Genomic DNA, 55,990 nt, shown 5'->3' on the forward strand with positions numbered 1-55,990 from the left:
CGCAGTCGAGGAGATCATGACAACCGACATTCAGGCGATCTCGACCGACACACCAGTGACTGATGCGGCGGACATCGTCTCCGAACGGGGGTTCCTTGCGCTGCCGGTCGTCGAGGACTCGACGCTCGTCGGTGTCGTCAGGACCAACCGACTGATCAACGCAGTCGCGGACGAGGAGACGCGCAGAATGTTCAAAAAAGCTGGCTTCCGGGTGTAACACCCGCAACCTGGCCTCTCCGGAGGCAACCGGCATCCACCAGTGGTCGCATCGACGGTCGAAGATCGTCGGACCAACGGGATCACACTCCCGGATGGTCACGCCATTGATGGAGATCCACGAGACAGAATTATGGCACGAAAGAACTATCAAAAGGAGCTCAACTCGCTCCGTGACGGGGTCATCGAGATGGGAGAACTCGTACACACACAGTTCGAACGTTCGATACAGGCCCTCTCGGACCGTGATGAGGGAGTGGCCCGAGACGTGATCACGACCGAGGACGCGATCAACGAGCACTATCTCGAACTCGATCGCAAGTGCATCCGCTTGCTGAGCCTGCAGCAGCCGGTTGCCGGCGACCTTCGATTCATCGTTTCGTCGTTCAAGATCAACACCGAACTCGAACGGATCGGCGATATAGCCGTCAACGTTGCCAAGCGAACGGAACGCGGTCTCCCCGACACGCAGACCACCGCCGATGTCCTCTCGATGGCGAAAGAAAGCAGCACCATGGTTGCCGACGTGATGGACGCATACGGCGCCGTCGATGTCGGTACCTGCCGTGAGATCATCGCCCGTGACGATCAAATAGACCAGTTGGCGATCCATGCAAGCCGACAGCTGATCCGTGGAGCAACGTATATCGATACCGACGCCACCGACTTGGACCCGTATCGTGAGGACGCGGTCCGGTTGCTCCTCACCATCGACGACCTCGAACAGGTCGCCGATCACGCGACGAATATCGCCGCGCGAACGGTGTATATGGCGACCGGAGATGACAGCCTACTTGAATGATCAGCGTCCGGCGTGCGTATCTGAGTGACCGCGACAGCGTCTGAGACCGTTTCAGACCGCCTCGCTCGCGGTGAGGAACGACACCAAAGGTATTTATAAAGCACCTCCATCTCACACAGGTATGTCAGCAACTCCCGAGGATATTATGGACGAGCCGCCACAGGAGGCTGGGGGCTACGAGCTGTCGGTCGGCGAGGTGATGACCACCGGCTACGTCTCCGTGACGGCCGAGACGAGCATCGCCGACGCGATGGATCGGTTTCAGGAGTATGCGCCGGACGATCCGACGCGGACGACGATCTACTACACGTACGTGACCGACGACGATGGGCGGCTCGTCGGCGTTGCCTCGGTGCGGGAGATGCTCGCCGCGTCGAACGGCGACCCGATCTCGTCGATCATGACCGAGGAGGTGGTGTCGTTCACCGAGAGCGCCGACGCCGAACAGGCCGCGATGGACGTCGGGGACCTCCACTATCCGGCGGTCCCGGTGGTGGACGACGACGGGCGACTCGTGGGCATCGTCCGGTCCGAGCGACTCGTCGACGTGATGGAGGCCGAAAGCAGCGAGGACATGCTGCGGATGCAGGGGATGAACCTCCCGGAGCTCACCGCCGACGACCTCACGGACGTGGAAGAACAGCGGAGCCGGATCATGCTCGACGCCTCGATCAAGGACATCCTCACCATTCGGGTACCGTGGCTGCTCGTCGCGCTTGTGGGTGGCTTCCTCGCCGGCGGCGTCATCGGCGTCTACGAGGAGACGCTCGAGGCGGTCGTCATCCTCGCGTTCTTCATCCCGGTCGTGATGGACATGGGCGGGAACGTCGGTACGCAGTCCTCAACGATCTTCATTCGCGGTGTCGTCCTCGGCCATATCGATAAATCGAACGTGGTCCGTCGGATCGTCAAAGAGACCATTGTCGGCGCGTTGATCGGGCTCATGGTCGGCGCGGTCGCCGCCGTCGTCGCGTTCCTCTGGATCGGCCGGATGGACATCGCGTACGTCGTCTTCGGCTCGATGCTCGGCACGTCCATCGTCGCGGCGCTCGTCGGCTTCCTCATCCCGTGGTTGGTCTACCTGATCGGGCAGGACCCCGCGGCCGCCTCGAACCCGATCGTCACCACGATCAAGGACGTGAGCGGGCTGTTGATCTACTTCGGGTTGGCGACGTTCTTCGTGCTCGAACTGGGGATATAAACTGCGGGAGCGCTCTTTTATCCAGGGCCGTCCCGGAAGCGTTTGATCGGTGTATCAGTGACCTCGTTAGCTCTGTTGAAATCCTCAATCAGTGATAGGTCTCTCACGTCGTGCTGAATAGAGAGTGTGCATTCAGCGGGGGAGCCTTCACGGATCACGTTCCTCTTGAGCCGACGGCGCTACGCCCCGAATCCATGTGCGATCGCAGGAGCCAGAAGCCGCCCACGACGCATCCTGAGCCAGCCGAATACGACACCGAAGACGAAGATAAGGACGTACATCGGCCACTCGGAGAGTGGAATGTAGCCGATATGGGCGATGGCGAAAACGAACGCCTGCAGGACGTTGGCTTGCCACGGGCCGAAGCGGTTCTCGAACGCCGTCTGCAGGAACCCACGGAACAGCGTCTCTTCTTGAAAGGCTCGCACGGCGAACCCAAACACGAGGATCAACGCGAACCCGACAGCCGACGGTGGCACCTGTTCGGGCGGTTCCATCCCGAGGCCGAACATCATCACGAGGGCAAACACTCCGAAGAGGATGAAGACGACTACAATCCCCACCAGACCCCACAGCAGATCACCGCGAAGCTCGTCCGGGTCGATCCACCACCCCTTCAAGTCAACGCCGACCCAGCGCGTAAATCCGAAGTAGACGATTCCGGCCGATCCGACGAGAAAGGCAACGAGAACGAGGAGGCCGAATCCGAACGGATCCGCCGCTGGGTCCGGCTGATCCCAGAACGTCCCCACAAGAACCGCCCGCATGAGGACGACCGCCCCGAGCAGAATCAACCCTCGGCGAAGTTGCTGGGTGGTGAACGAAGCGGAGTCGAGCGTTGCCATAATTAGCCGTTGTGTCCCGCGTCTGTGTGTTTCTCACCCGTCATGGTCGTTCCTCGCCGGCATGATTGTCGTAGGTATTTCGACCCAGGGCCTGATTGATCAGACATTTCTCAGCACCGGCCGTCCCCAACAACACGAACGACAGCAGTAGGAGGCCGGTAGCCACGAGCGTCACTTGGATTGGGCCGCCAAATGTCTCTGCGAAGAAGAGTATCACCATCATCATCACCACGGACAGCAGACCGAGGGCGATGCGAACCGTTCGATCCTGGCCACCGACGTTCTTTTTCATCGTTTGTTCCCTTCGTGTACTCCTTCTCCGAAGGCGGGTGTAGCCTGAGTGTAGGCGGGGGACGGTCCCCAGGTGAGTTCCAGCCGGCCCTTATCTTGTGAACTACCCCACCCTGCTCGCGCTAACGCGCTCGCTGAGGGTGGGGCTTCCTGCTTCCACGACGCGCTTTGCAGGAACCACCATGGTTCCCGTAGGGAGCGCAGTCTCCACAGGCGTGCCTTCGGAGTGTCCCACTGCTAGTGTCTCGACGGGGTAGTTCCGTGGGACAGCGCACGCTTCTTGTCGCGTTCTAACGCTGTCCGTGGCTGGGAACTTCGCAAGGAGCGAGCCGTTCTGCCTGGAACGGCGAGCGAGTCGAAGCCCACAGGTCGGAACGCCCATCTTATACAGTAGTTGGGCGTTCTCTGATAAAAATGCTCGCGTGGGCCTGTGAGACAGCAACTCGAACGTGCAAGAACAGAAGAAGACGGCGCTGTATCCCCGCCCTACTGCGCTACTCGGTCGCTCCGCTCCCTGCGCTGCTCGTTGAGGACGGGGGCTTAGCACCTGCAATCAGGCTAAATGGCGTTTCGAAAGAATATACACAGCGGGTTATTCTCCATCGGCGAGAACGTTACAGCACCTATATCGCCTCAATCTATGTCTTTCTGATATGACGTCACGAAGAATCGTCACAGCCGAGGCCAACTCAAGAGAAGCATGAATCGCCGGAAGCTACTTTCTGGACTGGCCACGGGGATTACAGCTGGATTCGTCGGCTGTATTGGTATGCCCTCTCCCGGTAGCCAGTCACAGTACGACTCGACATAGCCGTTCAGAATGGCCACGACAGATCTTACGAGATGTATTCGGGTATAGTGACAGATGACGAAACGACCGTTTTCGAGCAGTCGTTTACACCTGAATCCGACCAGCGGCACGAATTCGGCGACGAACTTCCGCCCGGCGAGTACGGCGTCATTGTTAAACTCCCTGACCGCAGCGAATCACGCAGCTACTGGAATACTGCCCTGTGCAACGCCCACAGAGTGCAAACTGACATTGCGGCCGACGGACACATATCCCACCAAGTCACATGTCACTCCGGGAATCGTAATTCACATTAGGTGGCGGCGAGGCGGCAAAACTGTATAGGCATCGTTGAGTAGGAGCGAACTGTGATGGTGTTGTTCGGGGGCGTCGTTCCGCTCACGTAAGCTCACCGTAGGTCCAAGACGTCCCGCGAGATGAAGGCCGTTCGTATAATTCTCTCTGGGAGAGAATCAACGACTCGATATTTCTGGCCAGCAGACGATTAGTTTAGTATGATCAACATGGCCGCTCTTTCAAAGGGGGGTACTGCTCGTTCGGCACGAGCCTACCTCCAGCTCGCCGTCGCAACAGTGGGGGCGGTCGTCATTCTCTGGGGGCTCTATGGGTTTACGACCCTCCTCTCAATGCCGCACAGCGAGAGCGGATTCGCCGGAGGCTTGGTGATCCTCTTTTACGGCGTGTACGTCCTCGCTGGGTTCGTGGTCCTGTCAACCGGCCTCCTGATTCCGCAGCGCGACGATAACGGTATCCACTTCTCCGCACGGCAGCGGAAACTCCTCGTATACGGTATGATCGCTCCCATCGTGAGCGTTCTCGCCATTCCGATCGGATCAACTCTCCTTCCACCGCTCACGGAACCCGTGATCTCCGTACTCGTGTTCACACTGGCAGTACTCATCGTCAGTGGACCGCTTGCGACTCTGGTCGTTGTGGGATCGAAGCTCCTTTCCAGAATGCGGTAATCGAGATGGATCCACTACGAGAAAGTGGGGCTTTCTCGGGGTGCTGTATACAGTCGAAGCCTGAACAACCTCTGTACTGTCTGTTCCGGGCCTCTGCTGAGTGGTCGTTTTAATTCCTGATTCGGCCGGTACAGTGGTCATAGCCACCGTAAATACCAATATTAGAGAATTTACGACTGAGCATATGTAGTAGGCTGTCGAACATGCTACAATGACCTCGGTAGCCAGCACCCACGTGGCAGTATCGTACGGTCGATTTCAGACCTCCGTTACAGCTAATTCGAGGAGGTCTTCGAAGCAATCGGATGACCCGGTGCTAGCGCGAGGTTACTCATGAGAACCCTGATCAACGGGATTCGAAACCGACCCGTCCTTTCGTTTTTCGTCCTCACATACGTGTACAGCTGGCTGCTCTGGATTCCGACGCTGATGATACCGATGGAGGTCGGCCCCGACGGGTCAGACACGTTAATCTGGATCGGTGTTGGATTCATGTACCTTGGGGGGTTTGGTCCGCTCGTCGCGGGGGCCATCGTCGTCAAGTTCGGTGGTGGGGACCTCCGAACCTGGGCCGGACAGATCGTAACGTGGCGGGTTGATGTCCGGTGGTGGCTCGTCGCACTCGGAGTCCCCATGGTCGCAGTGATTGCGGTTTCCGGACTGTACATCGCATTCGACGGCCCGTACGATTTCGGGGCGCTGACGGCGCCGATTCTCCTCTACATCCCGCTTTTGTTGTTCGCGGTCGTCTTCAGCGGTGGACTCAACGAGGAACCGGGGTGGCGTGGTCTGGCGCAGCCGTTGTTGCAAGAGCGGTATTCGGCGCTAACGGCGAGTCTCGTGGTCGGCGTCGTCTTTGCGGTTTGGCACCTGCCACTGTTTTTCGCTCCGGTTGCACCCCACTCGGACTTCCCCTTACTCAATTCGATCCTGTACTTCCCGACAGTGGTGATCTGGTCCGTACTCCTCGGATGGCTGTACAACAACTCTGCAGGCGTTCTCCTAGCGATGTTTTTCCACGCCAGTTTGAACTCCACCGGGGGATTGATTCCGATCGATCCGGAAGGAGTTATCATCGAAGGCGCGATTCAGGAGGGCTACCTGGGACTGATTTCGGGACTCAACCTCGGTGTGTATTCCCTCATCGCTCTCGTGGTCGTCGCAGTGTTCGGTCGGACACGGCTCACACGAGGCGACATGCCAACTGGAGAAGTCGCGGGATTCGAACGCCAGTAGGACGAACGCGAGAAGCGATTGACGTACGGAGGTCATCATTCCTTCGTGTGAAGATACGCGCCGAGATACCCTCCAGCCGCGCTCAAGCAGCCGAACCAGAGTAGCATCATTGGCAGCATCATCACGACGATGACGACAAGTTCGATACCACCCGGAAAACCGCCATGGACACCGGGTACTCCGACGAACAACCAGAACCCGAGAACCATGATCATGAAGAGTGGAATGGCCGCAATCACACCGGAGAGTGCTCCAACCGTGGCACCTCGCTTCGGGGACTCAGCCTGGAGATACCCTGCAAGGCCCCCTCCGAGCAGCGGTGAGAATCCCGTAAACGAGAGTCCAATCGTGATCACTGCGCCGATCAGGGCATTAACCCACGTATTGCCGGGGTTCATGTAGAGGTGTTGTATTCAATAGGTGATAATCTCACAGCTATATTCTCCTTCCCAGAGAATCAGCGCGAGGACGATCGTATTGACACATCAATATTTACCATGTCTCCTCACTCCACGTCACAGTCAACGGAAAACATCCGGTCGATCGCCTTCGAGAAAGGACTGGGGCCACCGATACTGTTTCTTTTCATCTCCAGCCTCTGGGTGGTGTTCGTTCCACTCGCCATCTATCCGCTGTTCGACAACCGGTTCGTCCTCCTTGCAGTCATGGCTGGAGCGTTCGCGGTCACAGCCGCGATCGCCTGGCTGGTCCTTCGATGGGAGGGACTCTCTGCGGCAGACGTCGGTCTCAGCCGCGAGCACGTACTCCCGGGCATTGGGCTGGTGCTTCTGTTTTGGGTGATCATAAACGTCGTCGGGGCCTTGTCGGCCTTCGTCTCGACCGGTGACGTTCGTTTCGGCATACCAGAACAGTGGGATTCCTTCGCGTTCTTCCTCGGAATTGGGATCGCCCAGCTCGTCTTCGTCGGGCTCGCCGAGGAATTTGCGTTTCGTGCGTATCTACAGAATAAGCTCATCGCTCTTCTGAACGGAGGCCGTGACCGAGTGCGAAAGGGGGCGGCGATCCTTCTCGGGGTGCTTCTCTTCACGGTTTGGCACGTCCCGCAGCGGGTGTTCATTGGGGGATTCACCTCGCCGACCGCGATCGTTCAATCGCTCATCGTGGTCATGGTCCTGGGTCTTGCGTTGGGGTTATTGTACGAATACACCCGAAACGTCGTCTTCGTCGCCGTTCTGCACGGTACGTTCAACTGGCAGCCGCAGGCCATCGTCGGGGCACCGACCGATCTACCGTTCTTTGCCGGACTCGCCGTCCTTCTGGTCGTCGTGTGGTACTACCGTCGATGGGCGGGCGAAACACGTCCTGCGGATTTCCAGCCGCAGATCCAGGCGACGACCGCGAGGTGGACACGATGAAAAAGAACGTCGGTGGTCGGGATCGAACGGCTCGAATCGCCCTCGGTCTGGTGTCCGTGGCGGCGATGATGGTCACTGTGGCCTTCGGAGAGCCACTTGGTGACCCGGCGCAGGGAATCGTAGCGGTGGTGTTACTACTACTCGCGTTCGTGTTCCTCGGTACTGCCGGTGCCGAGAAATGCCCCGTAAATCGTGCAGTGGGCCGGAATACCTACGATAACCGTGCCATCGAAGAACGACCATGACGGGTGACCGGAACAGCCGTACCAAGAAACAACGACAGTCGAACCGGCTATCCCGAACACTTGGCCGGTACGTCAACCACGAGAACGTGTTCGTCAGGGCGATCTCGTTGTGGGGATTCTGCGCAGTCGTCTTCTCCCTCGTGTGGGTCGGGAGCTATCATCTCCTCCCCGAGGGACTGCTCCGAGGGACGTCGTTGGCGTACTTCGCTCCCGTCGAGACGGACGAGACCGAAACGACGTTCCTCCGGATTTTCGGATGGAACATCGGGTCCGCGATCATCATCGTCGTCGCCAACACGTTCCGGTCGGTGAACACGCCAATGGGATATCTCGTCGTGCTGGTCAGCATCGTCAACGGAGCACTCGTCTGGAGAACCGGCTCGCTCGCGCTTGCTGCCGGGCGGATCGAACCCTCTATCGCAACGGTGTTGGGTCGGAGTGGTGTCTTCGAGTTGTCGGCGTTCGTGCTCGTCGCCGTGGCGACGCGTGAGGTGATGCTCTGGCAGCAGCGATCCCCGCCGCGGTGGCGCGAGGATTTCGAACGCGTGCGCTCACCGAAAGATTGGGAGTTCTCACTGAACGAGCTGCTCGTTCTCGTGGTCGGAATTACACTCCTCGCCGCCGCGAGCTACCGAGAAGCGGCACAGATTATTGACCTCGTCGGCTAACCCGTTTGCTCCGGAGCGCCCTCGGTCACCTGTCGCACGATGCGTCCACGAGTCGAGACTCAGTTGGCGACGTCCATCAGACACTCCCCATTCGTTCTCGCTCGACGAGACCTGACTATGCTCTATATCAGGTTCTGCGACCTGATAGATGTATGAAAATCCTCGTTTTCGGCGCAGGACCGTTGGGTAGTCTGAAGGCAGCGCGACTCCACGAAGCAGGGTACGACGTACACCTCCTTGCCCGGGGACAGCGGTTAGTGGATCTGAAAGAACACGGGATCGTTATCCAGGAAGAGGGAGCCGACGGGAGGGAAGTCGCTCACGTCAAGGTCGTCGAGTCGTTCGAGCCCGACGACGACTACGATCTCGTCTTGGTCGTCATGGGTGAGCATCAGGCAGTGAAGATCCTCGGTACGTTGGCGGAAAACGAGCACGTTCCGACGTTTCTCTTCATGGGGAACAACGTCAGCGGTCCCGACGAACTGGTTCGCGCGCTCGGTAAAGAACGCGTGATGTTTGGTTTTCCGTACCCCGGCGGGAAACGAGACGGCCACGTCATGCGGGTCCTCCCGATCAACGAGGACAACACGTACACCATCCCGATCGGCGAGGTCGATGGCACGATTCGACCCAGGACCCGACAGGTAGCCGCGGTTCTGGAGGACATGCGAGGATACGACGTCGAAATCCGGACCGACATGGAGAACTGGCTGAAGTACCACGCCGCGTTGCTCATGTCCGGGCTCGTCCCCGCGCTGTATGCGGCCGACACCAGTATGAAACCGATGGGAGAAACCAGAGACCTGCTGGTGCTTGCAGTCCGTGCGACGAAGGAAGCGCTTCGGGGACTTCGTGCCGCAGGCTATGCACCCAGTCCACCGATAGTCAGGATCTTCGAGTACGTGCCGGAGCCGATCTGCGTCTGGGCTATTGGACGGCTCATGCGGAAGGAATACGCGAAGATCTCGGTGGAAGGTCACGCGCGGGATGGCCGTGATGAAATGAGGTATCTGTTCGACGGACTGCGCTCGATTCTCGACGAGACCGACGTGAAAACGGACGCAATCGATCAGTTGGCTCCGTACTACGATCCCGACACATCCCCGTATCCCGAAGGCAAACGAGAGCTCTCCATGAAGTGGGGCGGAATCGCCGCTCCCGCAGTCGGGATCGGGGCGCTCGCACTCGTTCTTCGACGGTTGCGCTCGGAATCTGGATCTGATTCTCCGGTCGAACGTGAGTCCGGGGGCGTCTATTACGAGGTGGGCGGGCCTGAAGACGCGACCGCGGTGGTGTTCACCCACGGGTTCGCCCTCGACCGTGAGACCTGGCGGGAGCAAATCGGGACGTTATCCGAGACGTACCGGACCCTCGCATGGGATGTTCCGGGATGCGGCGACTCTGCGGAAGCGAGTGACCCGGTGCGGTTCGACGTCGGGTCCCGAAAGTTGCTCGACGTACTGGACGACGAAGGAATCGACCAGGTTGTCCTGGTCGGCCAGTCGATGGGAAGCCTGTTGAACCAGTACATTGCGTATCACCACCCCGGCCGCGTTCGAGCACTCGTTCACGTCGGAGGCTACCCATTGCACGAGGGGTTTTCCAAACACGCGATCAAACTGATGGGGTTGCACGTGCGGGCGCTGGAATTCATGCCCGAGCAACTGCTGTACGACATGTTCGGCCGCTTGGTCGCTCGCACTGCCGACGCCAGACAGTACGTGAGACAGGCGAGTGCACGTACCGGGAAGGAAAACATGGTTGCCCTCGAAAGAGGACTCATCGAAGACATCGAAGAGGGGATTCCCGAGCTAATCGAGGGTCCTCAATTAGCTGTAGTCGGTGAACACGATCACTTTCTGATCCGGATGAAAGCCCAAGAGTGGACCGAACGACTCCCAAACAGCGTGTACGCAACGGTGCCAGATGCCGGACACATTGCGAATCACGATAATCCGGCGGCGTTCAACGAAATACTCTCCTCGTTTCTGGAGACGTTGGACGAGGCGACAGCTGGACGCTCCCGTCTTCCGATTCGCCAATAAATACAGGTCTCCCTTCGTCCGTTCGTTTAACAGCGACAGCTCAACAGTACTCCTCTTCGCAGGTATTCGACCCTCTACAGAAACCCCCCACCGGTATTAGAGGTCTGCAGCGTTAAACCGGGCGTAGCCCAGTGCGAAGGGAACGACGAGCCACAACCCGAGGAAAACGAACCCGACTTCCGGTGTCACATACGCAGCAGTCTGAGTTGTTTCGACGGCGGCCTCGGGAGTGCTCGCCGCAGCACCCACCGATTCGGCCGCCTCGGGCAGTACGGCAACGATCGACGAGAAATACGCCGCCGACGGAGCCACCTGCGTAGCCAGAAACATCCAGTCGGGGAGTTCTGATGGGAGCGTGAATCCTTCGACGACGTAGAGAAGCCCCATAGGAACGACGTCCCAGAGCAACTCGAAGACGACGAAGAACCCTAAAGCGTACGTCGTGGCCCGCGATGTTGAGCCAGTCATCGCCGACAGTCCGACAACGATACTCGCATAGACAGCCGCGAACCCCATCGTGACCAAAAGGAACAGCAGCACGACGAGCAACTGGACGTCACCGATCAACACTGATCCGAAGCCGAGCCCCACGAGTAGTCCGATCCCAAGGCCGAACGCGAGGACTGTCGCCCGGCCGACGACCTTGCCAGCGAAGACGTTCAGGCGGGTCGTCGGCAGCGACAGGAGCAACTTGATACTTCCGAGTTCGCGTTCGCCGGCGAGTGATTTGTAACAAACTACGATGGCTGCAAGCGGAACGAACAGTCCGGTCAGGCCGACAGTGAAGAACAACAGGCCGGCGAACGTTGCACCTCCCGGCTCACCGAACAGTTCCGGAACGGAGATGTACGCGTACGCCGATCCCATCGAGACGACCACGAAAACGGCCACGAGCGCCCACAGCGCCCGCGACTGGACGGCGTCGCGGAAGTCCTTCTTCGCAACGACGAACCAGGTCATGCGCGCACCTCCTGCTCGTCGTTCGTGTACTTGACAAAGAGATCCTCCAGCGACGACTCCACGACCGAAAAGTCCTGGACGGCCACGATTTCGTCGATCGAGTGCAGAACGGCGAACTTCGAGACGCCATCGACAGTTACGCGAAGCCGGCCGTCTTCCTGCACGACGTCCCCGACGCCGTCGAGTTTGGCGACACGCGCGGTAACGTCGTCACCGAAGTCCGTGACGTACACGTACAGTGTCTCTCCAGTCTGGGTGGCGTCGCGCAGGCCATCGATGGTGTCCACGGCCACGAGCTGGCCACGATCGATGATCGCCACGCGATCACAGACAGCTTCGACCTGCTCCATCACGTGGCTGGAGAAGAACACGGTCGTGCCGCGATCGTTTTCCTCGCGGATGATATCCCGCATTTCGCGTGCACCGTTCGGGTCCAGTCCCGTCGAGGGTTCATCGAGAACTAATAGGTCAGGATCGCCCACGAGCGCCATCGCCAACACGAGTCGTTGACGCATCCCTTTCGAATACCCGCCGGCCTTTCGATCGGCCGCCTCAACGATCCCGACTCGGTCGAGAAGCCCCATCGCATCCTCGTCGGCGTTCTTCATCTCCAGGATGAACTCAACGTGCTGGCGACCCGTGAGACGGTCGTAGACATGGTAGGCGTCGGGCAACACGCCAGTCCGCTGGCGGACTGCTTGCCCTTCGGTCTGAGCGTCGTATCCGAGGACGGATACGGTCCCCTCGGTGGGGCGGATAAAATCCAGGATGATGTCGATCGTGGTCGATTTCCCCGCACCGTTGGGGCCGAGAAATCCGAATATTTCCCCCGATTCGACTCGGAGATTCAGATCATCGACGGCGACGACATCACCGAATTGTTTCGTTAGATTGCTGATTTCGATAGCTGCCATCGTACTACTCCACCACAGCCTATTCTGCCCGCGCTTCGTCTCGGGAGAGAGCCCATCGGAGGACAGTGTACATCGTGACGAACATCACGACGAAGACTGTCATCCCCTGCAAGAACTTGGTTCGGCGGGATTTGCCAGGGTTTTCGTCACCGATTTCCTCGCCGGCCGATCCACCGTCCGTCCGTGTTGGTTCGACTCCGGGAGAGTCGGCTGTTTCGAGTTCGGGAGCGTCTGCTTCTCCACGTTCGGGAGAGTCAGACCCGTACTGTGCGCCCCCGAACTGTGCGCCGTCGAAATCCGTCTCGAAAATCGTCACTTGGTGAACCATACCTTCGAGAGGCGCGTTGACGGGATATAGTAGCGCGTACATTCTCCGACGCCGAGAATCTCCGGCCGCCCCCGACGAAGGACGAATTGCGGACATATCTCGGAACAGACGTGATATAGAACGGAGTAAAGCAGCAACGAACCGTCGAACAATCGCTTAGTCTGGGATGATTGAACGGGTTCTCGCTTCCTCGACAGGGGTTATCAAAAGAAGATCAAGACCATCTGCAACGTGGCGAGTACGTTCCCGAGCGTGTGTGCGATCCATCCGGGCACGATACTCCCGGTTCGAAAATACAGCCAGCCCATCAACCAGCCGGCCGCTGCCCACACGACAATCATCGGCCAGAGACCGGGCACGAGGACGAGGATGAGGAGGTGTGGAAGCACGAAGATCGCTGTTTGCAGCAGATTGCCGGTGTGAAAGCCGAATCGTCGGAAGAGTATCCCGCCGATGAGACCCCGAAAGAGGAGTTCCTCGCCGAGCGTGACGTAAACCGCCTCCCGAAACAGGAGGATTGCAACGGCAGTGAGCGTGAAATTCCAGTCAAGATATTTCGCAAACCCGAGGGTTACACCTTCCATGTCAGTGGTCGCCATCTCATCGAGTACCTGATCCGGCGAAATCCACAGCACGACAAATCCGATGACGCTAATGGCGACGCCAACGCCGACAGCAAGTCCGAAATCACTCCGTGTGCACCCGGCGATTCTCCATCCCAGTCGATCACGTATCACCTCCCAGACTTGCCTCGGTGAGCGCGTATCAGTGCGTACCCAATGGCCGGCAGGAGAAACAGCACCAACTGGAGCGGAACTTCGATGAGATCACCCCGGGACTGCAGTATCGAAACTGCGAGCGAAGTTGATACAGTCTCCATGAGTACAGATCACGTTATTCAATAATAGACAGTAGCGTACATTCTCGCCACCCGAGAGTCATCGGGAATCAGTCTCTCACCGAGACTTCCCCGAAGGCAGCGAATCCAGTTACGACGAGATTGACGTCCGAGAGACGACACTTAACGGGAGATCATCCCTCCGGCAGCCGGGCTTGCCAATGATGGTGCTTCCCTGCCACTGAGGCCAATCAACGCGTCGCGCTGGAAGACCATATCTTGCATCGGCCTTTGCCACCCCATTACCTGGTCCACGCTCTGGGGATTAAGCAGGCTCCATACCATCAGCACGCGAATATGGCACGAGATTAATCGGAGCCAGTAGCTTCCGTCGGCAGCCCTGTCTCTTCATCTAGGGATCGTTTCTCGCTTTCCGTGGGGGGATGCGGCATCTGGTTGTCTTTTCTGAAGGTTTTCGCTCCCCAGATCACAGTAACCAGAACGACGACCACGAACCACAGTGCGATATGGAAAACCTCTGCGCGACCGGTCAGCGTGAATGTCTGAGCGGTGAAGTTGATCGCTGCATGCAGTATGATGGCGCCGATGATACTCCGGCGGGTGTTGTTATACACCCAGGTAAACGCCACGGACAGCCACACGATCCCGATATGGAACATCCAGAACTCCAGCGTGAGGAATCCAATATTTTCGTGGTGATGCCATCCCTCGACAAAGAACATTGGCAGGTGCCAGAGAGACCAGACGACGCCCAGTATCAGGCTTGCAACCAGCGCAGAGTGTGTGAACTGGAGCCGATCTAATGCATATCCCCGCCACCCAGTCTCTTCGAGCAGCGGCACAAGCGTTGCCATGAACAGGGTCGGTAGAATCGATAGGAGGAGGTTATCGGTGCCGGTCACCCAGTCGGCGAGCGAGGCGCTCGTGCCGCCCAGTGTGATCTCTACAACCGCTGCGCTAGGGATCACAATCAGCGGGAGCAACAAAATGACCAGGAACCAGCGCGCGGGGATACGGCGAACATTTGTGAGTCGATCCCAGAAATCTTTCCGGCCAGGTTCATCGTAGACGAGACACACGAAGGCGATCCCGGCGACCCCAGGACCAGTAAGTCCCAAGAACAACAAGAGGATTCCCCCAGGGGTGTTCGCACCGAGACCCAGGAGAATGGTCAGTATCCAGAACCCCCACGTGATAGCGAAGGTCACGCCGAAGAATACCCAGGGATTCCCAACAGAGACAGACGTATTGCCGATGGTTTTTGACTCATCACCTTCCATATTCTTTGCCCTGGATTCAACCATGTTAGCGGATCGGATAATAGGGACAGACCAGTCTCTAATCCCGAGAATCACTCTCTAATCTACCGAACGTCGATGATCTATGGATGTCGTGGTTGTAGCCGTGTAGTCTGAAGGAAACTCCGCTGACTTCAGCCTCCTATCGCTTCAGTGAGTCACAGCGAAAGTCGGATGGATTGAACGTACACCGGTCTTTGTGGACGCTACATAGACCGATCTCAACTGTCTCAACCGAACCAGTCCCTCATGCAAGACTCGCGCGCTGTATTCAGTACCGACCTCATATCAGTTCGAGAGGATTTCAACAGGGCCACCTCATTATAATCGTCATCGCCGCCGACCAGAAGGGTCGAGTCAACGGATTCAGTGGTCATTGTCACGCATTTCACGGAGGAGATCCGTCCCAAGAGTATCAGCTGAGGACTCATCTCGAACGGCGAATCCTCGCATCTCGCTCGGGGAGCGGATCGGTTCGGTGAGCACCTTCCCATCGTCGGTTTTCCGGAATACGACTCTACCGGGAGTCTCGATCCCAAACTGTTCACGAAATCGTTCGGGGACCGTGACCTGTCCATGCTCGGTCACCGAACCGATCTCCCGTGCAGGGTCATCCGATCGTTCTGATCCGCCCATCACCATCACGGAGTACGCTATAGTATATAAACCGATCCGCTCACAAAACGTTCACACCGTGTCGTCGGGGTCGTGCTCGGCGGCCATCCGCGTCGCCTCCCTTTTAAACCGTTCGACGTCCTCGGGATCCGTCTCGCCGAGCGCGTTCCCGTCGACGTCGCGGCCGGCGGTGACGCCGTCGCCCATCACGAGTCGCCGTTCGGCCAGCTCTTTGATGTGCACCCGCTCCCCATCGGTCGTCGCGTAGGTCAACCGAACGAGCCCCTTCGAATCGAACTGCCGGTCGACGAGCCAAACGTGCGTCATTGCCCGATGATCCGAACCGATCGGTTGTAAACGGGCTGGTTCGCCAAGGGCGTATATAACTCTGTGACGATGGTTTGTCAATCGACGACGCGTCACGGAGCGAAACCCCGATTGGCGCGTTCCGATGTCCAGTGAAGCCGGCGGCCGTATCGGACCCCCACGGCGATGGCTGCGGCGAGGCTGGGAAAGGATCGAGGCGGAGAAAGTCACGTCAGGGCTTCAGACGGACTCTGCGGTCTTCTGGACGATGGAATCGAATCCCTCATTAATGATACCAAACCATCATATTAGCTCAATCAGTCGCTCCGTCACGGAACAAGCATATTACCGTTCAAGTTACATAGGTGACATGGATGACACTCCCGCGGCGATACCGCCCAGCAGCCGGGCCGCGCTGGACGCGCTTTCGATGCTCTCTAATAAATGGGAGCCGGTCGTCGTCGTCGTTCTTCTGGAAGGGGGCTCGCTTCGATTTAGCGAACTCGAGGGACGGATCCCCGGAATCGCACCGAATATGCTCACGAAGACGTTCAGATCGCTCGCTGCGGACGGACTCGTCACTCGGCGTGTGATCAGCGAATCACCGCGCACGGTCACGTACGAACTGACCGACGCTGGCTGGGCGTTACAGCCGGTGTTCGACTCGCTGCGGACGTGGGCCGACGAACATATCGATGCCGTCCGACCGACGATCCTCTTAGGTGACGGTGACCGTCGACTCGTCGAACTCTATCGCGGCTGGTTAGCCGCTCGGTTCGATGTCGTCACGGTAACCGATCGTAAACAGCTACAGCACGGCCTCGCTGACATGCCGGATATCGCGATTTTCGATATCGAGCTCTGCGATGACGAACCACGAACACTCATCACACACTGCCCCACCACGACTCGACGGATCGCGCTCGTCGGCGATCGGCCCGCTCCGTCCTTCGGTACGTGGCCGTGTGACGATGTACTACGGAAACCGCTCGTGAAGTCGGAGCTGCTCACCGCCGTAACTCGGCAACTCGAACGGTTCGGGCAAGCCGAATCGGCACGTGAACGCGAGGGGATCGAAGCGAGACTCGCGCTGTTGGAGTCCGTTTACCCGAAGCCGGTTCTGGAGCAAGACGTGACGGTCGCAAAGCTGTACGACAAATTGGCGTCGTTTGAGGAATGAGCTTAGTCTGAACTAAGTGACCCACTTCGTTTGACCTAAGCAGAGCGTTATTATATCCTGAGTGATGTACTCAGCATGGCAGTTCGGGCACATATTGAGACACACCTATTTTTGTCGAATAACCGGCGAGGACGGCGGCACCCTCGTTTGGTGGTCACATGAACATGGGTGGCCCCACGGATCGGCAGTCAGGCGGGCGTGAAGCGGCGCGGGATCACGGAGGAAGCGACACGGGCACGTCGCATAGAAGCACGTCGCATAGAAACTACAGCGCGGATCCACGACGCGCATCGACGACGGGTGACGAAACAACCTCGATGCGGGACGGCGGACCGTTCACGCGATCGAGTCGTTCCCTCCACCGCCTTCTCTCCCCGAACCAACGGCGGAATGGGGACCGACGGGGAGCGAGGGTGGCGCTCTGGATCGGGGTCATAGCCGTCTGTGGACTCTTGATTATCGGCGTCGGTGCCGGCCTCGCAGTGACGGGCGAGGATGACCCGTCGGCGACGGATCCGGACGTGCCGACGGATCACGAGACCATTGAGGCCGCGATCGAGGCCGCCGAACCTAATGATAAGATTCTCGTCGAAGACGGGACCTACGAGGAGTCGCTGACGATCGATAAGCCGCTCACGCTCAAGAGCGTTTCCGAAGGAGGGGCGGTTCTCGATGGCGGCGGGGATCTTGAGCGTGCGATCACCGTTGAATCCGAGGACGTGATCGTCGAAGGATTCCGGATTGAGGGATACAGCGCAAGTGGAATCAATGATGCTGCGGTGTACGTTGAACATGAAGGGTTTCTATTCAGAAACAACACAATCTCCGACTCAGAAAACGCGGTTTATGTACGTGGTCGAATTAGTGATGTAAAAATCACAAACAATCATATTCACGATAATACTGGGTACGGAGTTAGGTTAGATGCTGTCGACGAGGCATCTATCCTTGGTAATACCATCGCCGATAACGGAGGAGATGGTATTGACTACTCTGGCACCCATGACTGGTTCATAATCGATGCAAATAAAATTCATGGGAATGATATTGGAATTAAGGGCGACCCCGATGACGGTGAAATCACTAACAACACGATAACACAGAACTCCGACTATGGTATTGATCTTGGCACATCTGGGTCTCGGCAGATAATCAATAATACCGTTACGGATAACGCAGGAGGAATCAAAGCCGGGGACGACCAGATCCGCCATAACAAGGTAACTGCACCACCGGCAAGGAACGCCATTGAGGTCTCAAGCTCTTCCACCGTTGCAAACAACACGATCGAAGAGGCAGAGGTCGCCATCGCAGCTCGCGGAGGTGCTAATTCTCCACTAAGTGGAACGTATATCGAGTACAACACCATTCATAATGTTTCGGTTGGGATCTCATTCGGCAGCGACGGTATCACCGTTCATGATAACGAGTTCTCAGAGACGAAGACCGACGTAATTCTACGGGATGCAACCGGCGCAACCATCACGAACAACACGTTTGCGGCTGGTGTCAACCTCGATGGTGTTCCCGAAGGGATTAACGAAGAATCTCAACGTCACGAGATCTCAGGAAACACTGTCGACGGTAAGGACCTCGTGTATCTCGTCGATGAGGACAATCCGGAAATTCCAACGGATGCAGGACAAATCATTCTTATCGACGTGAAGAACGTAGATCTTGACGGTTACTCCTTCTCGGACGTGACGGCAGCGATTCAGATCGCACATTCGGAAAAGGTGAACGTAACCGATCTCAACTTCTCTAATGTGCCCCCCAGCGAGGTCCCATTTGTTAGCAACCCCAGTGCTGTCAAGTTCTGGTACTCCTCGGATGTAACCATTGATGAGTTCGAACTTACGGGCACGAACAGGGGACTATACGTCGAAGACAGCGATAATGTGACCATCTCGAATGGAAAGTTCATTGACGGGGTGTATGCAGTCAAATTCAAGGGTGAAAACACCGACATCACAATCAAAGAGAACGATATTCTCGAAGGGGAAGGCTCTCTCAGTACTGGTATTGATATCTCATCGGCTGAAGAACTCTCAATTACTGGTAACACCGTTCAAAATGCGTCCACCGGAATGGACATTAGCACAGCGAAAGACGCAATCATCGATGGTAACTCGTTCATCGACAATGACGTTGGACTCAAATATGATGGTGACGACACGCTCGACGCACGAAACAACTGGTGGGGTGCAGAAGACGGCCCCTCCGGTGGCGTTGAAGACCCGGATGAAGAAACGGAAGCCTACGGTGGCGGAGACAGCATCGAGAGTTCGTCGAACGCCGTCCGCTTCGATCCGTGGCTCGAAGCCCCAATAGACGACACGGGGACGCTTTCCGGAACGGTCACCGATACCGATACCGACGATGGGGTCGCCGGTGCGACTGTCGAAGCGTCGGGCGATGGTGAGACGCGTACAACCGAAACAGACGCCGACGGTAATTACGAACTCACACTTCCTGCTGGGACATATGAGGTGACCACGAGTGCCGGCGGATATGAGCCAAAGACTACATCCGTGGAAATAACTGCAGAGGAGACGACGGCCCGTGATATCAGTTTGAACCCCCTTCCAGCAGGGAATATTGCTGGAACGGTGGTCAGTTCCGAGACGGACGACCCGATCGCTGACGCCGAAGTTAGAATCTTTGAGATAGCAGACGGTGCACCGATGGGCGACAGGGACCTGTTTGTTACGAACATAAAAACAGATCAGGAGGGGAGGTTTGATGCGGAAGTCCCGAGCGGGTCCTATGGACTCACAGTCAACGCGGTCGGATTTGACAGAGGAGCAAAAAGTGTTGGTCAGGTCACCCCTGGGGAGACTACAGAACTCAAGCCGATCCCACTCGACCCGATCGCTACTCTAACAGGAACAGTAACCGAGAGAGACGACAATTCGGAGCCAGTTGCTGACGTCAGGATAATGGTGGTTGACTCGGAAAGTGGTGAACCACTGGGTATGGAACTCATACCCGTCGATGACGCCCAAAACGGTGAGTATGATAGGGAGTCTAGTGAAGTCGATGTTGACGGCACCGATGGCGAATTCGATACGTCCCCTAGAGATATAGAGACCGACGAAGACGGCCAGTATGCCGTTCAGGTACCGCCCGGAACCTACGATGTGAGCATTTTTAGCGACGAGTGGATAGCTCATCCCGAACTGAATGTCTCTGTCGCCGAAGGCGAGACTGTCGAGGGTGTTGATCTCGAGGTTCAGGAGCGACCGGACTTCGAGGACGTTGACCTCACGGTTGAGATACTCGGTGATGAGAGCGTCCTGGACGTCGAAGAGGGTGATGAAATAACGGTTGTTTCCGAAATAAGAAACAACGAGACCGGTGTCACCGCGGGTCATATCCCTGTCTTCGTCGTCGGCAGCGAGGCGAGTAGTATCGATGGGAACGAACTCCCCTCGAACGGCGAACTGATAGATTTCAGATTGCCACCACGGATTTTAGAGCCAGGAGAGACGGTTACGGAGACGTTTTCATTTGACTCCACCCTCGCGTACGATGATGCTGAAGCCGTAGTGGCTTCGACTATGTTCGACGATCCGGAGCCGTTTGGATTCGACTCCACGGTGATTTCGGTCTCCTCCGCTGAGGAGGAAGAGGAGGAAGAAGAAGCGACCACTCCGAGCCCAGGTGGCGGCGGAGGCGGTGGAGGCGGTGGAGGCGGCGCAGCTTCGCCACCGGAGACGGAAACGGACTCCGAACTCGAAGTCATCGAGGCGAGCGTCTCGCCCGCCCAACTCGAGATCGGCGACGAGGCGACGGTCGACGCGACCGTCGAGAACGTCGGCGATGGCGACGGGGCACTGACCGTTCCGCTCAACAGGAACGGCGAGGAGATCGATTCGACGACGGTCGACCTCGACGCGGGTGAGCGGACGGACGTCTCGTTCACCGTGACGTTCGAGGCGGCGGGGACGTTCAGCTTCGACGTCGATGGGGTTGACGCCGGCTCGGTAACGGTCATCGAGGAGGCCGATTCGGACATCATCATGTACGGCGCGGACGTGAACCGATCGTCGCTCTTCGTCGGCGAGACGGTCACCATCACGGGAGACTTACTCAACAACGGCGGGAGCGGCACCTTCGACGTCGACCTGAACGTCGACGGCGACGTCGTCGACAGCACGACCGTGGAAGTCGGCCCGGGGGCGACGCCTGGCGCCGTGGAATTCGAGTGGACGCCGACGGAAGCCGACATGCCAGCCGATGCAGACGAGATGGACGCGGCGCTCACCCTCAACGGGTTCGTTGTCGACACGGTCCACATCACAAACCCATACTCCGACATCACTGTCATCCAGACCTCTTCATCGACGCTAGAGCTCGTCGAGGGCGAGGAGATGTACATTGTCGGAAGCCTCTATCAAAGAGGTACTATCGAGGGGCCCGAAACGGTCGAAGTCACCGCAACCGACACCGATACGGGTGAGAGCGAGGTCGTCGCGAGTCAGGAAGTGACACTGGGGCCCGGAATGTATCATTTCGGCGGGATCAACGTCAGCTTCGTCCTTGAGGAGGCCGGCACCTATGACCTCGCTCTGGGTGACCGGGACGCCGGCACTGTCGAGGTCAACGAACCGATCGTCGAGCTTTCGGCGGTCGAGGTCGACGGCTACAGCGAGGCCTTCGACCCCGACAGTGACACCGTGTTGACCTACGCGAGCGACGACGCGACCGTCTCCGTCGACATCGACGCCGACTTCGAATTGGAGACCGTGAACGTGCTGTTGAGTTCGCTTGAAACGACCTACGTCCGCGCGTTCGAGGCGACCCACGAGGACGGCGACACGTGGAGCTTGTCGGTTCCGTTCGACGATATCGAGGACGATGGACGCTACGAGGTGTCGGTCGTCGCCGTCGACGAGGTCGGCACCGCGGGTTCGGCGAACGCCGAGACCCCCCTCGTCATCGACCGCGACGCGCCTCGGCTGACGGCAACCCTGGAGGATGTCGACGGCGAGAGCGCGACGGTCGTCGTCGAGAGCGACAAACCGCTCGTGGAGCCGCCCGAAGTGGAGGGCGTGTTCACCGCGCCCGACGGATCGACGACGAGCGACTCGGTCGCAATGATCGGTGTCGGGGGCAGCGACACCCACTTCACGGGCTCGTTCGCCACCGGCGAGACCGGCACCTACGAGATCACGAGCGAGGGGATCGACCGGGCCGGAAACGAGGGGAGCGACGACGCGTCCGCAACCGTCGACACCCGGTTCACGCTCGGTGCGGGTCAGATCGGGATCGAGGGAACCGGCACCGCCATCGACTTCACCGTCGCGGACGGCGTCGACGAAGCGGTCCTCACCCAGGACCTGTTCGCGTCGCTCTCGGAGACGACCGCCAACGCGAACCTCGAAGATGGTGCCCTCGGTGTCGGCTTCATCACCGCGGACCTCGACAACCTACTCGACCACTATCTCGACGACGGGACCGTCGAGAGCGCGGAGATCACGATGGAGATAGATGAGAGCGAGCTGCCGGCGGGTGCCGCCGCCGACGAGGTCGAGTTGCAGTACTACGACGACGCGAGCGGGACATGGAACCCGGTCCCCGATACGACCGTCACCCAGATCGGCGACAGCCCGCACCTCACGGCGTCCGTCAACGGGTTCTCGACGTACGGCGCGATCGTGCCCGACACGGACGCACCGCGAATCACCGACGCGTCCCCCACGGACGGTGTGACGCTCGATGCGGACATAGAGGAGACCACGGTTCGGTTCGAGTACGAGGACGATCGGTCCGGCGTCGACGTGGGGTCGGTAACCGTTGAGATCGACGGCGAGGACGTCACCGGCCACGAGGGAACCAGCATCACCTCCTCGAGTGCGGAACACGTCATACCGGTCGAACCGGGCGAGTCATACGACGCGACCGTCACCGTCGCCGACGTCGCCGGCAACACGGAAACGGCGGAGACGACGTTCGCCGTCGAGGCTGAAGGGCCGGGCCCCGGAGAGCCGGCCGAGGAGGAAACCGGAGTTGACGATTCGATCCCGGGATTCGGCCCGATCGTCGCCATCGTCGCGATCCTGCTCGCCGCGGGGATCGGCGCACGGATTCGACGATAAGCGTCGGGTCGGTTCGCCGTCGCAATAAAGCCGAACGCCCGGAAACGAGGACTGCGTTCAGGCGTACCGGCTCCGCTCCGCACTGCCGGCGACGGTCGCAAGGTCCGCGTAGACGTCCGCGATCCGCTCCCTGATGTCGCGACCCGCAACCCGCGGGTCGAAAAACTCCTTGTTCGGCGACCACTCGACGTTGTTAAAGAAGGTATCGCGGTCGGCATCGTCGGTGTCAGACGGCACGATGGCGTCGGTGTTGTGCCGATACAGGTCGAACGCCGTCCGCGTGTACTCGTACTGATAGCGGGTGTCTTTGTTCACCTTACAGATGCCGTGGGTGAGCATCTCCTGGAGCTGGTCCGGCTGCACCCCCGATGAGCCGTGCAGCACGAGCGGGATCTCCAACCCGTGGTCGCGAAGCGCCGTCCGGATCTCCTCGGCGAGGTCCGGCCGGATCTCGAGGTCCCGGCCCTTCGCGACGCCATGTTGGGTGCCCACCGAGATCGCGAGCAGATCACAGCCGGTCCGGTCGACGAACTCGACGGCCTGCTCGGGGTCCGTGTAGTATGCCTCGTCGGCGACGATCTCGTCTTCGACGCCCTTTATCGTCCCGAGCTCCGCTTCGATCAGGATCTCGGCGTCGGAGCGCTCGGCCATCTCGACGACCCGGCGGCTCCGCTCGACGTTCTCCTCGAACGGCTCGTGGGAGGCGTCGATCATGATCGACGACGGGATCGCGAGGTCGATCTGCCGCTGGATGACGTCGAGGTCCGTCTGATGGTCCATATTTAAAAAGACCCCGACGTCGAACTGGGCGGCGATCGTCTCGATGTACGAGCCCATTACCTGCAATCCCGCGATCGGGTCGCCGTTGCCGGCGAACGTGCACGCGCCGTTGCTCAACTGGACCAGCAGATCGGAGTTCACCCGCTCGGCCCCCTTCATCAGTCCGATCAACACGTTCGGTTCCGCGACGTTGCTCGCAACGAGCCCGAATCCGTCCTGTAAGGCGGCGTCGTAGACGGTGGCGAGTTCATCGCCCATGTAGAACGTCATGTGTGTAGTCTGAACAGATGAACCGCTGCCACCAATATAAATCCATCCGACGGGGCGAGCGATGAACGCGGCGGTACGGCTTTGCATCCGGGTGTGCATCGTCGCGGCTTTGCATCCGGGTGTGCATCGTCGCGGCTTTGCATCCGGGTGTGCATCGTCGCGGCTTTGCATCCGGGTGTGCGTCGTCACGGCTTTGTACCCGGTCACCCTCATTCGGGACATGTACGTGAAGTTCGACCGGGACACCTGCATCGGGATGTTCCAGTGTGTCGCGGAGTGGGACGGGTTCGAGCGCGACGAGAACGCCGGGAAGGCCGTGCTCGTCGATGCGGAGGAGGAAGAAGAGGACATCTTCGTCGTCGAGGTGCCCGAGGACGAGGAGTTCGAGGCGACCTTTGCGGCCCGCGTCTGTCCGGTCGACGCCATCGAGGTGTACGACGACGACGGCGAACAAGTCGTCTGAGGGGACGAGCTCTCAGAGGTGTGCGGCGAGGTCCTCAGCGAAGTAGGTGACGATCAGGTCCGCGCCCGCCCGCTTCAACGAGAGCAACGATTCGAACGCGACCGCTTCGAGGTCCAACCAACCCTTCTCGGCGGCGGCGTGTACCATCGCGTACTCGCCGGAGACGTTGTAGGCGGCGATCGGATGGTCGAACGACTCCCGAAGGTCGCGGACGATGTCGAGATACGGGAGCCCCGGTTTGACCATCAGGATATCCGCGCCCTCCGCAACGTCCAGACGAGCTTCCCGCAGCGCCTCGCGGCGGTTCGCGGGGTTCATCTGATAGTGTCGCCGGTCACCGAAGGCCGGCGCGCCGTCGGCGGCGTCACGGAACGGGCCGTAGAACGCCGACCGATACTTGACCGCATAGCTCATCAACGCGACGTCCGTGTGGCCCGCGTCGTCGAGGGCGTCCCGGATCGCCCGCACCTGGCCGTCGGTCATCGACGACGGCGCGACCATGTCCGCGCCCGCATCGGCCTGTGAGACGGCGGTCTTCGCGAGCAACTCGAGCGTCTCGTCGTTGCGCACGGTGAGCGTCGGGTCGTCCTCGGCCCCGGGTTCGAGGAGCCCGCAGTGGCCATGGTCGGTGTACTCACAGAGACACACGTCGCCGACGACGTAGGCGTCGGTCTCGGCCGTGATCGCCCGCATGGCGCGCTGGACGACCCCATCGGTCGCGTATGCGCCGGATCCGTGGGCGTCCTTCGACTCGGGGATACCGAAGCAGATCACCGACTCGACGCCGGTCGCGAGCACCTCCTCGACGCGCTCGACCGCCTCCGATACCGGGACGCGCTCGTGACCCGGCATCGACGGGATCGGCACGCGCTCGTCGGCCGTCGCGTCGACGAAGACCGGCGCGATCAGGTCCGTCGCCGCGAGTGTCGTCTCGCTGACGAGCGATCGAACCCCATCCGTCCGCAGGCGACGCGGGCGGTCGGTTGGATGCATGGCCGTCGCTTGGCTCCGGGGCGTCTTTTAAGATCCGTTTCGGGCCACACCCGAGGACGGGCGGGGCGTGACGGGCTGGGGGCGGCCGTCGGTCGGCTGCTTTTCAGTCCGTCGAGTCGAGATCGATCTGTTCGCGGATGGCGGCGAGCTCCTCGGAGTCCGCGAGCTCCTCCAGCCGTTCGCGAAAGTGTCGGTCACAGAGGCCGACGGTGATCCCGTCCTTCTCGGCACCGTAGGCGGCCTCGTCGTCGCAGTAGTGACACTGCATGGATGAAGGAAGGGCGGCGGCGGGTAAAACGCGTACGGTTCGGGGAGCCATGCGACGATCAACGCGCACCGGAAACCGCCGTGAAGTTACTCTCCCACCTCGACGGGGGCCGGTAACCGCTCGCGGATCGGTGCGAAGGCAGCCTCGGTCAGTCCCGCCGCCCCGAGCGTCCGTCCGTGGGCGTCGCTCCCGCCGGTCCGGAGGAGATCCGCCTCCCGTGCGACCCGATCGACCGCCTCGTCATCGACGGAGCGTCCGTAGGGATACCAGCGCTCGACCGCATCGAGTTCGCGGGCGACATCCAGTGCTTCGGCGACGTGCGCATAGCGGAACGGGTGTGCGAGGCCGACGAGCGCACACGCCTCCGAGAGGAGTTCGACGCCACGCGCGAGCGAGGTCACCTCGCGGGCGACGAAACAGGGTCCGTCGTCGCCGATCAGCTCGTCGAAGGCGTCGGCGTAGTCGTAGGGTGCCGGCGAGGCGTCGATGGCGCGGGCGATGTGCGGGCGGCCGAGTCCCGGGCGGGGTTCGACGTTGAGGTCGACGTCGAGTCGCTCCTCGACGCGCGCGAGGATCCGAGCGCCGCGCTCGCGACGGTCCCGCTGGAGGCGGTCGATCTCGGCGCGAAGCGCGTCCGTGGGTTCGACCGCGTAGCCGAGCAGATCGAGCCGTTCGAAGCCGGCATCGACCCGCAGCTCGATCCCGCGGACGATCCGCACCCCGTCGCGTGCGACGACCGGGGCGTCGATCCCGGGATGGATCCGGTCGTGGTCCGTCACCGCGACCCACGCAAGCCCGGCCTCGCGGGCGGCCGCCGGTACGTCCTCGATGGTGAGCGTGCCGTCGGAGACGGTCGTGTGCGTGTGGAGGTCGGCGACGAGGTCACCGGGATCGGGGGCGGAGCCGGTCATGCCCGTGAGCAAGGGGCGGTATCACTAATCGACGGCGGTTTCGGTGATGCGGTTTCCCAGTGAAGGGGCTCATCGCAGCACGACGACGTACGTCACGGCGAAGAGGACGATCGCGAACGTGGCGACGTTCGTGAGTGAGTACTCGATGAGTCCGAGCAGATCCGCACCCCAGACGGCGGTCCAGGCGAACCACGTGGAGAGGACGGCGTTCAACGCTAGGACCAGCCGCGGGTCCCCCTTCGACTCGGACAGCCCCTCGCTGATCCCCTTCGGCTCCTCGCTCATGTCCGGATGGGCGGGGCTTCACCACTTAGCTCTTGTCCGTGCGGATAGTACACAGCCCACATGGTGGATCCCTCCCGCCCGCCGCGTGCCTCACGGCGAGCGCGCACATCGCGTCCGACCCGCGTCTTCGATGCGGCCGTGTCGGCCGTCTCGGAACGCATCCGAAACCGCCGCGGGGAGCGGATCGATCCCGTTCCCTTCGTCGTGAGCACCGCGCTCGGATTCATGCTCGCGCTCTCGGTCGGCCCGATCTACGGCCTCTCGTATGGCCTCTCGCTCCGGTGGTCGCTCGGACTCTCGACGCTCGCGTTTCTGTTGCTGACCGCGATCGCGTACGACCAGTTCGTCCGATCGGCTCCGGCACGGGATGCCGGACCGCTTCCGGCCGCGCCACGGTTCGAGCGGTTGCTGTACGCCGCCGTCGGGCTCGGGATCGTCCTCGTGGCGCTCACGGTGCCGCTGGTGTGGTGACCGGCCGGTCGCCCCACGACGTTATGATGGTCGACGATGAATCGCCGGCCATGCGCGAGGTCGAAGTCGAGCGGTTCATCGCCGAGAGCCCACCGACGGTCGGCCGACAGCTGAGCCCGACCCGGATCGTCGAGTGGGAGGGAAGCTTCGAGGTAGCGGAGGTGGAGGAGGGCGCCGACGATGAGGTGACGATCGTGACCGTGACCGGTCCCGGCGTCGGGTTTCGTCTTCGGTTCGAGCGACGATCGGACGGCTATCGGTACGCCGTCGCCGACGATGGCCCCGCAGGTCCGTTCAAGCACATGGAGACATGGCTGACCGTCGATCCCGAAAACGAGGGATCGCGGGTACGGCTTCGCTCCGCGGTGGCGCTGAACGCGCCGGTGCCGTTCGCCGACCGGATCGCGGCGTGGAAGCGACGCGGTGAACTGAAACGGGCGCTCGATGGGATCGCGGAGGCGGTCTGAGGGGGATCGCTCCACTCGGCCGCCCCGTTCGACCGTCACGCTTGTGCGCCACGACGCGGGATACGGTTGTGCGCCACGTTCACACAGCACCAGTGGTATAACACCTCAGTACGCCGTGGACGGATGTATGGGTCTCATCGACACGGTAACCGACATGCTGCAGGGATCGGGACAGCGCGCGCCGGGAGGCGGCGACGGCTCCACGGCCTCGTACTGGTGTGATGACTGTGGCGTTCGGGTTCGAGACGTCGAGGTGGACGACGAGGGACTCGACCGTAACGAGGAGGGAACACCGATCTGTCCCGAGTGTGGCGAATCGATGCGGTTCGAACGCGCGACCGGCAGTAGCTGCGCCTGCTGATCGGCCGACGAGGGAACGATCGTCGGGGGTCGCTTTTAGGGCTCCGGGAGCGCGACCTCCTCGCCCTGTTCGTTCGGGAACGGAGCTATCGATCCGAGCGCCTCGCCTGCCCGGAGCCGGTCCCACTCCGCGTCGGTGACGAGCGCGTCGTCGAGCCGCGAACGGATGTCGGTCCCTGCGAGGTCCGTCCCGATAACGACGAACTCCGTCAGCCGGTCCCCGTGCTCCTCGTCCCAGTCGAGGTCGGGCCGGTTCGAGCGCAGCATGTCGCGTTCGATTTCAGGGAGGCTCGCGATCCAGGGCCCGGGTGCCGACGCACGGACGGACGGCCCCGCTTGGCTCACCTGCTGACGGAGGTCGCTGCCGGCGATCCAGAGCGTTCCCTTCGAGCGGACGACCTCGACTGGAAGGTCGCGAAGGACCGCGAGGAGGCGATCGGGGTGGAAGGGTCGGCGTCGGCGATACGTGAAGGAGGTGATCCCGTACACTTCGTCGGGATGGCGGTGGTCGTGGTGGTGTACGTGATCGCTTTCCTGGTCGTGGTGGTGTGTATCCTCCGCCAGCGCGCGCTTCCAGCCGGGGAGGTCGCCGACGGCGCGCGCATCGAACAGGTCGACCTCGAGCAGCCGGTTCGGATCGACCGTGGAGAACTCGGTGCGGATCGTTTCGGCGGACGGCTGGAGCGCGCCGACGAGCTCCTCGGCCTCGGCCAGCTCGGCTTCCGTACAGAGGTCGCGTTTGTTCAGGAGCACGAGGTTCGACACCTCGACCTGTTCGACGAGCAGGTCGGAGAGCGGTCGGTCGTCGTCGGTCCCACGACGCTCGGGGACGGCTTCGCCGGCGAAGGCGTCGAGAAACGCCCGGGTGTCGAGGACCGTCACGAGCGCGTCCACGCGATAGCGGGCGGCCGCGGCGGATTCCGTCGTGAACAGCCGTGCGACGGGGGCGGGCTCGGAGATCCCCGAGGATTCGACGACGAGCACGTCGAACTCACGTTCGTTCGCGAGTCGAACGACCGCCGTCTCCAGATCGTCCTGGAGCTCACAGCAGATACAGCCGTTCGACAGTTCGGCGACGCCGTCGTCGACGTCGAGCTCCGAGCCCTCCGCGATGAGTTCCGCATCGATGTTCACATCGCCCATATCGTTGACCAACACGGCGATCTCACGGCCGCCCGCGTTCGCGAGCAGGTGGTTCAGCAGGGTCGTCTTGCCGGCACCGAGGCTCCCGGAGAGGATCGTGACGGGAATACGCTCGCTCATGACGTGCGGGATGGCGGCTCGCCCCTTTAATATCCCGACCCGTAGGCGACGGCGACAGCGCCGACGAAAGCCGATACGTTGATACATGCCGACGCTCGATCAGCCCCTATGGATCAGCTCGTATTCCCGGTCGCGGTCGTCGGATCGGTCGCAACGCTGCTGATGGTCGTTGGGATGTTGTATCTCGTCTGGATCTCGATGGGCGACGATCGACATGCGCCCGCACTCGGTGAAGCGGCCGGAACGGAGCCCCCGGAGATCGACGGCGACGCCGAGAGCGACGCCCCGGAGCTCGCCGAGGGCGAAGCGGCCTAACCCGGAGCCAGCGGCCTGAACGGGAACCGACGGCGAAACGGCTGAAACGAAGCGGGCGGCGAAAACCGGACCCTCATTCTACCGACCGCAACAGCGCATCGACGGACTCGGCGAACGTCTCCGGCTCGGTCGCGAGCGCGTCGCCGTGTGCTCCCTCGAGGACGGGCACGTCGTCACCGGCGTCGGAAAGCGAACGGGAGAGCACCTCGCTCAGCGGCTCGGTCGGGTACGCGCCCCCGGAGACGATGACGTCGACGTCGTCGTGCCAGATCCCGAGCGGTGCTTCGATCCCGACGACGTCGTTGACCGGCTCCGTCGAACCGTCGGGGAGGGACGTCTCGCCCTCGATGGGGAACCGTGCGGTGAAACGCGCCGTCCGGGCCGTGTGGCCGCTGTCGACGGTCGTCGATCCGGTCTCCTCCAGCGAAACGTCCTCGACCCCGCTCTCCTCAAGCTGGTCTCGGAAGCCGTCCTCGGCGGCCGGGCGGACCTCCTCCATGAGCCGGTCGAGGCCGACCCCGCCGGGAAGGCGGTCGATGGCGGGCCGGAGATCCACTCGAGTGGCGAAAAATAGCACCGGGGACCCTTCCGTGCCGAACGTCTCCACGAACGCCTCAGTGACGTCGACGTACTCGTGAACGTGGGTGTGTTCGAACGCCTGAACCGTGACGGGGCCGAAGGCCTCTTCGAAGATCATCGCCTCGGACTCATCGACCAGTCGCCAGTCCTCGTCGATCCGATCGTCACCGACGATCGGCTCCGGGACCGGCCCGTCGCGCGTCTCGAGACAGCCGGCGGCGGCGATCACACCGGCAGTCGCACCGGCCGCGAGTAGTCGTCGCCGGCTGAGACCGCGTCCGCCCGCTCGCTCGGAACCGGTCGCGGTCGACTTCGAATGCATGGAGCGGTAGAGACCGCCGAGGGATAAACCGATTTCGCCGGCGTCCGCTGAGCAACTTGCCGGCGGCCGGCCAACCGATCGCTGGCGTCCGATCGACACGGACGTCGCCCACCTCCCGGCTCCGCACACGATGTCCTTTTGTACCACTCGGTTTGATAACTTGGTTATGGAAGAATCCAGACGGCGATCCAGGCGGCGGTTTCTTGCGGCTGCGGGAGCGGCGGGTGCGGTGGCGCTCGCGGGCTGTACGGCCGAACAGGTCGACGAGGAAGCCGACGATCGAACGGACGGTGGGAGCGACGACGGTGGGAGCGACGACGGTGAGGAGGGCGGATCCGACGAGGAGGCCTCCACGCTGACGGTCGCGACGTACAGCTCCTTCATCGACGCGCCCTCCTCCAGCCCCGGGCCGTGGCTGGCGGAGACGTTCGAGGAGGAGTACGGGATCGAGATCGAGTGGGCGACTCCCGAAAACGGGGTGAATCACTACATCGAGCGACGAAACGCCGGCGCGGACATCGACGCCGACCTCTTCGTCGGCCTCAACGTCGACGACCTCGTTCGGATCGACGACGGCGCGGACGACCCGCTCTTCGAAGCGGGCGCGCTTGCGGACGTGGACGGACTCGATGACGTCCAGGACGGGCTGTGGTTCGATCCACGCGATCGAGTCGTCCCGTACGCGACCAACTACATCAGCCTCGTCTACGACGGCACGGCGACGACGGCTCCGGAGACGTTCGAGGGGCTGCTGGATGCGGACCACGGCGGCGCGCTTATCACGCAGAACCCGAGCGGCTCGACGACCGGGCGGGCGTTCCTGCTTCACACCGTCCACCGGTTCGGTGCCGACGATCAGGAGGGAAGCGGGAGCGATGTCGACCACGAGGACTACCTCGACTACTGGGCGGCCCTCCAGGAGAACGACGTCCGCGTGCAGGGCTCGTGGGACGACGCCTATGCCGCCTGGTCCGGCGGGGAGGCCCCGATGGTCGTCTCCTACTCGACCGATCAGGTGTTCGCGGCCGCCGAAGGTGCGGATCTCGAGGAACACCAGGTTCGGTTCCTCGACGATCAGGCCTACGCCAATCCGGAGGGCGCCGCCGTCTTCGCGGACGCAGACGAGCCGGATCTCGCGCGGGAGTTCCTCTCGTTCCTCCTCTCGCCACGGGTGCAAGGGGAGATCGCCGAGTTGAACGTGCAGTTCCCGGCGACGACGACCGCCGATCTGGCCGCGGAGTACGACGAACTGGCCAAGGAGCCCCCGGATCCGGTCACGTTCACTTACGAGGAGCTGCAGGGATCGGTCGACGGATGGATCGATGCGTGGGAGCGACAGTTCGCCGAGAACTGAGGCCCCGTCGTGAACGACCCGCCGTCGAGGAGGCGTCCAAGGGACACGGGCGAAGGGCAGCCGAGAGCACGGCGGATCCGTGCGGGCGCGGAGCGTCGTGCCCTCGTCCCGTTGGCGGTCGCGACGGTCGCCCTCCTCGCCGTCGTCTTTTATTATCCCGTCGCGACCGTGTTCGTGGAGGCGGTCGTCGTCGAGGGCGCGATCACCCTCGCGGTCTTCGCGGAGATCCTTCGGGACCCGTTCTACTTCGGCGAGTTCGCCCGCCTCCTCGCCGGCGAGGATCCGATCGCGGTGCTGCGCGATCTGCTCGGAGCGGACCGACGGCTCGGGATCGTCGGGTTCACCGCCTATCAGGCCGCGCTCTCGACGGTCGCGAGCGTCATGTTGGGAGTACCCGCCGCCTACCTCCTCGCACGATACGAGTTCCGTGGGCGACGAACCCTGCGCTCGCTCACCATCCTCCCGTTCGTCCTCCCGTCGATCATGGTCGCGGTCGGGTTCGTCGCCACCTTCGGACGGGAGGGAACGCTCAACACCGCCCTCGCCGCGATCGGACTCGGCCCCGTCGAGCTCATGTTCACGCTGGAGGCGATCATCATCGCCCACGCCTTTTATAACGCGCCGCTCGTCGCGCGGGTGACGACCGCCGCGTGGGAGTCGGTCGACGCGAGTGCGATCGAGACGGCGCGGAGTCTCGGGGCGAGCCCGTTCCGGGCGTTTCGTGACGTGGTCGCCCCACAGCTCTATCCGGCGGTGCTCATGGGCGGGGCGCTCACGTTCGTCTTCACCTTCGCCACCTTCCCCATCGTGCTCGCGCTCGGGGGATTCCAGCTGGCGACCGTCGAGGTGTTCGTCTACCGGCTCGTACAGGACCTGAACTACGCGGAGGCGGCCGCGTTGGCGATCATCGAACTCGTCATCTCGCTCGGGGTGCTGCTCGGCTACCTTCGGTATGAAGCCCGTCACGCGGTCCGCTCGCGTGGCGCGCGTCCCCTCCCGCGACGGCCCCTGTTTCGGCTACCGGCGATCTCCGTTCGCGAGGTGCTTCCGCGGGTTGGTCTCGGCATATATGGGATCATCGCGGCGTTCGTCTTTCTCTCGCCGATCGTCTCGATGATCCTCGCGAGCGTGATCGCCGCCGACGGGAGCTTTACCCTCGAACACTATCGGTTCCTCGTCGACCGGCAGCGGACCGGTGCCGCCTTTCAGGTGCAGCCATGGACCGCGGTCCGGAACTCGCTCGTCTTCGCGGCCGGTTCCCTCCTGATCGCGCTCCCGATGGGCGTCGTGGTCGCGGTGTTGACGACGCGGCGCTATCGGGGGCGCAAGCTCGTCGATGCGATCGCGATGGCGCCGCTCGCGGTGTCGGGGATCATCGTCGGCCTTGGACTGCTCCGGGGGCTCGTCTTCGGCGTCGAGATCGCCGGGTGGCGGATCGTGATCGCCGGCTCGGTCGCCATCGTCGCCGCCCACGCCGTCTCGGGCTACCCGTTCGTCGTCCGGACGGTTGCACCGGGGCTGGAAGGCCTCGATCGGTCGCTCATCGAATCCGCTCGGGCGCTCGGTGCCTCCCGGGCCCGCGTCCTGCTCGACATCGAGCTGCCGCTGGTCTGGCCGGGCGTCGTCGCCGGCGCGGCCTTCGCGTTCGCCATCTCGATCGGTGAGTTCTCCTCGACGGTCGTGCTCGCGACGGGAACCGACGCCTACACCATGCCCGTCGCGATCGAACGATTCATCGGGCGGCGGCTCGGACCGGCGACCGCGATGGGCGTCGTCCTCCTTATCGTCACGAGCATCAGTTTCGTCGTGATCGACCGGCTCGGGGGTGAGAGCTTTGGCCTATAGCGACGACGGAGCGCCCGCAGCGGCCGGACCCGACAGCCCCCCCGCGGTCGAACTCGACGGCGTGAGCAAGGTGTATGGCGGGACCCCGGCGGTCGAGGACGTCGACCTCGCGGTGCGCGAGGGGGAGTTCTTCACGCTGGTCGGCCCCTCGGGCTGCGGGAAGACGACGACCCTGCGGCTGATCGCGGGGTTCGAGTCGCCGACGGCGGGGACGATACGGTTCGGCGGCGAGGTCGTCTCCGGGATCCCCCCGGAGGACCGAAACATCGGCGTCGTCTTCCAGAACTACGCGCTCTTTCCCCACATGACCGTGGGCGAGAACGTCGGCTACGGGCTCCGGTTTCAGGACCCCCCTGGCGGCGGCTCGACCGAGGATCGGATCGCGGAACTGCTCGATCTCGTCGACCTGCCGGACGCCGCCGATCGGGATCCGAATACCCTCTCGGGCGGGCAAAAACAACGTGTCGCGCTCGCACGGGCGCTGGCTCCGGGGCCCGAGGTGCTATTGCTCGATGAGCCGATGAGCGCGCTGGACGCCCGGCTGCGCGAGCGGCTCCGCGTGCAGGTCAAAGCGATCCAGCGTGAACTCGAGATTACGACGATATACGTAACACACGATCAAGAGGAGGCGCTCGCCATCTCGGACCGCGTGGCGGTGATGCGTGCGGGGACAGCGGAGCAGATCGCCCCGCCACGGGAGATCTATCGGCGGCCGTCCTCGCGATTCGTCGCGTCGTTCATCGGCGACAACAACGTCTTGGAGGGGCGGGTCCGCGCCATCGAGAAAGGAAAGCGAAAAGCGGGGACGGCTTGTGTCGCGGTCATCGACGTGGACGACGCCGCGTTCCGGCTCGAAACGACGGAGACGATCACGGCGGGCGACCGAGCGACGATCTGTGTCCGTCCGGAGGCGCTCCGGATAGACGGTGGGACGAGTCGATTGACGGGAACCGTCGAGAGCGTCGAGTTCTTGGGCGAGACGACGCGTGTGCAGCTCGGTTGGAACGATCGGGAGATCATCCTCCGGACGCCGGACCCGCTTTCGGGGGCGGTCACCGTGGGCTTCGACCCCGAGGACGCCCATCTCGTCGCCGTCGAGCGGTGAGGGTGGGAACCGACGCGGAGACCTGTGAGCGATCGACACGGAGCAATCCGACACACGGAGGCACATCCCTTTTAAGCCAGTTCGGTGATCCCATCGTACCATGGCGAATCCGTACTACGCGCTTCGTCGCATTCGGCGGGCGCGTTCGTCGCTCCCGAGTCCGCCGTCGTCGCAGTTCGAGACGCATCGCGACGAGTACGAGACGATCCTCAGGGCCATCCATGACCTCGCGGGCGGTGATGCCGTCGACGACATCTCCGGCTGGATTATCGTCCAGACTGCCCACGATCAGACGCTGCCGACGCCACAGGTAGTTCGACGGCGAGCATTATCGCTGCTGCGCGCACGCGACGTCGCGGTTCCGGAGGAATCACCGCTTCGTCGGTCCTGAGCGTACGCGTCGAAATAGCGGAATAAGGGACATCCAGAAAAACGTGACAGTCAGTCGATGATGATCTCGGAATCGGAGCCGTCGCTCGCGGCCGTCGTGTCCCCGCCCGCCATCTCGGCCTCGTAGCGTCGGATCCACTCGGCGAAACACTCCGGGCACAGCCGCTGGGTGTCGATGTTCGCCCGGTCGACGCTCAGCCGGACGGTGCGGGCGAGCGCGTCGGTGGTCGCCTCGCCACAGGCGTCACAGGGCTCGTTCGTCGCCGCGTCGCTCATAAATATCGGTCGGACGGACCCGTATTAACTGTTGTTCAGCCCGAGCTGGAAGACGTCACCGTCGCTCAGCCGTGGCTGGAGGAAGCCACCGTCGCTCAGCCGTGGCTGGAGGAAGCCACCGTCGCTCGGGCCTCGTCCGCGATAACGGATCGCGAGTCCGAGTCGTCTGGATCCCAGATATACCCCTCTAAGGCGATCAGTTCGCCACCCTCGTGGATCCCGCGGCCCTGTTCACGGACCCGCCGGACGTCGCCGTCGGCCCGGCGAATACGGTAGGTCAGATCGAAGTCGCGATCCGCATTGAGCGCCTCCTGAACGGCCTCCCACACCGCATCGGCGTCCGCCGGGTGAATTACGTCGTCGCCGAGCGAGACGCGTCCCTCGATGAAATCGTCGGGGTCGTATCCCGTGAGTGATGCCGTCCCGTCGGAGGCGAAAAGCGTCGGCCAGCCGGTCTCGTTGCGGACCCGGTAGGCCATTCCCGGGAGGTTGTTGATGAAGCCATGGGCGTGCTCGGCGATCGTCGACTGCTCGGCCGCGAGCGTCTCGGCCTCCCGCATCGAGTCGTGAACCCGCTCAGAGCGGCCGTAGATGGTCTCGACACGGTCGGCGACGCGGTCGATCGTGTTCGCCTGGGACTCGTTCGCTGCGGCGATCTCGCTGGTTCCGTCGCCGGCGGCGGCGATCCCCTCGTGGATCGCTGAGAGCGCCTCCAGTGCCGCCTCGATGTTCGCGACGGTGTCGTCGACGGAGGAGCGGGTCGTCTCCGCGGCGGACTGGCCGGTGGCGGTCTCCTCGCGAAGCGCGTCGATGAGCGACTGGATCTCCTCGGCGTTGGCGGCGGTCTCATCCGCGAGCGTTTTCACCTCGTTGGCGACGACGGTGAAGCCGGCGCCCTCCTCGCCGGCACGGGCCGCCTCGATGTTGGCGTTGAGCGCGAGCAGATTGGTCTGTTCGGCGATATCGCCGATGAGGTCCGTGATCTCGGCGATGTCGTTCATCCGCTCGGCGATCCCGTCCATTGCCTCGATCAGGGCCGCCGCATCCTCTGCGGTTCGCTCGGCCGCCTCGCCGGCCTCCTCGCCGGCGGTGACCGCCTCGTCCGCAAGCGACTGGGCGTCTGCCACCGACGCTGAGACCTGTGCGGCGCTCGCGGCGACCTCCTGCATCGTCGCCGTCACGTCGTCCATGTCGTCGCGAAGCTCCCGCATGGTCGAGACCTGATCGTCGGTCGCGTCGGTGGCCTCGCTCACGTGGCGCTCGATCACCGCCGCGTGCTCGACCAGTCGGTTGAGCTCGTCGTCCATACGGAGGGGAGATAGAGCGGAAATAAAGAACGTATCCCTCGAATTTCGGAGGATGATAATCCGCGACGGGCGTAGCTGGCCGATCAGGTCGTGCGGAACGCCCGGTCGCCGGCGTCGCCGAGGCCGGGAACGATGAAGCCGTCGTCGTCGAGTTCGTCGTCGATGGCGACGGTAAGCAGGTCTGCGTCCTCGAACGTCTCGCCGACACGGATCAACCCCTCGGGTGCTGAGACCGCGGAGAGGACGAAGAGGTTCTCGTAGTCGTCGGCCTCGGCGAGGATGTGCTTGAGGACGGCACACATCGTCGAGCCGGTCGCGAGCATCGGGTCCGCGACGATGACGGTGTCGCCCTCGCGGATCTCCGGGAGCTTCACGTAGTCGATGGTGATCGGGAACTCGCCGTCGGCGTTCATCCCGGCCTCCTCGTCGCGGCCGGCGGAGATGACGCCCTGTTTGGCGCGCGGGAACGCCTTTAATAAGCCCTCGACGAACGGCGTCGCCGCCCGGAGGACGTTGATGATGACGACGTCATCGAGGCCCCGCACGTGCTCGCCGGTGGTCTCCTCTAAGGGCGTTTCGACGGGGACGTACTCCGTTTCCATCACCCCGTCGATGATCTCGTAACCACAGATCCGGCCGAGTTTGACGAGTCCCTTACGGAACGCGACCTGTTCGGTTTCGACGGCACGAAGCCGCGAGAGGGTGTCTTTCGCCAGCGCATGCGTGATGAGATACGCGTCGTCCCGATCCTCGATCGTCATGGGCACACCGTCGGGGGGATGAATATAAAGGATGCTGGATACGCCTCGAACCGGGACGAATCCGGTACCCGTCCACGACCGGCGGTGTGGATCCAGCGGCTCCCACCGCCGGATCGATCACGATCATTAAACACATGGAAGGTCTACCTGGCCCGCTAAGGTCATACATGGAAAATCGTTAAGAACAAGGGGTGGGTAGCTGCTGTCGATGCGTTTGAATGGCATTGACGAACGGCTCGAACGGCACCAGTACCCCGCGACCTCGGAGGAGATCATCTCGGCTCACGGAAACGCGACCGTAGAACTCGTGGATGGCTCCGAGCGGCTCGGGGACGTCCTGGAGCGCTTCGGCGACCAGACGTTCGAATATCCCGAGGAGGTGTTCGATACGCTCCGAGCCGGCGTCTGCCACCGTGGTGTCGGTCGACGGTTCTACTCCGACCGCGACCCCTTCACGACGGGAGAGCAGGGCCCACAGCCCGTTTCCTTTTAACGGAACCGGCCAAGAACCACACGACGACGGAATCCCACCGGCTCATCGCCGGCCAACCGATCCCGTTTTTATCCCGAGACCACACGCGACAGCCCGGTAGCTCGCGGGGTGCGTGACCCCGACTACACCCACGCGATCGACGCCGAGAGGTCGATCGGGACCGAGCCCTTGGTGTAGCCCTCAATGTGGCCGTCGGGCCGTGCCCGGAGGACGATCGCGGGTTTGTGTCGGACGCCGGGTCGTTCGCGGCGGAGGACCGCCCAGTCGTCGTCGGGAAACGAGCTACAGTCGACGAGCAGGGTGACGCCGCCGGCGTGCGCCTCCAGCTGTCCGTTCGTCTTCGTCGCCGCCGTATCGCGGATCGCCGCGACCGGGGTGTTCGCGCTGCGGCCCGACACGCGCTGTGGGCGGGTCACCTCGACGAGCGAGGCGTGGCCGGTGGCGGGATCTTCGGCGCGATAATCGAGCGAGTGGCCGGTCGTGACCTCGATCTCAGGCGTGATCCGGTAGCCGGCCGAGGCGAGCACCTTCGCGGCCGTGAACTCCGCGATGGCGGCGCTCATCCGGACGAGATCCAAGGACGCCGAGGTGCCGAGTTTCCCGGCCATCGTCTCGCGGTAGTCGTCGAGGATACCGGGCCGGAGTGCCGACTCGACGTAGCCGGTTCCCTCCTCGCGGGTCGCACCCGGGAAGCCGGCGCCGTGATCCCGGAAGAACGCCCGGGTCGTCTCCGCGCCGTCCTTCGAGCAGAAGACGGGGAGGAAGAACCACGAGACGTGGGGGAACGCCGCGAGCCACGGTTCGTCGTCGTGGAGCCCGGCGAGCAGTTCGCGTTGTGCCCAGCGGGAAACCGGATAGGGAGCCTCCTCGAAGCCGTACTTATCGGTCCGCCAGAGCGCCCGTGGCGTCTCGGTGTTACCGAGCCAGTAGGCGGCCGGGCCGGGGGTGGCACCCGGCGGCGGATCGTCGTCGTGATCGGTCCAGCAGAACAGCGCCATGGAGCCGTCGTCCATGTCGAACCGCCGGGCGTCGTAGCCGGGCGGGGCGGCGAACCATGGGGCGGCGGCGCGTACGCCCAGGTTGTCATCGAGCGGCCGCTCGAGGCGCGAGCGGATCCGATCCGCGTTCCACGACTGAGGCGACCGTCTGAATCGCAGCGGCTTGGCCACGGTATCGCTACCGGTTCGGTCCGCTAATCGTTTGTGGTGGCCGGTGGCAGGGGTGGACTGTGGCCGGTGGCAGGGGTGGACTGTGGCCGGTGGCAGGGATGGACTGTGGCTGCTGGTGGCTGCAGGGTGATCGGTCGCAGATCGGGCGGATCGATGAACCGCGATGGGGTCGCGATGGGATCGCGGTACGGTCACGACGGGATCACTATGATAAATCATGTGAATGACCGATACATATATCAGCGATAGTTCCTAAGTGCATGTGTACCATGTCAATGGGTGCCTATGATGAAGACGAACACGAGCGCCGTGAGCAGAAGACCGCGACGGTCGATGCGGATTTCGACGCCGAACGTGCCGAGTACTCCGGGTCTATCACGTATGACTCGGGGGACTCGACGGAGGCACTCCTCGACAAGTTCCAGGAGCTGCAAGGGAAGTAGTGCCCGGTGAGCGACTGATCGCGGAGGATTCCTCCAATCGAATCGTGAACGCCGCGAGCGGCCGCTCTCACCGGTGCTTATTGACTCTCACCGGTGCCCATTGACTCTCATCGACGCTTGTTGACTCTCATCGATGCTCGTCAGTCGTCCGCAACCTCACACCTCCCCAGCCTCGCCACGGCTGGCGGACGCCAGCCGTGGGCTCCCTCGCGCGGTCGCCTTCGCGCCCGCCGGGCACGAAGGCGGCGCGCGCCAACTGCCTCATTGCCGGCTTACAGAAAATCGAGGAGAAAGCCCACGACTTCAGTCGTGGTGGATGTCAAAGATCGTCGCGGTCGAACTTCAACAGCCCCACGAGCGGCGGCGCGAGCGCCCAGAAGACCAACATCGCGGTCGCGGAGATCTGTTGATTTCGCATGTCGCCGGCGAACAGCTGATCAGCGAGGAAGGCGTTCGCGAGCACCTGGACCCCGGTGTTCGGATTGGCGACCTCGAGGAACGTCTGTACCTGGATGAGCGAGACCGGAAGCGGATCGATGACCGACTCGAACGCCCCGAGTAGCTGTCCGGTGAGCGTTCCCCACAGCAGGACGAAGAGGAAGTAGATCCCGATCCCGCCGACCAACGCGCGACGCTGGGTGGAGGCCGCCGCCGAACAGCCGACCGCGATCGAGACGAAGACCCAGCCGAGGACCATCGCGAAGACCGTGTAGCCGAGGAACGCCCCGGCGTTGAACGAGACGGGGATGGCGATGAGCACGACGGCCGGGAGGAGGAACCCGACCGCGATCGCGAGCGAGAGCGCGGCCGCCCGCCCGATCACCTTCCCGAAGACGACGTCGGCACGCGAGTGCGGCAGCGAGAGCAGCAGCTTCAGCGAGCCCGATTCCCGCTCGCCGCTCACCGCGTTATAGCCGATCACGACCGCGACGAGCGGCACGAGCGTCGTGAGCAGTATCGGGCCGACGAAGGCGCTTAAAAGCAGCTCCGTCGCGAACCCTTCACCCTCGCCGGTCGGCCGCACCGCGTAGGCCATCAGCGCGAGCAGCCCCGAAAAGAGCGCGATCAAAAGCGCCATCGCCCGCGAACGGACCGTGTCCTGAAAGTCCTTCCTCGCGACCGCCGGGAGGCTCATCGCTCCACCTCCTCGGTCGTCGCCGTGGGATCGGTCTCGTCCGTTTCTTCGGTCCCCTCGTCCGTTTCTTCGGTCCCCTCGTCCGTTTCTTCGGTCTCCTCCGCTTCGGCCCGCTCGCCCGTTCCGTCCGCCTCCCCTGCTTCGTCCCTTTCAGTCCCCTCGGGCTCCATCTCCGGCTCGTCGTCGTCACCTTCCGGCTCGTCGTCGGATGCCGACCTCGCTTCGTCGCCATCGGTGGGTGCTTCAGCGGTTTCCTCGTCGTCACCGTCGGTCCCCGGGCTCGCCGAGTCTCCCTCGGTGTACGCCAAGAAGAGGTCCTCGAGCGAGGCCTCCTCGGTGTGGAAGTCGGAGACGCCGACGCCGGCGTCCTCCAGCGCTCCGATAACGCGGGTCTTCGCGTCGTCCGCACAGTTCACCCTGATCCGACCGTCGCTCCCCTCGACACGGGTGACCTGAGAGACGCCTTCGAGCGCCCGCACGGATTCGAGGGCGGTCTCGTCGACGCCGGCCGTTTCGATGTCCAGGGTTTCCTCGCCGCCGACGGCGTCACGGAGGCCCTCGATGGAGTCCTCGGCGACGAGCGTCCCGTCGCGAAGGATGCCGACGCGGTCACAGACCGCCTCGACCTGTCCGAGGACGTGCGAGGAGAAGAAGACGGTCGCGCCGCGGTCGGCCTCCGCACGGACGATGTCACGCATCTCCTTCGCGCCGGCGGGATCGAGCCCGGAGGAGGGCTCATCGAGGATGAGCAGCTCCGGCTCGCCGACGAGCGCCATCGCCAGCGCGAGTCGCTGGCACATCCCCTTCGAGTAGCCGCCCGCCTTTCGATCCCAGTCCTCCGGCGACAGCCCCACGCGTTCCAACAGCGCCTCGGGCTCCGCGTCGGCCTCCTTCGACTCGATGGCGAACTCGACGTGTTTCCGGCCGCTGAGCCGGTCATAGACGCTAAACCCCTCGGGCAACACGCCGGTTCGTCGCCGGATATCGACGCTGTCGGCCGTGGCATCACGACCGAGTACGGTGACGGTTCCCGTCGTCGGCCGGACGAGGTCGAGCACCATGTTTATCGTCGTGGACTTTCCGGCCCCGTTCGGGCCGAGAAAGCCGTAGATCTCGCCCTCCTCGACGGCCAGATCGAGGTCGTCGACGGCCGTAACGTCCGCGAACTGCTTCGTGACGCCGTGCAGCTCGATGGCGGTCATGCCCGCCGCTTCTCTCGGCGGGGGATAAAGGGTTACGTCTCGCTAGCAACCGGCTATCGCCGCACGCCGTCCGTGGCGTGCGAGCTCACGCCTCCGGCGGCCAGTCGATCCCGTATTCCGCGAGCAGCTCGGCGAACCCGTCCTCCGCTAACACGGGCACGTCGTTCGCCTCGGCGTCGTTCCGTTTCGACTGCCCCGGACTCTCGCCGATGACGAGGTAGTCGGTGTTGCCGGAGACGCTCGAAGTTGCGTTCGCGCCGTACCGCTCTACGAGGTCCTGTGCCTCGCGGCGGGCCACGGCGAGCGAGCCGGTGAAGACGAACGTCAGCCCGTCGAGCGCGTCCGGGCCGGGTCCGTCCCCGTCCTCGTCCGCCAGCTCGACGGGCTCCGGGTCGACACCCCGCTCGCGCAACCCCTCGATCGCCGATCGGTTCTCCGGCGCATCCAGAAACCCGCGGATCGAGGCGGCGACCTCGGGCCCGACGTCGTCGACCGCCTGTAAGTCATCCTCGTCAGCATCGAGTAGCGTGTCGAGGTCGCCGAAGTGCCGGGCCAACGTCCGGGCGGTCGTCGAGCCCACGTCGGGGATCCCGAGGCCGGCGAGGAAATCCGCGAGCGGCGGCCGCTTCGTCGCCTCCAACTCGTCGATCAGGTTCCGGGCGCTCCGCTCGCCCCACCCCTCAAGCGTCACGAGCTCCATGACGGTGAGGTCGTACAGGGCCGGCAGCGAATCGAGGAGTCCGGCCTCCCGAAGCTGTTCGACGCGCTCGGGGCCGAGCCCCTCGATGTCGAGGGCGTCCCGCCGCGCCCAGTGTTCGACCGCCCGTTCGAGCTGGACCGAACACCCAAGTCCGCCGGTACAGAACGCGAGCGGCCCGTCGCGCTCGACGGGTGCCGCACAGACCGGGCAGGTTTCCGGGAACGGGTAGGTCCCTTCGCTCCGTTTCTCGACGACCTCGGGGACGTAGGGGATGACGTCGCCCGCGCGGTAGATCCGGACGCGGTCGCCGACGTTCACGCCCAGCGCCGCCATCTCCGCGGGGTTGTGCAACGTCGCCCGCGAGACGGTGACGCCGCCGACGTCGACGGGCGTGAGCTCGGCGACGGGCGTGAGCCGTCCCGTCCGGCCGACCTGGACGGTGACGTCCTCGACCGTCGTGACCGCCGTCCGCGGCGGGAATTTATAAGCGAACGCCCATCGCGGCGCCCGCGAGGTCGACCCGAGCGCCTCGCAGGCGGCCCGGTCGTTCACCTTGATCACGACGCCGTCGAGCTCGTAGTTCAACCCGTCGCGCCGGTCGAGGATGTCGTCGCGATAGGCGATCGCCCCTTCCGCATCGTCGACGACCTCGATCAGGTCGGTCCGTTTCAGCCCGAAGGCGTCGAACGCCGCAAGCTCCCCGCGATGGGTCCCCGGTCGATCCGCTTCGCCCTCCCACGCGAGCACGTCGAAAAAGAAGACGTCGAGCGGACGCTCGGCGACGACGCCGGGATCGAGCTGTCGGAGGGTCCCCGCCGCCGCGTTTCGCGGGTTCGCGAACGGCTCCTCGCCGCGCTCGATCAGCGCCTCGTTGTGCGCCTCGAACGCGTCGATCGGCATGAACACCTCGCCGCGGACGGCGAGCCGTTCGGGTGGGTCACCGCGAAGCCGTCCCGGCACGGCGCGGATCGTCCGAACCTGCTCGGTGACGTCGTCGCCCTCTCGCCCGTCGCCGCGGGTCGCCGCCCGCACGTACTCGCCGTCCTCGTAGATCACCTCGACGGAGAGGCCGTCGAACTTCGGCTCACAGACGTACTCGAGGGCTTCCGGGTCGAATCCCGAGTCGGCGACCCCCGACCGCACACGCTCGTCGAACTCATGAACGGCCGCCGGCTCGGCCCCGTTGTCGATCGACAGCATGGGCGAGACGTGTTCGACCGTCTCCAGCGCGTCGAGCGGCTCGCCGCCGACGCGGCTCGTCGGCGAGTTTTCGGTCGCGAGGTCGAAGGTCTCCTCGAGCTCTTGAAGCCGCTCGAAGAGCCGGTCGTAGATCGTGTCCTCGATCAGTGGGTCGGCCTCGACGTAGTAGCGGTGGTCGTGTTCGCGGATCGCCTCGCGGAGCAACGCGGCCTGCTCGGCCGCCGCATCCGCCGACAGCGACGACGCCGGCTCGAAGTCGGTCGGCGGCGACTCCACGTACGGGTTCCCCTTCGGGTCGGCGTGTCTCGGCGGCGAGCGCGTCATCATCGTCCGTTTGGCCGCACTCCGATAAAAGAGGTCGCGATCCCTCGCGACGGAGGATCACGATCGTTCCCGTATCCGCCGCTCGCCACGTCGCCTGCGAAACCTATATATAGTCGTCTTTCATCCCGCGAAACGCGGGGCGAAGGCATCCACCGCTGCTCTTTCGCCCCACATCGATCCGCCGAGCCACCGCGCTGGCATACGGTCCCGGTTCGTGAGGGGCCGTCCCGTCCGTCAGACCACTTTCACCGTGGTACCCCACCCCTTTTAGCGGAAGCCGCCGAACTGACCGCCGTGTCAGAGTCGTCGTTCCTGCGGTTCTTCCCGTACGAGGAACCGTATCCGAACCAGCGCGAGGCGATGGACAGGGTCGCCAACGCGCTCGCCCGGGGGCAGGACGTCCTCTTCGAGGGCGCCCCCGGCACGGGCAAGACCCTCTCGGCGCTCGTCCCCGCGCTCGAACACGCCCGCGAACACGACCGGACGGTCGTCATCACGACGAACGTCCACCAGCAGATGCGCCAGTTCGTCGAGGACGCCCGCGCGATCACGCGCACGGAGCCGATCCGGGCGGTCGTCTTCCGCGGCAAGGCGTCGATGTGCCACATCGACGTGGACTATCAGGAGTGTCAGACCCTCAGGGACACCACCCGCGAAGTCGCCGGTACCGAGCGTGACGTTCGCGAGCTTGAGGCCCGTCAACGCGAGCTGCTCGCGGCGAGCCGCGAGGGCGACGCGAGCGCGGCCGAGGCCCGCGAGGCGGTCATGGACGAGCTCGACGAGTTGGAGTCCTCGCTCGCGGAGTACGAGACGGCGAACGTCTGTGCGCACTATCGAAACAATCTGACGCGTGACACCGACGAGTTCTTCGGCTGGCTCTTCGAGGACGTCCGAACCCCCGACGACGTCTACGCGTACGCCGACGAGCGGGAGCTCTGCGGCTATGAACTCTTAAAAGAGGGGATGGAGGGCGTGGATCTGGTCGTCTGTAACTACCACCACCTGCTCGACCCGACCATCCGCGAGCAGTTCTTCCGCTGGATCGACCGCGACCCCTCCGAGATAATCACCGTCTTCGACGAGGCACACAACGTCGAGGACGCCGCGCGGGATCACGCGACCCGGACGCTCACCGAGCGAACGCTCGATGCCGCCATCGAGGAGCTCACCGACAGCGATGACTCTCGGGCTGAACCGGCAGAAAACGTCATCAGGGCCTTCCGCGACGCGCTCGTGGAGACCTACGACGATGCGCTCGGCTTCGGCGCTCGCGAGGCCGTCGGCGAGAACTGGGAGGACGTCGCCATCGCCAACGAGGACCGCCGGGACGACCTCACGCTCTCGTTCCTCCGGGGGTACGAGGGCGCCGGCATCGACGTCGAAACGGAGCTCGCCATCCAACTCGGGCGGGCGCTCGACGAGGAGTACGAGCGGCGCTATCGTGACGGGGAGACGACGAGCCGCACGGAGTGTCGGACGCTGCAGGCCGCCCGGTTCATCTCCACGTGGATGTCGGAGGGGACGGCGCTCGGGCAGTACCCCGTCGTCTCCGTCCGTCGTGACGGCGGGACGGACGAGGTGTACGGCCGTGCCGAACTGTACACCTGTATTCCGCGGGAGGTGACGAGCGCGCTCTTCGAGGAGGTCGCCGCCTCCGTGCTGATGAGCGCCACGTTGCGTCCGTTCGACGTTACCGCGGAGGTGCTCGGCTTGGAGAACGTCGCGACGTTGGCCTACGGAATGTCGTACCCGGCGGCGAACCGACGGACGTTCGCGGTCGACACGCCGCCGCTTTTCGCCTCCGCACGTAACGACCCCGAGACCCAGGGGACGGTCGCGACCCTGCTCCGGGATGCGATCCGGTTCACCCCGGGCAACACGCTCGTCTTTTTCCCCTCCTATGCGGAAGCCGAGCGCTATCACGAACGGCTCACCGGGATGGATCCGCCGGGCACGTCCTCGGCCGGCAGCGCCGCTGGAGCCACGACCGACGCCGACCACACCCTCGCTGCGGCGGAACTCGGTCGACTCCTCCTCGATGGCTCGGGCGAGGACGAGGAACGGCTCCGCCGCGAGTTCGTCGAGCGCGACGACGCGGCGCTTTTCACCTCCCTGTGGGGCACGCTCGCGGAGGGGGTGAGCTTCGACGGCGACGACGCCCGAACGGTCGTCGTCGTCGGGGTTCCGTATCCACACCTCTCGGACCGGATGGAGGCGGTTCAGGACGCCTACGACCGCGCGTTCGCCGAACGTGATCGCGATCCCGGCTGGTCGTACGCGGTCGAGATCCCGACGATCCGCAAGACACGACAGGCGCTCGGCCGCGTGATCCGGGGACCCGAGGACTTCGGCGTCCGTATCCTCGCGGACCGGCGCTACACGACCGCCGATATGGGGAAATACTCGGTTCGTGGCGCGTTTCCGCCCGAGGAGCGCGACGAGCTGATCGACGTCGACCCGGACAAGCTGAAGTTCGCGATGCTCAACTTCTACGGCGACCACGACGCTTACGACGGGCCGCCACCGACCCCCTGAGTTGCTCCCCCGATGGCTCAGGTCGGCCGGGTCGCCAACAGCAGCACGATCCCACCGAGCACCACGCCGAGAAGCACCGTGATCACGACGTGGATGGCCGTCATCGCCAGCGTCACGCGTCGGTCCCGCTCGTAGCTCCAGTGGAACATCGCGGCGTCGAGCGCGAGCGCGACCGGGACGGTCAGGAACGCCGGGAGCGAGAACGCGCCGCCGACGACGCCGACCACCGCGGGGAGCGGGCCGACGTAGAGCGCACGCCGGGGATCGACCGCTCCGAGGACGTTGCGCGCGGCGAGATGAGCGGTGATGGATAAAAAGATCGCAAAGAGCACGACCGTCCCGAGGACCTGGACCGGCGAGACCGTCTGTAAGAGCATAGCCGGTCTACGTGATCGTCGCTAAAAGTACCCTCGAAAGCGTGTGGAGCGGATAGCTGCTCACGGCCGTACGGCGGTCCGGGCTACCCGAGGAGCCCGAGCCCGCCGAGCTCCTCGACGATGTGATCGACGGCCGCCTCGGCGTCAGCCGGATCGGTGCCGCCGGTGATCACGAGCTTCCCGCTGCCGAAAAGCAGCGCGACCACCTCGGGTTCATCCAGTCGATAGACGAGCCCCGGGAACTGTTCGGGTTCGTATTCGATGTGTTCCAACCCGAGCCCGATCGCGATCGCGTTCAGGTTGAGGTCCTCGCCGAGGTCCGCGGAGGTGACGATGTTCTGGACGGTGATCTCGGGGTTATCCTCGACCGGTATCTGTAGCTCGCGGAGCTTCTCGAAGACGATATCGAGGCTCGCGTGGACCGCCGCCGTCGAGTTCGCCCCGGTACAGACGATCTTTCCGGAGCGGAAGATCAGTGCGGCCGATTTCGGGTCGGCGGTGCGGTAGACGAGACCGGGGAACTGTTCGGGATCGTAATCGGCGCCCTCCAGGTCCATCGCGACGCTCTGGAGGTCGAGCTCCTGTCCGATCCCGGTGGAGGCAACGACGTTTTCGATCGTAATCGAGTCCTTCGGATCGGCCATCAGTGGATGTCCACTCACCACAATGAGTTAAAACGTTGGTGGGTATCGTGTGGGTGTCGGCGTCAGTGAGGACCCTTCGACGCTCCGGACCGTCACGCTCTTTTGCTCCGACGCTTCGGACCGTCACGCTCTTTTGATTCCTTCGCGCACGCTCAGAGCGTGTACTGGGTCGAGCTCGCGGGCGAGGCGGACGCCTTCGCCGCGGCGGAGGCGGCAACGGCGGCGACGGCGGTCGAGCTGCTCGCTCCGGGAATCGCCCGGGCGGGATCCATCGGCCCTCGCTTCGACCGGCTCGCGTACGCCCGCGGCGCTCACGAGGCGATCGGCCGGACCGACGCCGACGTCGACGCGGCCGTCGCGCTCCTCCGTGCCGCCCCGATCGACCGATCGGGGACGGTCGCGGTTCGCGCCCGAAACGTACGCGGTACGGCGGACGTCTCGACGGCGGCCGCCGAGCGGGCGCTTGGTTCCGCCCTCGTCGACCGTGGTTTCGCGGTCGACCTCGACGACCCCGATCACGTCCTGCGCGCGCTCTTTGCGGCGGGTCGGCGGGCCGAACACGACGCGGTCGACGGCGCCGACGGCGAGGAGGCCTCCTGCTGTCTGCTCGGCTGGGTCGCGATCGAACCGGCCCGCGCGTTCGCGCCCCGGCCGACCGACCGGCCGTTCTTCCAGCCGGGAAGCATGGCCCCTGCGGACGCCCGTGCCTACGTGAACCTCGCGGGGGCCGGTCCCGGCCGAACGGTGCTTGACCCGATGTGTGGCACCGGCGGGTTACCCATCGAGGCCGCGCTCGTCGGAAGCGACGTCCTCGCGTTCGACGCCCAGTTCAAGATGGCACGCGGGTCACGGGCGAACCTGCGGGCGTGTCCCGGATCGGATACGGCGGTCACATGGCACGTCGCCCGGGGCGATGCGACCGCGCTCCCGCTTCCGGACGACGCCGTCGACGGCGTCGCCTTCGATGCGCCCTATGGACGGCAGTCGAAGGTCGCGCGCCACGAGCTCGTGGACCTCGTCGGGGGCGCGCTCGCGGAGGCGGCCCGGGTCGCGCCGCGGGCGGTCCTCGTCGCCGACCGCGACTGGCGGGGACCGGCACGCGACGCCGGCTGGCGCGTCCACGCCACCTTCGAACGGCGCGTTCATCGATCGCTGACGCGGTACGTGACGGTGCTTGAGCGCCCGGAAGGATGAGCGGTACCCGCCGACCGTTCCGTCCGCGTCCGATCCTCGATGTGTGACCGTCCCGGTAGTGAACGGCTCCCTCCCGTTCCGCGGTCCGTTCGCGCCGCTGCCGGTCGCTTTCAGTTCCGGTTCGGGGAACGGTTAAGTGCCCGGCGTGAAGTTGATTTCATATGACCGGGGACGCCGACGGCGACATGCTCTCGTGGGACGAGTCGGTGTTCCGCGACGAGTCGGTCTTCGAGATCGATTACGTCCCGGAGACGTTTCGCCACCGCGAAACCCAACTCGAGAGCCTGAAGTACGCGCTCCGGCCGGCCGTCCGTGGCTCCCGGCCGCTGAACACGATGGTCCGCGGCCCGCCGGGCACGGGCAAGACGACGGCGGTCCAGAAGCTGTTCTCGGAGCTTCGTACCCGCACGGAGGTCCGAACCGTTCACGTTAACTGTCAGGTCGACTCGACGCGGTATGCCGTCTTTTCACGCTTGTTCGAGGGCATATTCGATTACGAGCCGCCCTCGTCCGGCATCTCGTTTAAAAAGCTCTTCGGACAGATCACCGATCGGCTCGTCGACGACGACGAGGTGCTCGTCGTCGCGCTCGACGACGTGAACTACCTCTTTTATGAGAACGAGGCGTCCGACACCCTCTACTCGTTGTTGCGGGCCCACGAGGCACACGCCGGCGCGAAGATCGGCGTCATCATCGTCTCTTCGGACCTCTCGCTCGATGCGATCGACGAACTCGACAGCCGCGTGCAGTCGGTCTTCCGGCCCGAGGAGGTCTACTTCCCGGTGTATGACGTCACGGAGATCTACGACATCCTTACCGAGCGGGCCGCCCGCGGCTTTCATGACGGCGTGATCGAGACGGCCGAGCTGGAGCTGGTCGCCGAGCTCACCGGCGAGAGCGGCGACCTCCGCGTGGGGATCGACCTGCTCCGGCGGGCGGGGCTCAACGCCGAGATGCGCGCCTCACGGACGGTCGCCGCCGAGGACGTCGAGTCCGCGTACGACAAATCGAAGTACGTCCACCTCTCGCGGTCGCTTCGGGGCCTTTCCGACTCCGAACGCGGGCTCGTTCGCGTCCTCGCGGAACACGACGGCGAACGGGCGGGAACGGTATATGAAGCGTTCCACGAGGAGACGGATCTCGGCTACACCCGCTACTCGGAGATCATCAACAAACTCGATCGCCTCGGCGTGATCGAGACGGCCTACGCCGACGTCGAGGGTCGGGGCCGCTCGCGGGAACTCACGCTCGCGTACGACGCCGAGGCGATCCTCGATCGGCTCTGAGCACACCCGGTTGACGTGGCGACAGCTTTTCGATCCCGCCGCGCACACACCCGTGCATGAAGACGAGCGGCGGCAGCGACGCGGCGAAGCGCCGGGCCGGGGAATCCGCAGCCGAGGCGGTTACCGATGGCGACGTCGTCGGCCTCGGTACGGGCTCCACGGCGGCACACGCGATCCGGGCGATCGGCCGACGGGTGAACGCCGGGCTCGACGTTCGAGGCGTCCCCACCTCATTTGCGAGCCGTCGGCTCGCCCGTGAGCGTGGGATCCCGCTCGTTGATCTCGATGCAGTTTTTGATCCCGTGGCTTCGCGTGAGGCTCCTGCATCCGATGGGGGCACGGGGATCGACGTCGCCATCGACGGGGCCGATCAGATCGCCGACACGGCGATAATAAAGGGCGGGGGCGCCGCGCACGCCCGTGAGAAGGTCGTTGCCGCCGCCGCGGACCGCTTTCTCGTCGTCGTGGACCCGACGAAGGTGGTCGACGTCCTCGATCGATCGGTCCCGGTGGAAGTGCTTCCGGACGCCCGGGCGACGGTCGCTCGAACGATCCGGCGGATCGGGGGCGAGCCGATCCTCCGGGAGGCGACCCGAAAGGACGGCCCCGTCGTCACCGATAACGGAAACCTCGTCCTCGACTGTGACTTCGGCGAGATCGATGATCCCGACCCGCTGGCGACCAGGCTCGCCTCGATCCCCGGTGTCCTCGAACACGGCCTCTTCGTCGGGCTCGCCAACGAGATCCACCTCGGAAACGACGAGGGCGTCGAGATTCGGGACTGCCCCTCGAGTTGAGCAACGGCGTGGCCGCGGCTCGGCGGTCGGGGTGGAAATAAGAAACGGGGTTGCCCGGTTTTAGAGGTCGCGGGGCTGGACCGTCTTCCGGTCGTTAGCCTCGGCGCGTCGAGCGGCGTCCGCGAGGAGCTCGTCGACTTCTTCATCCAGCGCCTCGTAGAAGTCCGAGGCCACGTTCTTGTCGTCCAGCGCTTCCTTGACGGCCGCTTTGACAATGAGGTCTGCCATGCGTTCTCGAGTACCCCTTCACAGTTTATAAGCGTTCCTGAATTCGCCCGCGAGGGACGCCGTACGACCGGTCTGCGCGGGGCGTGTTCGGCCTACATTTATAAACCTTGTGGGATTCGCTGGGGCATCGAGAACCCGACTCGCCTCGTCGTCGGTTGCGATGTCGGGTCGGGGTCGACATACGGGGGCTCATCGGCGTGTCAGCGGCGGTTTCGAACGTGAATAGTTATATATACCTGTTCATACAGAAATCCGACAATTCCGCGATCACACGGTCGGTGCCGACGGCCCTCCACCGCCGATCAGCACGGTGGAGCGTTCGCGTAAAAACCCGCGCTCGCGGGCGGCGAGCAAGGGTATTTGTTTCTCGGACCCGTAGTGATGTTGCCGGCAGCGGTGGATGCCGGTCCAACATGCCAAGTTGCGACCATTGCGGGTCGCACGTCTCGGATCGCTTCGCCCGCGTGTTCGCGGACGAGTTCGGGGCACTCAACGCCTGCCCCGCCTGTGCCGCGAACGCGGGTATCGCCGAAGTGGCACGACAACGCGCCCGCAGCAGAAACTGAGCCGCCATGATCGGCGCCACACGATACGCCGGTGTCGATCGGCGCGGCAGGAACCGTCCCGGAACCGACCCACGTGCGGTCTCGTCGGCCGCGTCCGATGACGGCCGCCGGAGATGGTTCGCGTCCCGTACCGTTTTTATCGCCGGTTACGGATCCTCAAGCGTGCCCGACGCCCCGTCAGCCGATCCTGTCGTCCTCGGCGATCACGTCCACGACAGCGACGCCGACCACCATGTCTACATCGTCGAGTGCGCCGACGGCACGCTCTATACGGGATATACGACCGACGTTCGGCGGCGCGTCTCCGAGCACAACGACGGAACCGGGGCGAAATACACGCGCGGACGGACGCCGGTGCGGCTCCGCTACCTCGAATCGTACCGATCCCGGTCGGACGCGATGTCCCGAGAATACGCGATCAAGGCACTGACGCGGTCGGCGAAGCGGGCGTTGTTCGAGGACATCTAACGCGGAACCGCTCCGGATACCCGATCTCACTCGACGAGCCGTTCGATCTCCGTCACGAGGATCCCGCTCGCGCCGACCCCTTTCAGCTCCGCGATCGCCTCGAAGACGTCACGCTCGTCGACGACGGCGTGGACGGCGACCATCCCGTTCCCGTTCTCGTCGGCTTCGACGTTCATCACCGTCGGCCCGCCGAGTCCCGGGATCACGTCTTTCACCTCGTCGAGCCGGGCTTTCGGGGCGTTCATCATCAGATACCGCCGTCCGTCGGCCGCGAGAACCGACTCGAAGGCGGTCCGAACCTGTTGGACTTTCGGTTCGTTTTGGACGTCGCCGCGGGCGAACAGCCGCACCGACGAGTCGAGGACGTCGTCGATCACGGCCAACCGGTTCACCTCCAGCGTCGTTCCCGTGGAGGTGATGTCGACGATGGCGTCGGCCATATCGACGTGGGGCGTGAGTTCGGTCGCACCGGTGACGGTGATCACCTCCGCGTCGATGCCCGTCCGTGTGACGTACGCCTCCGTCACCGTCGGAAATTCGGTGGCGATGGTACCGCCGTCGAGATCCTCGACGGCCTCGATCGGGCCGTCCATCGGCGCGGCGAGAACGAGCCGGCAGCTCCCGTAGCCGAGATCCAACAGGTCGACGAGGTCGTCCGCGCCGGCCGCCTCCGGCTCCGCGGCGACGCGTCCCGACTCGTGAGCCTGATCGAGACCGGTGATGCCGAGGTCGGCGGCTCCGTCACGGACGTACTCGGGGATGTCGGCCGCCCGTGCGAACAGCACGGTTACGTCCGGATCGACGGTGTCGGCGTAGAGCTGCCGGTCCGCGGTCTCCTCGATGTGGAGTCCGGCCCGTTCGAGCAGCGAGAGCGTCGGTTCGTGAAGGCGTCCCTTGTTGGGAACGGCGATGCGCATACCCGTGCCGTTGCGGCCGGACCGGGAAACGCTTTCGTCCTCGTCGCGGGCAGAACCACGCCTCGTCCTCGTCGCGATCGGGACCCCGCCTCGTCCTCGTCGCGATCGGGACCCCGCCTCGCCCCCGTCGCGGCCGAGGCTTCATATCCGAAGACGCGGCCATCCCGCACATGCGCTGATCGACGCCCCGCGGTGGTCACGGCGGTTGTGCGACACGCCATCGCGGGAGTTGCCCACGTGTCCGCCTGTTCGCCCATCCGTCCGCGCAGCTAGCGAAGGGACTCGAGGTCGAACTCGAAGGCAGCGACCGGTACCTCGAGGTCGTGTTCCACGAGCACCGCCGGGTGTAACTCGCCGATCACGCCGACAACGTCACCGTCGATGACGACGCTCGCGGCTCGACCGTCGATGAACGATGGATGCTCGATCGGTGGCGTCTCCAGGTCCACGCCGAAGTCCGCACAGAGCGCCGCGAGCCGCCCCTTTGCGGCCTCATAGGACGCATCACGTCTCGCGAGCGCCGCCGCGACGTGACGGCGTTCGGCCACGTTCGTGTTCTCGGCCTCGTCGCGGTCGGCGACGAACCCGATCTCGGCGACGTCCTGTGGATACGCGTTGTGGGTGTTGCGTTCGAGCAACATCACGAGCGACGGCAACGCCCACGTCCGGAGCTGGGTGTAGTCCTCGCTGTACGGCTCCGTGATCGTCACCGGCTCGCCCGCGCCGAAGACGTCCGTTCCGGGATCGATCCGCATCCGATCGTAGTTCTCGGCTCCGCTGATCATGTGGAAGTTCAACAGGTCCTCATAGCCGAGCCCGACGAGGCTCGCACGGACCGCATCCTCGAGCCGCGACCGTTCGTTTCGCTTGCCGACGGTTCCCACGTCCGGGTAGCGTGGTTCCAACTCGTTGAATCCATAGGCACGCCCGACATCGTCGACCAGATCGAGCGGATGGAGCACGTCGACGCGATACGGCGGGATCTCGACGTCGTAGGTCGTCTCCTCGCCGAGCGTATAGCTCGCGTCGAGCCCGGCGCGCTCGAAGCAGTCGACGACGGTCTCGGGCTCGAACTCGACGCCGAGCAGCGTCTCGATCCGATCGTGCGTGACCGACTTCTCGTCGACCTCGAGGTTTGGCCGGACGAGCGTCGATCCGTACTCGTCGGGGGCGCTCGCGCCGTCCGCATACTCGACGGTGACCTCCTCGACGGTCGCACCCCGCGCAGAAAGCGCGTAGCAGACGATCGTACACATCTTGTCGATCGTCCACTGATCGGTGCCGGTGAGTTCGACGAGCAGGTCACGGGAACCGGTCGTCACCTCGGTCCGCTTCCCGTTGATCACCGGCGGGAACGAGAAGAGACCGATGTCGTCGTAGATCGCCGGATAGCGCCCGTACGCTTCCACGAGGTCGGCGTACGTTCGTCCCGTGTCGTGTTCCTCCAACACCGCCGCGGGAGTTACCTCGTCGTTCGAGTCCAGCGGCACGAACGTGTCGCCTTCGGGGTCGACGCCGCAGTAGGTGATCGATCGTTCGCCATCCTCGCCGGCCGGTGCGCCCTTGAGCATCGTCAGGTCGTGGATACCGATCGCCCCCTTGGCCCGTCCGCGGCCCATCGTCGCGTGGAGCTTCTCCTGGAGCTGAATGAGCGACTCCAAGCCGCGGTCATCGAGGTCGACGCCGCGGATCACCGCCCCCGTGACGTACGGACGCTCCGCGGGAACTGACTCGTCGACCTCGATGGTCCACTCCGGATCGTTCGTCTTGGGGACGTAGACGCCCCGGGCATCGCCGTAGTGATATCGCAACGATCGGGCGACGCCCTCGACGGAGAGCCGATCGAGGCGGTCCGGCGCGAACTCGAACTGGAGATCGCCGTCCTCGGTCTCGCCCTCGAACTCCAGGCCGAGTCCGAAGAGGTCGTCTTTCAGCTCCGCGTCGCTCTTCTCCTCGTGGCCGGTCAGCTCGCGAAGCTCGTCGGCGTCGACGTCGACGACGGGCATCAGTAGCTCACCTCCGCGTTCCGCAGGAACTCGATGTCCGCGAGCGTCCCGTGGAGGTCGCGGATGTCCTCGGCACCCGTCGTGAGCATCGCGAGCCGTTCCAGTGCGAGCCCCCACGCCATCACGTCGCAGTCGATCCCGAGCGGCTTCGTTACCTCCTCGCGGAAGACGCCGGAGTTGCCGATCTCGATCTCCTCGCCGGTCTCCGGATGCTCGCCGAACAGCTCGAAGGAGGGCTCGGTGTAGGGATTATAGTGTG

57 protein-coding genes and 2 pseudogenes (1 of these 59 cut by a window edge) are annotated in these 55,990 nt (G+C 63.5%); 28 read left to right on the forward strand and 31 right to left on the reverse strand.

Features of this window, described 5'->3' with window-relative positions; translation table 11 throughout:
• The 3 genes from CHB65_RS08040 to mgtE all read left to right on the forward strand — a co-directional run.
• Positions 1-217: CBS domain-containing protein (locus CHB65_RS08040; RefSeq protein WP_143420380.1), on the forward strand; the 217-nt coding region annotated here is incomplete at its 5' end.
• 132 nt (positions 218-349) lie between these two features.
• Positions 350-1,018: a phosphate signaling complex protein PhoU gene (phoU, locus tag CHB65_RS08045; RefSeq protein ID WP_089384551.1), complete on the forward strand. Its 669-nt coding sequence runs from the start codon at positions 350-352 to the stop codon at positions 1,016-1,018.
• A 121-nt stretch (positions 1,019-1,139) separates the two neighbouring features.
• Positions 1,140-2,219, forward strand: coding sequence for a magnesium transporter (gene mgtE, locus CHB65_RS08050; RefSeq protein ID WP_218818928.1), 1,080 nt, complete (start codon positions 1,140-1,142; stop codon positions 2,217-2,219).
• Positions 2,220-2,398: 179 nt separating this feature from the next.
• Here the strand turns inward: mgtE and CHB65_RS08055 are convergent, their stop codons facing one another.
• The 3 genes and pseudogenes from CHB65_RS08055 to CHB65_RS17745 form a co-directional block, all read right to left on the reverse strand.
• Entirely contained in the window at positions 2,399-3,064 is a 666-nt protein-coding gene (locus tag CHB65_RS08055; protein ID WP_089384552.1) for a CPBP family intramembrane glutamic endopeptidase, read from the reverse strand.
• 40 nt (positions 3,065-3,104) lie between these two features.
• On the reverse strand, positions 3,105-3,356 hold the full coding sequence (locus CHB65_RS08060; RefSeq protein WP_089384553.1) for a YgaP-like transmembrane domain: 252 nt from the start codon (positions 3,354-3,356) through the stop codon (positions 3,105-3,107).
• A gap of 102 nt (positions 3,357-3,458) precedes the next feature.
• Positions 3,459-3,596 (reverse strand): annotated as a pseudogene (locus CHB65_RS17745) (RNA-guided endonuclease TnpB family protein); the annotation flags it as partial.
• A 1,064-nt stretch (positions 3,597-4,660) separates the two neighbouring features.
• Here CHB65_RS17745 and CHB65_RS08070 point away from each other — a divergent pair.
• Complete coding sequence (locus CHB65_RS08070; protein WP_089384555.1) at positions 4,661-5,131, forward strand: hypothetical protein; 471 nt, start codon at positions 4,661-4,663, stop codon at positions 5,129-5,131.
• Between the two features lie 333 nt (positions 5,132-5,464).
• Positions 5,465-6,367, forward strand: a complete 903-nt coding sequence (locus tag CHB65_RS08075) for a CPBP family intramembrane glutamic endopeptidase (protein ID WP_089384556.1) — start codon at positions 5,465-5,467, stop codon at positions 6,365-6,367.
• A gap of 35 nt (positions 6,368-6,402) precedes the next feature.
• Here CHB65_RS08075 and CHB65_RS08080 read toward each other — a convergent pair whose 3' ends face one another.
• The gene (locus CHB65_RS08080; RefSeq protein WP_089384557.1) at positions 6,403-6,765 is read right to left on the reverse strand and encodes a DUF5518 domain-containing protein; all 363 of its coding nucleotides are present in this window, start codon (positions 6,763-6,765) and stop codon (positions 6,403-6,405) included.
• 6 nt (positions 6,766-6,771) lie between these two features.
• On the opposite strand from CHB65_RS08080, the gene CHB65_RS08085 reads away from it, so the two are divergent.
• The 4 genes from CHB65_RS08085 to CHB65_RS08100 all read left to right on the forward strand — a co-directional run bounded on the left by CHB65_RS08085 (position 6,772) and on the right by CHB65_RS08100 (position 10,701).
• Entirely contained in the window at positions 6,772-7,743 is a 972-nt protein-coding gene (locus CHB65_RS08085) for a CPBP family intramembrane glutamic endopeptidase (RefSeq protein ID WP_143420381.1), read from the forward strand.
• Positions 7,740-7,988 carry a YgaP-like transmembrane domain gene (locus CHB65_RS08090; RefSeq protein WP_089384558.1) on the forward strand — a complete coding sequence of 83 codons (249 nt, stop codon included), beginning with the start codon at positions 7,740-7,742 and terminating at the stop codon, positions 7,986-7,988. Before CHB65_RS08085 ends, CHB65_RS08090 begins: the two co-directional genes overlap by 4 nt.
• Positions 7,985-8,656 carry a stage II sporulation protein M gene (locus tag CHB65_RS08095; RefSeq protein ID WP_089384559.1) on the forward strand — a complete coding sequence of 224 codons (672 nt, stop codon included), beginning with the start codon at positions 7,985-7,987 and terminating at the stop codon, positions 8,654-8,656. Before CHB65_RS08090 ends, CHB65_RS08095 begins: the two co-directional genes overlap by 4 nt.
• A gap of 152 nt (positions 8,657-8,808) precedes the next feature.
• Positions 8,809-10,701, forward strand: coding sequence for an alpha/beta fold hydrolase (locus CHB65_RS08100; protein ID WP_089384560.1), 1,893 nt, complete (start codon positions 8,809-8,811; stop codon positions 10,699-10,701).
• Between the two features lie 96 nt (positions 10,702-10,797).
• Here CHB65_RS08100 and CHB65_RS08105 read toward each other — a convergent pair whose 3' ends face one another.
• The 7 genes from CHB65_RS08105 to CHB65_RS08135 form a co-directional block, all read right to left on the reverse strand.
• Positions 10,798-11,661, reverse strand: coding sequence for an ABC transporter permease subunit (locus tag CHB65_RS08105; protein WP_089384561.1), 864 nt, complete (start codon positions 11,659-11,661; stop codon positions 10,798-10,800).
• Positions 11,658-12,575: an ABC transporter ATP-binding protein gene (locus CHB65_RS08110; RefSeq protein WP_089384562.1), complete on the reverse strand. Its 918-nt coding sequence runs from the start codon at positions 12,573-12,575 to the stop codon at positions 11,658-11,660. The genes CHB65_RS08105 and CHB65_RS08110 overlap by 4 nt, the downstream gene beginning before the upstream one ends.
• Positions 12,576-12,594: 19 nt before the next feature.
• Positions 12,595-12,903 (reverse strand): hypothetical protein, encoded by a 309-nt coding sequence (locus tag CHB65_RS08115; RefSeq protein WP_089384563.1) that lies wholly within the window; start codon positions 12,901-12,903, stop codon positions 12,595-12,597.
• 203 nt (positions 12,904-13,106) lie between these two features.
• On the reverse strand, positions 13,107-13,538 hold the full coding sequence (locus tag CHB65_RS08120; protein WP_143420382.1) for a CPBP family intramembrane glutamic endopeptidase: 432 nt from the start codon (positions 13,536-13,538) through the stop codon (positions 13,107-13,109).
• Between the two features lie 571 nt (positions 13,539-14,109).
• Entirely contained in the window at positions 14,110-15,042 is a 933-nt protein-coding gene (locus CHB65_RS08125) for a type II CAAX endopeptidase family protein (RefSeq protein WP_089384565.1), read from the reverse strand.
• A 384-nt stretch (positions 15,043-15,426) separates the two neighbouring features.
• Positions 15,427-15,696: an AbrB/MazE/SpoVT family DNA-binding domain-containing protein gene (locus tag CHB65_RS08130; protein WP_089384566.1), complete on the reverse strand. Its 270-nt coding sequence runs from the start codon at positions 15,694-15,696 to the stop codon at positions 15,427-15,429.
• A 51-nt stretch (positions 15,697-15,747) separates the two neighbouring features.
• A complete protein-coding gene (locus CHB65_RS08135; RefSeq protein WP_089384567.1) occupies positions 15,748-16,002 on the reverse strand; it encodes a hypothetical protein in 255 nt (84 codons plus the stop codon).
• A 349-nt stretch (positions 16,003-16,351) separates the two neighbouring features.
• On the opposite strand from CHB65_RS08135, the gene CHB65_RS08140 reads away from it, so the two are divergent.
• The gene (locus CHB65_RS08140) at positions 16,352-17,161 is read left to right on the forward strand and encodes a winged helix-turn-helix transcriptional regulator (RefSeq protein ID WP_089384568.1); all 810 of its coding nucleotides are present in this window, start codon (positions 16,352-16,354) and stop codon (positions 17,159-17,161) included.
• 317 nt (positions 17,162-17,478) lie between these two features.
• Positions 17,479-23,262: a right-handed parallel beta-helix repeat-containing protein gene (locus CHB65_RS08145; RefSeq protein WP_245809932.1), complete on the forward strand. Its 5,784-nt coding sequence runs from the start codon at positions 17,479-17,481 to the stop codon at positions 23,260-23,262.
• A gap of 57 nt (positions 23,263-23,319) precedes the next feature.
• On the opposite strand, the gene fba is transcribed toward CHB65_RS08145, so the two are convergent.
• Entirely contained in the window at positions 23,320-24,312 is a 993-nt protein-coding gene (fba, locus tag CHB65_RS08150) for a class II fructose-bisphosphate aldolase (protein WP_089384570.1), read from the reverse strand.
• Between the two features lie 220 nt (positions 24,313-24,532).
• On the opposite strand from fba, the gene CHB65_RS08155 reads away from it, so the two are divergent.
• Entirely contained in the window at positions 24,533-24,775 is a 243-nt protein-coding gene (locus CHB65_RS08155; RefSeq protein WP_089384571.1) for a ferredoxin, read from the forward strand.
• A 12-nt stretch (positions 24,776-24,787) separates the two neighbouring features.
• On the opposite strand, the gene hemB is transcribed toward CHB65_RS08155, so the two are convergent.
• The 4 genes from hemB to CHB65_RS08170 all read right to left on the reverse strand — a co-directional run bounded on the left by hemB (position 24,788) and on the right by CHB65_RS08170 (position 27,232).
• A complete protein-coding gene (gene hemB, locus CHB65_RS08160; RefSeq protein WP_089384572.1) occupies positions 24,788-25,768 on the reverse strand; it encodes a porphobilinogen synthase in 981 nt (326 codons plus the stop codon).
• A 103-nt stretch (positions 25,769-25,871) separates the two neighbouring features.
• Positions 25,872-26,036 carry a DUF6757 family protein gene (locus CHB65_RS16890; RefSeq protein ID WP_143420383.1) on the reverse strand — a complete coding sequence of 55 codons (165 nt, stop codon included), beginning with the start codon at positions 26,034-26,036 and terminating at the stop codon, positions 25,872-25,874.
• A gap of 86 nt (positions 26,037-26,122) precedes the next feature.
• Positions 26,123-26,947 (reverse strand): PHP domain-containing protein, encoded by an 825-nt coding sequence (locus CHB65_RS08165; RefSeq protein WP_089384573.1) that lies wholly within the window; start codon positions 26,945-26,947, stop codon positions 26,123-26,125.
• 69 nt (positions 26,948-27,016) lie between these two features.
• Positions 27,017-27,232 carry a hypothetical protein gene (locus CHB65_RS08170; RefSeq protein ID WP_089384574.1) on the reverse strand — a complete coding sequence of 72 codons (216 nt, stop codon included), beginning with the start codon at positions 27,230-27,232 and terminating at the stop codon, positions 27,017-27,019.
• Between the two features lie 60 nt (positions 27,233-27,292).
• On the opposite strand from CHB65_RS08170, the gene CHB65_RS08175 reads away from it, so the two are divergent.
• The 3 genes from CHB65_RS08175 to CHB65_RS08185 all read left to right on the forward strand — a co-directional run bounded on the left by CHB65_RS08175 (position 27,293) and on the right by CHB65_RS08185 (position 28,531).
• Positions 27,293-27,703 (forward strand): hypothetical protein, encoded by a 411-nt coding sequence (locus CHB65_RS08175; protein ID WP_321166742.1) that lies wholly within the window; start codon positions 27,293-27,295, stop codon positions 27,701-27,703.
• A 50-nt stretch (positions 27,704-27,753) separates the two neighbouring features.
• On the forward strand, positions 27,754-28,170 hold the full coding sequence (locus tag CHB65_RS08180) for an SRPBCC family protein (RefSeq protein WP_089384681.1): 417 nt from the start codon (positions 27,754-27,756) through the stop codon (positions 28,168-28,170).
• Between the two features lie 127 nt (positions 28,171-28,297).
• Entirely contained in the window at positions 28,298-28,531 is a 234-nt protein-coding gene (locus CHB65_RS08185) for a transcription initiation factor IIE subunit alpha family protein (RefSeq protein ID WP_089384575.1), read from the forward strand.
• A gap of 35 nt (positions 28,532-28,566) precedes the next feature.
• Here the strand turns inward: CHB65_RS08185 and CHB65_RS08190 are convergent, their stop codons facing one another.
• On the reverse strand, positions 28,567-29,793 hold the full coding sequence (locus tag CHB65_RS08190) for a CobW family GTP-binding protein (protein ID WP_089384576.1): 1,227 nt from the start codon (positions 29,791-29,793) through the stop codon (positions 28,567-28,569).
• Positions 29,794-29,901: 108 nt separating this feature from the next.
• On the opposite strand from CHB65_RS08190, the gene CHB65_RS08195 reads away from it, so the two are divergent.
• Positions 29,902-30,108 (forward strand): hypothetical protein, encoded by a 207-nt coding sequence (locus CHB65_RS08195; RefSeq protein ID WP_089384577.1) that lies wholly within the window; start codon positions 29,902-29,904, stop codon positions 30,106-30,108.
• Positions 30,109-30,181: 73 nt separating this feature from the next.
• Here the strand turns inward: CHB65_RS08195 and CHB65_RS08200 are convergent, their stop codons facing one another.
• Positions 30,182-31,009: a hypothetical protein gene (locus CHB65_RS08200; RefSeq protein ID WP_089384578.1), complete on the reverse strand. Its 828-nt coding sequence runs from the start codon at positions 31,007-31,009 to the stop codon at positions 30,182-30,184.
• A gap of 166 nt (positions 31,010-31,175) precedes the next feature.
• Between CHB65_RS08200 and CHB65_RS08205 the strand changes: the two genes are divergently transcribed.
• The 4 genes from CHB65_RS08205 (at position 31,176) to CHB65_RS08220 (ending at position 35,704) form a co-directional block, all read left to right on the forward strand.
• Positions 31,176-32,363, forward strand: coding sequence for a thiamine ABC transporter substrate-binding protein (locus CHB65_RS08205; protein WP_089384579.1), 1,188 nt, complete (start codon positions 31,176-31,178; stop codon positions 32,361-32,363).
• A 75-nt stretch (positions 32,364-32,438) separates the two neighbouring features.
• Positions 32,439-34,208: an ABC transporter permease gene (locus CHB65_RS08210; RefSeq protein WP_245809937.1), complete on the forward strand. Its 1,770-nt coding sequence runs from the start codon at positions 32,439-32,441 to the stop codon at positions 34,206-34,208.
• Positions 34,189-35,313, forward strand: a complete 1,125-nt coding sequence (locus CHB65_RS08215) for an ABC transporter ATP-binding protein (protein WP_394335412.1) — start codon at positions 34,189-34,191, stop codon at positions 35,311-35,313. Before CHB65_RS08210 ends, CHB65_RS08215 begins: the two co-directional genes overlap by 20 nt.
• 100 nt (positions 35,314-35,413) lie before the next feature.
• Positions 35,414-35,704 carry a hypothetical protein gene (locus tag CHB65_RS08220; RefSeq protein WP_089384582.1) on the forward strand — a complete coding sequence of 97 codons (291 nt, stop codon included), beginning with the start codon at positions 35,414-35,416 and terminating at the stop codon, positions 35,702-35,704.
• 50 nt (positions 35,705-35,754) lie between these two features.
• Here the strand turns inward: CHB65_RS08220 and CHB65_RS08225 are convergent, their stop codons facing one another.
• The 3 genes from CHB65_RS08225 to upp form a co-directional block, all read right to left on the reverse strand.
• Complete coding sequence (locus CHB65_RS08225; protein WP_089384583.1) at positions 35,755-35,979, reverse strand: DUF7569 family protein; 225 nt, start codon at positions 35,977-35,979, stop codon at positions 35,755-35,757.
• A gap of 95 nt (positions 35,980-36,074) precedes the next feature.
• Positions 36,075-37,286 carry a methyl-accepting chemotaxis protein gene (locus CHB65_RS08230; protein WP_089384584.1) on the reverse strand — a complete coding sequence of 404 codons (1,212 nt, stop codon included), beginning with the start codon at positions 37,284-37,286 and terminating at the stop codon, positions 36,075-36,077.
• Positions 37,287-37,369: 83 nt separating this feature from the next.
• A complete protein-coding gene (gene upp, locus CHB65_RS08235) occupies positions 37,370-38,047 on the reverse strand; it encodes a uracil phosphoribosyltransferase (protein ID WP_089384585.1) in 678 nt (225 codons plus the stop codon).
• A 208-nt stretch (positions 38,048-38,255) separates the two neighbouring features.
• Between upp and CHB65_RS08240 the strand changes: the two genes are divergently transcribed.
• Positions 38,256-38,540: a DUF5789 family protein gene (locus tag CHB65_RS08240; protein WP_089384586.1), complete on the forward strand. Its 285-nt coding sequence runs from the start codon at positions 38,256-38,258 to the stop codon at positions 38,538-38,540.
• Between the two features lie 122 nt (positions 38,541-38,662).
• On the opposite strand, the gene CHB65_RS08245 is transcribed toward CHB65_RS08240, so the two are convergent.
• A complete protein-coding gene (locus tag CHB65_RS08245; protein ID WP_089384587.1) occupies positions 38,663-39,709 on the reverse strand; it encodes a DUF5784 family protein in 1,047 nt (348 codons plus the stop codon).
• A 275-nt stretch (positions 39,710-39,984) separates the two neighbouring features.
• On the opposite strand from CHB65_RS08245, the gene CHB65_RS17400 reads away from it, so the two are divergent.
• Complete coding sequence (locus CHB65_RS17400) at positions 39,985-40,152, forward strand: DUF5786 family protein (protein ID WP_245809938.1); 168 nt, start codon at positions 39,985-39,987, stop codon at positions 40,150-40,152.
• Positions 40,153-40,471: 319 nt separating this feature from the next.
• On the opposite strand, the gene CHB65_RS08250 is transcribed toward CHB65_RS17400, so the two are convergent.
• The 3 genes and pseudogenes from CHB65_RS08250 to ligA all read right to left on the reverse strand — a co-directional run bounded on the left by CHB65_RS08250 (position 40,472) and on the right by ligA (position 44,713).
• A complete protein-coding gene (locus CHB65_RS08250; RefSeq protein ID WP_089384588.1) occupies positions 40,472-41,287 on the reverse strand; it encodes an ABC transporter permease in 816 nt (271 codons plus the stop codon).
• Between the two features lie 182 nt (positions 41,288-41,469).
• A pseudogene (locus CHB65_RS08255) lies at positions 41,470-42,489 on the reverse strand (ABC transporter ATP-binding protein); the annotation flags it as partial.
• 85 nt (positions 42,490-42,574) lie between these two features.
• On the reverse strand, positions 42,575-44,713 hold the full coding sequence (gene ligA, locus CHB65_RS08260) for an NAD-dependent DNA ligase LigA (RefSeq protein WP_089384682.1): 2,139 nt from the start codon (positions 44,711-44,713) through the stop codon (positions 42,575-42,577).
• 294 nt (positions 44,714-45,007) lie between these two features.
• Here ligA and CHB65_RS08265 point away from each other — a divergent pair, with 294 nt between their 5' ends.
• Positions 45,008-47,248, forward strand: a complete 2,241-nt coding sequence (locus CHB65_RS08265; protein WP_089384590.1) for an ATP-dependent DNA helicase — start codon at positions 45,008-45,010, stop codon at positions 47,246-47,248.
• Positions 47,249-47,265: 17 nt separating this feature from the next.
• Here CHB65_RS08265 and CHB65_RS08270 read toward each other — a convergent pair whose 3' ends face one another.
• Positions 47,266-47,625 (reverse strand): DUF7473 family protein, encoded by a 360-nt coding sequence (locus tag CHB65_RS08270; protein ID WP_089384591.1) that lies wholly within the window; start codon positions 47,623-47,625, stop codon positions 47,266-47,268.
• An 83-nt stretch (positions 47,626-47,708) separates the two neighbouring features.
• On the reverse strand, positions 47,709-48,269 hold the full coding sequence (locus CHB65_RS08275; RefSeq protein WP_089384592.1) for a TATA-box-binding protein: 561 nt from the start codon (positions 48,267-48,269) through the stop codon (positions 47,709-47,711).
• Between the two features lie 159 nt (positions 48,270-48,428).
• On the opposite strand from CHB65_RS08275, the gene CHB65_RS08280 reads away from it, so the two are divergent.
• The 3 genes from CHB65_RS08280 (at position 48,429) to rpiA (ending at position 51,546) form a co-directional block, all read left to right on the forward strand.
• Positions 48,429-49,463, forward strand: coding sequence for a THUMP domain-containing protein (locus CHB65_RS08280; RefSeq protein ID WP_089384593.1), 1,035 nt, complete (start codon positions 48,429-48,431; stop codon positions 49,461-49,463).
• Between the two features lie 161 nt (positions 49,464-49,624).
• Positions 49,625-50,749, forward strand: a complete 1,125-nt coding sequence (locus CHB65_RS08285; RefSeq protein ID WP_089384594.1) for an ORC1-type DNA replication protein — start codon at positions 49,625-49,627, stop codon at positions 50,747-50,749.
• 56 nt (positions 50,750-50,805) lie between these two features.
• Positions 50,806-51,546, forward strand: coding sequence for a ribose-5-phosphate isomerase RpiA (rpiA, locus tag CHB65_RS08290; protein ID WP_089384595.1), 741 nt, complete (start codon positions 50,806-50,808; stop codon positions 51,544-51,546).
• A 60-nt stretch (positions 51,547-51,606) separates the two neighbouring features.
• Here rpiA and CHB65_RS08295 read toward each other — a convergent pair whose 3' ends face one another.
• On the reverse strand, positions 51,607-51,774 hold the full coding sequence (locus CHB65_RS08295) for a DUF1931 family protein (protein WP_089384596.1): 168 nt from the start codon (positions 51,772-51,774) through the stop codon (positions 51,607-51,609).
• Positions 51,775-52,187: 413 nt separating this feature from the next.
• Here CHB65_RS08295 and CHB65_RS17405 point away from each other — a divergent pair, with 413 nt between their 5' ends.
• Both CHB65_RS17405 and CHB65_RS08300 read left to right on the forward strand, forming a co-directional pair.
• Positions 52,188-52,340 carry a DUF7563 family protein gene (locus CHB65_RS17405; protein ID WP_179213619.1) on the forward strand — a complete coding sequence of 51 codons (153 nt, stop codon included), beginning with the start codon at positions 52,188-52,190 and terminating at the stop codon, positions 52,338-52,340.
• A gap of 162 nt (positions 52,341-52,502) precedes the next feature.
• Complete coding sequence (locus tag CHB65_RS08300; RefSeq protein WP_245809933.1) at positions 52,503-52,808, forward strand: GIY-YIG nuclease family protein; 306 nt, start codon at positions 52,503-52,505, stop codon at positions 52,806-52,808.
• Between the two features lie 26 nt (positions 52,809-52,834).
• On the opposite strand, the gene hisG is transcribed toward CHB65_RS08300, so the two are convergent.
• The 3 genes from hisG to pheS form a co-directional block, all read right to left on the reverse strand.
• Complete coding sequence (gene hisG, locus CHB65_RS08305; RefSeq protein ID WP_089384598.1) at positions 52,835-53,725, reverse strand: ATP phosphoribosyltransferase; 891 nt, start codon at positions 53,723-53,725, stop codon at positions 52,835-52,837.
• A 269-nt stretch (positions 53,726-53,994) separates the two neighbouring features.
• Entirely contained in the window at positions 53,995-55,731 is a 1,737-nt protein-coding gene (pheT, locus tag CHB65_RS08310) for a phenylalanine--tRNA ligase subunit beta (RefSeq protein ID WP_089384599.1), read from the reverse strand.
• On the reverse strand, positions 55,731-55,990 hold the 3' end of the coding sequence (gene pheS, locus CHB65_RS08315; RefSeq protein WP_089384600.1) for a phenylalanine--tRNA ligase subunit alpha. 1,264 nt of this gene lie beyond the right edge of the window; 260 of the gene's 1,524 nt are visible here — the last part of the coding sequence; its start codon lies beyond the right edge, outside the window; the stop codon is at positions 55,731-55,733. The genes pheT and pheS overlap by 1 nt, the downstream gene beginning before the upstream one ends.

The sequence above is a fragment of the Halorubrum vacuolatum genome, from assembly GCF_900188065.1.
Taxonomy (GTDB): Archaea; Halobacteriota; Halobacteria; order Halobacteriales; family Haloferacaceae; genus Halorubrum; species Halorubrum vacuolatum.

Excerpts from the sequence above, each read along its gene's own strand:
- CHB65_RS08270 (WP_089384591.1), bottom strand. The coding sequence starts at position 47,625 with ATGCTCTTACAGACGGTCTCGCCGGTCCAGGTCCTCGGGACGGTCGTG.
- CHB65_RS08185 (WP_089384575.1), top strand. The coding sequence starts at position 28,298 with ATGGGTCTCATCGACACGGTAACCGACATGCTGCAGGGATCGGGACAG.
- upp (WP_089384585.1), bottom strand. The coding sequence starts at position 38,047 with ATGACGATCGAGGATCGGGACGACGCGTATCTCATCACGCATGCGCTG.
- CHB65_RS08195 (WP_089384577.1), top strand. The coding sequence starts at position 29,902 with ATGGATCAGCTCGTATTCCCGGTCGCGGTCGTCGGATCGGTCGCAACG.
- CHB65_RS08200 (WP_089384578.1), bottom strand. The coding sequence starts at position 31,009 with ATGCATTCGAAGTCGACCGCGACCGGTTCCGAGCGAGCGGGCGGACGC.
- CHB65_RS08205 (WP_089384579.1), top strand. The coding sequence starts at position 31,176 with ATGGAAGAATCCAGACGGCGATCCAGGCGGCGGTTTCTTGCGGCTGCG.
- CHB65_RS08110 (WP_089384562.1), bottom strand. The coding sequence starts at position 12,575 with ATGGCAGCTATCGAAATCAGCAATCTAACGAAACAATTCGGTGATGTC.
- CHB65_RS08070 (WP_089384555.1), top strand. The coding sequence starts at position 4,661 with ATGATCAACATGGCCGCTCTTTCAAAGGGGGGTACTGCTCGTTCGGCA.
- CHB65_RS08230 (WP_089384584.1), bottom strand. The coding sequence starts at position 37,286 with ATGGACGACGAGCTCAACCGACTGGTCGAGCACGCGGCGGTGATCGAG.
- rpiA (WP_089384595.1), top strand. The coding sequence starts at position 50,806 with ATGAAGACGAGCGGCGGCAGCGACGCGGCGAAGCGCCGGGCCGGGGAA.
- CHB65_RS08295 (WP_089384596.1), bottom strand. The coding sequence starts at position 51,774 with ATGGCAGACCTCATTGTCAAAGCGGCCGTCAAGGAAGCGCTGGACGAC.
- CHB65_RS08135 (WP_089384567.1), bottom strand. The coding sequence starts at position 16,002 with ATGACGCACGTTTGGCTCGTCGACCGGCAGTTCGATTCGAAGGGGCTC.
- CHB65_RS08060 (WP_089384553.1), bottom strand. The coding sequence starts at position 3,356 with ATGAAAAAGAACGTCGGTGGCCAGGATCGAACGGTTCGCATCGCCCTC.
- pheT (WP_089384599.1), bottom strand. The coding sequence starts at position 55,731 with ATGCCCGTCGTCGACGTCGACGCCGACGAGCTTCGCGAGCTGACCGGC.
- CHB65_RS08275 (WP_089384592.1), bottom strand. The coding sequence starts at position 48,269 with ATGGCCGATCCGAAGGACTCGATTACGATCGAAAACGTCGTTGCCTCC.
- CHB65_RS08285 (WP_089384594.1), top strand. The coding sequence starts at position 49,625 with ATGACCGGGGACGCCGACGGCGACATGCTCTCGTGGGACGAGTCGGTG.
- mgtE (WP_218818928.1), top strand. The coding sequence starts at position 1,140 with ATGTCAGCAACTCCCGAGGATATTATGGACGAGCCGCCACAGGAGGCT.
- CHB65_RS08155 (WP_089384571.1), top strand. The coding sequence starts at position 24,533 with ATGTACGTGAAGTTCGACCGGGACACCTGCATCGGGATGTTCCAGTGT.
- CHB65_RS08175 (WP_321166742.1), top strand. The coding sequence starts at position 27,293 with ATGGTGGATCCCTCCCGCCCGCCGCGTGCCTCACGGCGAGCGCGCACA.
- CHB65_RS16890 (WP_143420383.1), bottom strand. The coding sequence starts at position 26,036 with ATGCAGTGTCACTACTGCGACGACGAGGCCGCCTACGGTGCCGAGAAG.
- CHB65_RS08115 (WP_089384563.1), bottom strand. The coding sequence starts at position 12,903 with ATGGTTCACCAAGTGACGATTTTCGAGACGGATTTCGACGGCGCACAG.
- CHB65_RS08140 (WP_089384568.1), top strand. The coding sequence starts at position 16,352 with ATGGATGACACTCCCGCGGCGATACCGCCCAGCAGCCGGGCCGCGCTG.
- CHB65_RS08130 (WP_089384566.1), bottom strand. The coding sequence starts at position 15,696 with ATGGGCGGATCAGAACGATCGGATGACCCTGCACGGGAGATCGGTTCG.
- CHB65_RS08055 (WP_089384552.1), bottom strand. The coding sequence starts at position 3,064 with ATGGCAACGCTCGACTCCGCTTCGTTCACCACCCAGCAACTTCGCCGA.
- CHB65_RS08105 (WP_089384561.1), bottom strand. The coding sequence starts at position 11,661 with ATGACCTGGTTCGTCGTTGCGAAGAAGGACTTCCGCGACGCCGTCCAG.
- CHB65_RS08180 (WP_089384681.1), top strand. The coding sequence starts at position 27,754 with ATGCGCGAGGTCGAAGTCGAGCGGTTCATCGCCGAGAGCCCACCGACG.
- CHB65_RS08075 (WP_089384556.1), top strand. The coding sequence starts at position 5,465 with ATGAGAACCCTGATCAACGGGATTCGAAACCGACCCGTCCTTTCGTTT.
- CHB65_RS08100 (WP_089384560.1), top strand. The coding sequence starts at position 8,809 with ATGAAAATCCTCGTTTTCGGCGCAGGACCGTTGGGTAGTCTGAAGGCA.
- CHB65_RS08250 (WP_089384588.1), bottom strand. The coding sequence starts at position 41,287 with ATGAGCCTCCCGGCGGTCGCGAGGAAGGACTTTCAGGACACGGTCCGT.
- CHB65_RS08170 (WP_089384574.1), bottom strand. The coding sequence starts at position 27,232 with ATGAGCGAGGAGCCGAAGGGGATCAGCGAGGGGCTGTCCGAGTCGAAG.
- CHB65_RS08145 (WP_245809932.1), top strand. The coding sequence starts at position 17,479 with ATGCGGGACGGCGGACCGTTCACGCGATCGAGTCGTTCCCTCCACCGC.
- CHB65_RS08190 (WP_089384576.1), bottom strand. The coding sequence starts at position 29,793 with ATGAGCGAGCGTATTCCCGTCACGATCCTCTCCGGGAGCCTCGGTGCC.
- phoU (WP_089384551.1), top strand. The coding sequence starts at position 350 with ATGGCACGAAAGAACTATCAAAAGGAGCTCAACTCGCTCCGTGACGGG.
- CHB65_RS08090 (WP_089384558.1), top strand. The coding sequence starts at position 7,740 with ATGAAAAAGAACGTCGGTGGTCGGGATCGAACGGCTCGAATCGCCCTC.
- CHB65_RS17405 (WP_179213619.1), top strand. The coding sequence starts at position 52,188 with ATGCCAAGTTGCGACCATTGCGGGTCGCACGTCTCGGATCGCTTCGCC.
- CHB65_RS08080 (WP_089384557.1), bottom strand. The coding sequence starts at position 6,765 with ATGAACCCCGGCAATACGTGGGTTAATGCCCTGATCGGCGCAGTGATC.
- CHB65_RS08225 (WP_089384583.1), bottom strand. The coding sequence starts at position 35,979 with ATGAGCGACGCGGCGACGAACGAGCCCTGTGACGCCTGTGGCGAGGCG.
- CHB65_RS08125 (WP_089384565.1), bottom strand. The coding sequence starts at position 15,042 with ATGGAAGGTGATGAGTCAAAAACCATCGGCAATACGTCTGTCTCTGTT.
- CHB65_RS08220 (WP_089384582.1), top strand. The coding sequence starts at position 35,414 with ATGGCGAATCCGTACTACGCGCTTCGTCGCATTCGGCGGGCGCGTTCG.
- ligA (WP_089384682.1), bottom strand. The coding sequence starts at position 44,713 with ATGACGCGCTCGCCGCCGAGACACGCCGACCCGAAGGGGAACCCGTAC.
- CHB65_RS17400 (WP_245809938.1), top strand. The coding sequence starts at position 39,985 with ATGGGTGCCTATGATGAAGACGAACACGAGCGCCGTGAGCAGAAGACC.
- CHB65_RS08165 (WP_089384573.1), bottom strand. The coding sequence starts at position 26,947 with ATGACCGGCTCCGCCCCCGATCCCGGTGACCTCGTCGCCGACCTCCAC.
- hisG (WP_089384598.1), bottom strand. The coding sequence starts at position 53,725 with ATGCGCATCGCCGTTCCCAACAAGGGACGCCTTCACGAACCGACGCTC.
- hemB (WP_089384572.1), bottom strand. The coding sequence starts at position 25,768 with ATGCATCCAACCGACCGCCCGCGTCGCCTGCGGACGGATGGGGTTCGA.
- CHB65_RS08095 (WP_089384559.1), top strand. The coding sequence starts at position 7,985 with ATGACGGGTGACCGGAACAGCCGTACCAAGAAACAACGACAGTCGAAC.
- CHB65_RS08240 (WP_089384586.1), top strand. The coding sequence starts at position 38,256 with ATGCGTTTGAATGGCATTGACGAACGGCTCGAACGGCACCAGTACCCC.
- fba (WP_089384570.1), bottom strand. The coding sequence starts at position 24,312 with ATGACGTTCTACATGGGCGATGAACTCGCCACCGTCTACGACGCCGCC.